Genomic DNA, 56,099 nt, shown 5'->3' with positions numbered 1-56,099 from the left:
GCGTCGGGGCGCAACAGGGTGGACAGGATCCTCACCAGGGTGGTCTTGCCCGCGCCGTTCGGGCCGAGCACCCCGTGCACCGTGCCGCGCGCAACCCGCAGGTCGAGCCCGTCCAGTGCGTGTTTCCCCTCTTTGCCGCCGTACGTCTTGCGTGCGCCTTCGACGGTGATCGCCGTGTCGGCCACAGGGACTCCCTCGCTAGTCAAACTTGACTACAAGCTCGAAAATAACCCCACCTCCTCTATTCGTCAAATTTGATTAGTGATCGTCCCCGGGATGCCGCTCCCCCGTCGCGTACGGGTTCTCCGCGTCCTCGGCCAGGACACCGACGAACGGGTCGCCCTCGTCGGCGAAGGTGTAGGCGCCGCCCTCGATGCGCTCGATGAGACCGCGGGTCCACTCGGCCTCGGAGTCGGCCGTGTGGACCCACATGTTCATGATCTCGCCGATGTGGCCCAGCTGTCCGGGCCCCTCCTCGGGGACGTAGTGCTCCAGGACGGAGGCCCGCCACTGCTCGATCCGCAGGGTGCGCTCCTTCAGCAGCGCGACCGCCTCCGCCCGCGGCAGGTCCACGACGAAGCCGACGGCGGCCGTCTTCACGTCCCCCCGCTGGTCGTACGTGACGAGCGCCTCGCGCAGCAGCCGGAAGTACTCCTCGGTGCCCTGCCCGGTGATCTCGTACTCCGTGCGCGGCGGGCCGCCGGCCGTGGACGGGGCGATCTCGTGCGCGTGCAGCAGTCCCTGCTTCGCCATCTGCTTCAGGGCGTGGTAGATCGAGCCGGGCTTGGCGTTGGACCACTCGTGCGCGCCCCAGTACTCCAGGTCGTTGCGCACCTGGTAGCCGTGGGCCCGCCCGTGCATACGGACCGCGCCGAGCACGAGGAGACGGATCGCTGACATGGGGCCAGCGTAGGACCAGGGAGGTCAGCCCCAGGAGCTGCCCTGCTCCTTCGCCACCAGCTCGAAGGCCGTGGCACCGTCCAGCGACTCACGGATGATGTCGGCGTGGCCGGCGTGCCGGGCCGTCTCGCGGATCAGGTGCAGGCAGAGCCAGCGCATGGAGACCCGGCCGTCCGGCGGGAACCAGGGCTGGGCCGGCAGCGCGAAGGTGTCGTCGAGGCTCGGCACCGAGCGGACGAAGTCCTCCGTCTCGGCGGCGACCTTCTCCCAGTACGCCAGCTGCGACGCGACGGTCTCGCCCTCGACCAGCCGGAAGCACTCGTGCCAGTTGCTCTGGTCCCGCTCGACGGCCGGTGGCTCGCCCTTGGCGAGGGAGACCCACATCTGCTCGACCTCGACGACGTGCTTGAGCAGTCCGGCGAGCGACAGCTCACTGGCGCTGGGACGGGAGCTCGCCTGTTCGTCGGTCAGCCCCAGCACCGCCCGCCGGATGCCGCCGCGCTGCTCCTCGATGAAGGAAAGCAGCGCTCCGCGCTCGTCGCCGTGTGCCTCCGCGGGAACGTGAGTGACCATGACCGCCGCCTTTCGTCGGACCGGGGGCCTCTTCCCCCTGACACCGACGAAGCTACGCACCCTTGCGGTCAGTTTCTGTCCGCAAGGACAGCCGCTCTTAGCGAGAGAGCCCTCCAGTCCGACAGCGGGCCGAGCACCAACCGCCCGGCCCGCCCGTCGTCTGGGATGCCGACGCCGTCCGCGACGACGTGCGCGAATACATCGTCGAGCACCTCCATGACGAGGCAGCGATGCTGGTCGTCGACGAGACCGGCGACGTGAAGAAGGGCGCCGACACGGTCGGGGTCCAGCACCAGCACCAGCACACCGGAACGGCCGGGCGGATCGAGAACTCCCGGGTCGCCGTCCACCTCGTCTACGCCGACGAGCGGGGACACGCGGCGGTGTACCGAGAGCTGTACATCCCGCGCTCCTGGAAGTGCCCATCCGGATTGCTGTCGGGCAGCCCGAAACCGCGCACGGCTCTGGAGGGACTGGGCATCAGAAGCCCCCTAGGTCCTCGCGGTGGCCTGTTCCGCTGGACGCGCCGGAGATAGCGCTGTGGATGACGCCGGATCAAGAAGGACTCCAGCTGATCCATCACAGCGACCGCGGCTCGCAGGCCGAGATCAGGCCGTACCGGCCGCAGTACTCGGAGCCGTCGGCGAGCATCGCCCCGTAGGGGCCGACGGGCGCCGCCCCCCACAGCGGGGCTCTGCCTGGACCCGGTGCGCGCTCTCGCGAACCATGCCCACGCTCGCGGCGATTGCTCGGCCGCCCGCGCACGCCAGCCTCACACCAGGCGAGATGCGCCTCGGCGATCGCCTCGGGCCGCTCGGCGAGCAGCCGCGTCGGCCACAGCTCGTCGCTCAGGTCGTGCCCGGCGGAATCCAACTGGTTGGACATGCCGCCGACGGCAGTCGAAGCGCGGGTGTGAGCGGCCCGCCATGTCCGGTATGTGGGAGGCCTGTGGTGACGGCGCCGTGTACGGCCCCGTGAGGTGACGAACGCGGCCGGCCACCCCGGGCCGGCCCCGCCGGTCCGTCCTCAGCAGGTCAAGCGGCGCTCGGCGCTCTCGTAGGTGGCGAGGTTGGAGTCGACGCCCACGACGGTCTTGTAGGTGTAGGTGCCGGAACCCGTGCACTTCCAATACGCGATCTTGGAGCCGCTCTCGAGCGGGGTCCAGTCCATCTCCTCCCAGCCGTACCAGCGGTGGCGCAGCAGGGATATCGTGGCGTCCCTGCACTTGCTGCTGGTCTTGCTGGCCGCGCCGATGATCTCACTGATGCCCTTGTAGGGGGCCGAGATCTTGTAGCAGCTCCGGTCCCAGTCCTCGGCGGAGGCCGGTGTGGCCGGCATCAGTAGCGTGGCCGCGCAGGCCAGAGCGACGGCGGCGCATGACTTTCCAGCGAACCCGAGAGTTCTCATGACAGAAGCTCCTGTCTGCGGGAATGTGGGGGGATACAGGATGAAAGAATCCTTTCATCGGGGCCAAGACGAGATCAAGTCGGCGCGGCCATGTCTGGCTTTCCGTCAAAGTCCTGTGTCACCCTGCCACTTGGCGTCGGACGGCACGGCACGGCGCGGCACTGTGCGGCGTTTCCGTGCTGCGTCGGGCGGGGCCGGGCCCGGGTCCTGGCTCGCGGCCGCGTTCTGCCTCGCCCGACCCGTCGACCTCCCCGGACCGCACCCTTACCACCCGCTGAACAGCCCCAACCGCCACACCGGTATCCAGGCCCTCGACTGCAACCCCGACGGCGGCGGCGCTCCTTGACAAGCCGTTCGGAGACGTCCTACGCGCACTCCTGCGGCGGGCGCGAACACCCGCCATGGGGGAGCTCACCTTCGGGACCGAGTTGGGCGCGGCTCTCGTCGCCTGGAGCGAGGCGGCTTCAAACCACTGACAAGGTCGGCCCTCATGGCCCGAACACCCTCAGAACGGGAAGCCGCTCCGGCCGTGCTGCACGGAGATCCACTTCAGCGTGGTGAAGGAGTCCAGCATCGTCTCGCCGTTGAGCCGGCCGAGGCCCGAGTGCTTCTCGCCGCCGAACGGGACGATCGGCTCGTCGTGGACGGTGCCGTCGTTCACGTGGAACATGCCCGTGTCGATCTGCTTGGCGAAGGCGACGCCCCGCTCGACGTCCCCGGTGTGCACGGCACCGCTCAGGCCGTAGGGGGTGTCGTTGACGAGGCGTACGGCCTCCTCCTCGCCGTCGAACGGGACGAGGAAGGCGATCGGGCCGAAGACCTCCTGCCTCAGCAGCGCCGAGTCGGCGGGCAGGCCGGTCAGGACGGACGGCTCGACGAGGTTGTCGGTCCGCCCGCCGCGCACCAGGGCCGTGGCGCCCTCGGCGAGGGCCTGCTCGACCACGCCCGCGACGGCGTCCGCCTGCGAGGAGTTGATGACCGGGCCGATGACGGTCTCCGGGTCGCGCGGGTCGCCCGCCTTGAGGGTCTTCACCTTGGCGACGAACTTCTCGGTGAACTCGTCGGCGACGGACCGGTCGACCAGGACGCGGTTGGCGGCCATGCAGACCTGCCCCTGATGGACGTACCGGCTGAAGACGGCCGCGTCGACCGCGTAGTCCACGTCGGCGTCGTCGAGTACCACCAGCGCGCTGTTTCCGCCCAGTTCGAGGACCGAGCGCTTGAACTGCCGCGCGCAGACGGTCGCCACGTGCCGGCCGACCTGGTCGGAGCCGGTGAAGGAGATGACCTTGGGGACCGGGTGCTCGATGAAGGCGTCACCGATCTCCGCGATGTCGGTGATGACGACGTTCAGCAGGCCGCCGGGCAGCCCCGCGTCCTCGAAGATCTTCGCGACCAGGGAGCCGCCGACGACCGGCGTGTTCTGGTGCGGCTTGAGCACCACGGCGTTGCCGAGCGCGAGCGCCGGAGCGACGGACTTGATCGAGAGCAGGAACGGGAAGTTGAAGGGGCTGATCACGCCCACGACACCGACGGGCACGCGGTAGACGCGGTTCTCCTTGCCGTCCACCGGCGAGGGGAGGATCCGGCCCTCGGGGCGCAGCGCCAGCTGGACCGCCTCGCGCAGGAACTCCTTGGCGAGGTGCAGTTCGAAGGCGGCCTTCAGACGCGTACCGCCGAGCTCGGCGATGATCGCCTCGGATATCTCGGCCTCGCGCTCCTCGATGAGCCGCAGGGCCTTCTCGAACACGGCACGGCGGGCGTAGGGGTTGGTCTCGGCCCACTGCTTCTGGGCACGGGCGGCCGCCCGGTACGCCTGGTCGACCTCGTCGACCGTGGCTATCGTGATCGACGCCAGTTTCTCGTCGTCGTACGGATTGAAGTCGATGATGTCCCAGGAACCGGTACCCGGGCGCCACTCACCGTCGATGTACTGCTGTGCAAGGTCGGTGAAGTAGGACGACGACATGTGTGACCCCTCGATCCCTGGCAGACCCTCGATCGCGCCTTCACGATCTGATCACACGTCATCGTACTGACGTTTCGCGAGAGTTGGAGGCTTCAGGAGAGCTGGAGGAGCCCCCGGAGAAGGTCCCGGCTCTCCGAAGGGCCCGGGCTGTCGCTCTGGAGCTCCTTGAGCGCCCTCTCGTACTGGGCGACGTCCTCGGGCTTGTCCAGGTACAGCGCGCTGGTGAGCTGCTCCAGGTAGACGACGTCCGAGAGGTCGGACTCCGGGAAGCTGAGGATCGTGAACGCGCCACTTTCGCCGGAGTGGCCGCCGAGGCTGAACGGCATGACCTGGAGCCGCACATTGGGCCGCTCGGAGATCTCGATGAGGTGCTGGAGCTGGCCGCGCATCACCTCGCGGTCGCCGTACGGGCGGCGCAGGGCGGCCTCGTCCAGGATGATGTGGAAGTCGGGCGCCCTCTCGTCGACGAGGTACTTCTGCCGCTCCAGGCGCAGCGCCACGCGCCGCTCGACATCGGCCTCGCTCGCGCCCTGCATGCCCCGCCGGACCACCGCGTGCGCGTACGCCTCGGTCTGGAGCAGGCCGTGCACGAACTGCACCTCGTACGCCCGGATCAGCGAGGCGGCGCCTTCCAGGCCGACGTAGGTGGGGAACCAGCTGGGCAGCACGTCCGAGTAACTGTGCCACCAGCCCGCCACGTTGGCTTCCTTCGCCAGGGACAGCAGGGAGGCGCGCTCCTGCTCGTCCGTGATGCCGTACAGGGTGAGCAGGTCCTCGACGTCTCTGGTCTTGAAGCTCACCCGGCCCAGCTCCATCCGGCTGATCTTCGACTCGGAGGCGCGGATCGAGTAGCCCGCCGCCTCGCGCGTGATGCCCCGAGCCTCACGCAGTCGCCTGAGTTGTGATCCGAGCAGCATGCGCCGCACCACCGATCCCGGCTCTCCCGCGCTCACGTTCGCCAGCCTCCCCAACGTCTTCAGGGGCCGAAGTCTGCCACTAAAACACTCCGAGCAGTACTCGTCCGGTTACGGAAACGGAATCGAGTCAGGGGACGCACGCGCGCGGATTCAAGAAAGAGGCAAGCGAACGGGCAGACAGGGCCGTGAAGATGACGGAAAAATTGACCAACAAGCGGTACGGGACGACTCATTCCGGTCACGTGCACGTGCATCTGCCCTTGCATCTGCTGTACGCATCCGAAACCATGGTCCCGCACCACCGCCGCATCGCACCGACCGCGAATTCCCGGGAGTGCCTCGCATGGGGACGAATGGATCGACCATGCTCGAGCCGTTAAGGCAGGGCCTTCCGCCGCTGGATCCCGCGGCCGTGTCCGACGCCGCCTCCTGTGCTCTGCCCGCCCGCTACGAAGCGGTGCGCGAAGCACGGCACTTCACTCGCAGAACCCTCGACCAGTGGGACATGGGCGACCGGTTCGACGACGTCTGCCTGGTGGTCTCGGAACTCGTCACCAACGCCCTGCGGCACGGCCTGCCGGCGAGCACCCGGTGCGCCACCGGCCAGGAGCCTCCCGTACGACTGCACCTGATGCGGTGGACCGAGCGGCTGGTGTGCGCGGTGCGCGATCCCAGTCACGACAGTCCCGTCGCCCGGGAGACCGACGACTTCTCGGCCGAGTCGGGCCGGGGGCTGTTCCTCGTCGACTCCTTCAGCGACAGCTGGGGCTGGCACCCGCTCGCGGGCGCGCTCAGCGGCAAGGTGGTCTGGGCGCTGTTCCGGCTGCCGCGGCCCGGTTCAGGGCCGCACGCGGAATGAGAAACCGCGGCGCTTCCGTGCGCCGCGGTTCTACGCGCGTCGCGGCGCGTTGAGTACCGTTTACCCCGTTTCGCGAAGGGATGCCGGGGGTCAGCCCCCCACCAGGTGGTCGAACTCGCCGTCCTTCACGCCCAGCAGCATGGCCTCGATCTCCGCACGGGTGTAGACCAGTGCGGGGCCGTCGGGGAAGCGCGAGTTGCGGACGGCCACGTCACCGCCCGGCAGCCGGGCGAACTCCACGCACGAGCCCTGCGAGTTGCTGTGCCGGCTCTTCTGCCAGGCCACACCACGCAGCCCGGCGGCCGCCATACCGTTGTACACGTCGTGGTCCACAGGTCGCTCCCCGGTGGTGCACTGGCTGGTGTGGCCATTGATGCAGTGGTCAACTGACCCGGATCATAGCTGTGTTCATGTGCAGATGCATGGGCAGATGCACGTGCACGCGGGGTGGTCCTCCGGTTACAGCTTTGACGACCGCTTTACCGAAAGCTCTTGCCTGTTTGACGGCCCTCCGCCGCCGCGCGTTCCCGGCTGCGTGCGCCGAAGTAGGCGGGTCCGGCGGAGGTGTCGTGGAGGCGGAGCATCCACTCGGCGGCGGGGACGGGCACCGAGGGGGTGGCGAGGCCGGAGAAGCAGGAGCTGGGGCGTGGGGTCCGGGGCCTCGGGCAGGACCGTCCGGCCTCCATACGGAAGACGGCCGCGGCATGCGGGGGCGGGGAGAAATGGGCCGTGCGGATGACCGAGTCGTCGTCCTCGGGGCCGGTGCCGGGGTCGGACCATCGCCGGACGGGCGGTCGGCCGCCCGGCCCGGACGGACCGCCCGGCGTGCGCCCCGTGCGGCCTCGCGACAGATGCATGAGGTTCCCCACCCGTCAAGCGTGGGGAACCTCACCCGGGCCGGATGCGCTCAGCGGCTGCGCAGCCGGGGAACGGCGCCTCAGCGACTGGCGTAGGGCAGCAGCGCCATCTCGCGCGCGTTCTTGATCGCCCGGGCCAGCTGCCGCTGCTGCTGGGCCGACACGCGGGTGACCCGGCGGCTGCGGATCTTGCCGCGGTCGGAGATGAACTTCCGCAGCAGGTCGGTGTCCTTGTAGTCGATGTAGGTGATGCCGGCCTGGTCCAGCGGGTTGGGGCGGTTCTTGACGGGCTTGCGGTCGATCTTGCGGGGCATCGGGTCAGACCTCCAGGAGGGTGTCGAAGGCGTGCGGCAGCCGCTGCCAGGCGTCGCGCCCGGCCGCGTACTCGGCGTCGGTCAGCAGGCAGGACTCCAGCAGCCGCTCCAGGCCGTCCCGGTCGAGGCCGGGCGAGGTGAAGACCAGGTGCTGGCCGCGGTCGCCGTGCTCGGGGTGCCAGTCCAGCGCGGCGGCGGCGCGACGCACCGGCGGGACCATCTCCCAGGCCGCGTCCGGCAGGGAGGCGAGCCACGGACCCGCGCTCTCCACGCACAGGGCCCCGCCCGCCGCGTCCCAGTGGAACAGCGTGTCGGGCTTGTCGGCGAGCCAGAACCGGCCCCGGCTGCGGGCTGCCGCGCAGGTCAGGTCCTCCAGGGCGGCGTAGAGCCGCTCCGGGTGGAAGGGGCGGCGCTGCTGCCAGACCAGGGTGGAGACGCCGTGCGCGTCGGCCTCGGCCGGAAGCAGGGCGCAGGCCGGGTGCTGGGCGGCCGCCGCCGACTCCACGTCGAAGCCGGCCAGGGCGGCCTCGGCCAGCGGCGGGAGCGGGCGCCGCCGCGGGGGCGGCACGGTCAGACCGTCGGCCGTGTCCCGCGCGAAGGCGCCGGGCGCGGGTGCGCCCGCCAGGTCACCGTGGCCGATCGGGACCTGGCGGGCCGTCGGGTGCAGTTGCGCGAGCAGCTCGCGGTCCTCGTCGTCGGCCTCGGGGGACTCGGCGATCGCGAGGACGGGGGCGTACTCCAGCTGGCGGGCGAAGGTGTCGGCGACCGTCCGCTGGTCGGTGGCGGCGGCGGCGAGACCGCCGTCGGCCAGGTCGTCGCCGTTGCCGAGGTACGGCAGGACCAGGGCCGGGTCGACGGCGGTGATCACGCCGGTGACGGTGAGCCCGCCGGCGGTGACGACCTCGGCCATGGCCTTGGGCTCGACGGAGTCCCACAGCTCGACGACGGCCAGGGGCGTCCGCCCGGCGTCCGCGAGCCGCTCCAGCTCGGGGACCAGGTCCTCCCGCAGGGCGCAGCAGGCACAGTCGTTGACGAGCGGCGCCTCCCCCGCGTCCAGGACGCCGGTGGCGTCCCGGACGGTCCGTACGACCGTGCCGGCCGCGGCCGTCGCCAGGTCGTGGTGGAGTGCGACGCTGCCGGGCACGTCGGCGAGCAGCCGGGCCACGGCCGCCTTGCGGGCGTCGGCGTGCAGCCCGCCGACGATCACGACGGAGAGCCCAGGAGGGGCAGCCACGGGGTCAGCCCTTCTTTCCGTACCGGCGCTCGAAGCGCTCGACGCGTCCCGCGGTGTCCAGGACGCGGGCGGTGCCGGTGTAGAAGGGGTGGCTGACGTCGGAGATCTCGACGTCCACGACCGGGTAGGTGTTGCCGTCCTCCCACTCGATCGTCTTCTCGCTCGTCATGGTCGAGCGGGTGAGGAAGGCGTAGTTCGCGGCACGGTCGCGGAAGACGACGGGACCGTAGTCCGGGTGGATTCCCTCGCGCATGGTCAGCGCTCCTCTCGGAAGTCGACGTGGCGGCCGACGACCGGATCGAACTTGCGCAGGGTCAGTCGGTCCGGGTCGTTGCGACGGTTCTTGCGGGTCACGTAGGTGTAGCCGGTCCCGGCCGTGGACCGGAGTTTGATGACCGGCCGGAGTTCATTGCGTGCCATGCCGCTATGCTACTGAAAATGAATTCCATTTACATCACCTGAGCCAGAGAGGTACATCACCACCATGTCCGCGCACTGCATGCTGACCGGCACCCAGCCCGGCTTCGGCAACCGCATCTCGCACTCCCACCGGCGCACGTCCCGCCGGTTCGACCCCAACATCCAGTCCAAGCGCTACTGGCTGCCGAGCGAGGCCCGGTACGTACGCCTGCGGCTGAGCGCCAGGGCGATCAAGACCGTCGACACGATCGGGGTCGAGGCGGCCGTCGCCCGGATCCGCGCCCGGGGAGTGAGGGTCTGATGGCGAAGAAGAGCAAGATCGCGAAGAACGACAAGAGGCAGGAGATCGTCGCGCGGTACGCCGCCCGGCGGGCCGAACTGAAGGAGATCATCCGGCGGCCGTCCTCCACGGACGCCGAACGGCTCGCCGCGCAGGCGGAACTGCGCAGGCAGCCGCGCGACGCCAGCGCCACGCGGGTGCGCAACCGGGACTCGGTGGACGGCCGGCCGCGCGGCTACTTCCGGGCGTTCGGGCTGTCCCGGGTGAGTCTGCGGGGCCAGGCGCACGCGGGGTATCTGCCGGGGGTGCGCAAGTCGTCCTGGTAAGAGGCCGTCCCGGAGGCCCTTGACGAGCCCTGGTAGCTTGCTGCGGTCGTTCCGGCCACGGGGCCGGCCGGTTCGCCCGGACCGGCCGGCCGACCGGCTACAGCTTGGGAGCTTGCAGTGACTTCGGTGATCTTCTCGCGCCGCACCGGCGCCGTACGCGTCGCGGCGGCCGCCGCGGGGCTGGCCGGCGCGCTCGCGCTGACCGCGTGCAGCAGCGACAGCGGCTCCGGGGACGACTCGGCGTCCAGCCCGTCCCCGTCGGCCTCGGCGCCCGCCGCCACGGGCCAGGACTCCGGCTCCGGCTCCGGCGGGTCGGCCGGCGGCGCGCTGGCGGGCAGCTGGCTCGCCACGACCGACGGCAAGGCCGTGGCGCTGGTGATCACCGGGAAGCAGGCCGCGCTCTTCGCCACCGGCGGCAGCGTGTGCACCGGCACCGCGGGCGAGGAGTCGGGGATGCGGATGATCCGCCTGAAGTGCACGGACGGCTCCAAGGACCGGGCGACCGGCATGGTCGACTCCGTGAACGGGAGCCGCCTGAAGGTCACCTGGGAGGGCGGCCTCGGCGCCGAGACGTACCAGAAGGCGGAGGGCGGGAAGCTGCCGACCGGGCTGCCGACGGGGGGCCTCGGGTAGCGCGGGGGTCCGGCAAGGGGCTTTCCGGGCGGGGTTTTCGGGAGGGCGCCCCGGCCGGCGGCCTGCCCGGGTGCGTGACGGTCCCCGCGTCCGAGATGATCCCTGCGTCGGAACCGCTCATCGCCATCACGCACCAGAGGACCTCATGCGCACCTTTCCTCCCCTCGCCCTGGCCGCCGCCCTCGCCGCGACGGTCCTGCTGACCGCCTGCGACGACGGCAAGACCGGTGGCGACGACGTCAAGAACGCGGACGGGCCGGGCGGTTCGGCCTGTGCGATCGGGCACATGGGCGTGGAGGTCGGGGCCGGTGCGGCCCCGGCGGCCGGGGACACCGGCACTGTCACCGTCACCCTCACCAACCAGGGCGGCGCGTGCACCCTGAAGGGCTTCCCCGCCGTCGACCTCGTGGCGGAGGACGGCACGACGTCCGTGTCCCCGGAGCAGACCGGGAAGGCCCAGCCGCTCACCCTCGGGAAGGGCGGCACCACGTCCTTCACGATCACCTACGTCCGGGGCGAGGCCGGCTCCCCGAAGAGCCTTCAGGTGCGGAAGGCGTCCTTCACCCTGCCCGGCGCCACCGCGTCCGCACGCGACCTGACCTGGTCCTACGGCGAGGTCGCCCGGAAGGACGGGAGCGGCGCGGCGGAGGCCTCGGTGAGCGGTTTCGAGTCCTCGGGCGACTGACGGCAGGTCAGCGCAACGGCGGCCGGTGCTCGACCTGGGCCCGGTCCGCCGCCTGTGCGCCCTCCGTCCAGCCCGCCGCGTCGCGGACGCCGCGCAGGCGGGTCGTGGTCGTCTCCGGGAACATCCGGTCCAGCCGGCCGGTGACCGCGACGTCGCGGGAGGCGAGGACCGGGAGCAGATCCTCCGTCACCTGGGTCTCGGCGGCGGCCGACAGGCGGGTGCCGATGCGGTGGGCGTAGGCCGCGAGGAAGGCCTGCCGGAACGCCTTGGTGCGCTTGCGGCCACCCGCCCGCTGGACGGCCTCCGCCTTCGTCATCGCGGTCGTGGCCTGTACGAGGAGTGAGGTGTAGAGGAGTTCGACCGCTTCCAGGTCCGTTTCGAAGCCGACGACGGTGGAGAAACCGAGGGGCTCGTTCCACACCGCCCGGCAGTGGTTGGCGGCGGCGACGGCGTCCAGCAGCACCGCCTTGGCCTGCTCGTGCGGCGGTTCGACACCGATCCGGCAGGCCCCGGGTGTCTCGGGCGAGGGTGCCCGGGCCGCGAGCAGCGCCTCGTCGACGCTGTGGCGGGCCATCAGCTCCTGCGCCTTCGCGCTGAGCGCCTCCGCCTCCTCAGGGAACCCGGTGGCCTCCGCCTTGGCGAGCAGGGCGCGGATCCGGCCCAGCATCCGGGACTCGGTCCTCGGCTCCCCGGGCGACTCGTCGAGGGACTCGAGCGCGGGCAGGCGCAGCAGCAGGCGGTACAGCTCCAGCACGGCGGTGGCGTACGAGAAGCGGTCGGTGCGGGGCGGGGCGTCGTCGGGGAGCTCCGCGAGCTGCGCGCTCCAGCGTCGCCCGCGCGGACGGTCGTGCGGCGCCTGCGCGCGGATCAGTGCCGCCACCAGCCGTACGTGTACGTCGTCCAGTTCGCGCCGGACGGTCCGCACGACGTCGGCCGGCTGCCAGCCGCGCCGCCAGGCCGCCGCCACGAACTCCGTGCCGCGCCGGGCGAGTTCGTCGTCCGCCGCCGGGTCGGACGCGAGCAGCGACGCGCCGGTGTCGAGGGCCGTCTCGCCGGTGTCGTACAGGGCGGCCTCGAACGCGCGGTCGACGGTGGTGGGCGTACTCACGGGGCCGATGGTGCCACGCCGGCACGGATGACCCGGCATGCGCGACCTCGGACGTCTCACTCCCCGGAATTGGGTCGTCCGCGCGCGGCAGGGCTTCGAGCATGGGGCGCATGGTGGACATGTCTCTCTACGCTGCGTTCCTCGTCGCCGCCTTCGCGCTCTGCATCACCCCCGGCCCGGACATGATGTTCATCGTGGCGATGGGCGGACGGGGCGGCCCCACCGCCGGGGTGATGGCGGCGTTCGGGGTGGCGTGCGCGATGCTCGTGCACGCGGTCGCGGCGGCGCTCGGCCTGTCGGCCCTGTTCACGGCGCTGCCGACGCTGTACCACGTGCTGCGCTGGGCGGGCGCGGCCTATCTGCTCTACCTGGCGGTGAAGGCGTTCCGCGACCGTTCGGTGCCGGGCGAGGAGGGGACCGGCGCCGTGGGTCCGGGGATGCGGCGGGCGTTCTGGCAGGGCGCGATCACCAACCTGCTCAACCCCAAGGTGATCCTCTTCAACGTGGCGTTCCTGCCGCAGTTCGTGGACCCGTCGCTGGGCCACGTCCAGGGCCAGTTGCTGCTGCTCGGCGTCACGCTCGTGGTGATGGGCTTCCTGTGGGACGGCAGCGTCGGCCTGCTCGCGGGGCGGCTGGCGTCTCTCCTCAGGCGCAGTGCGCGGGTGAACCGTTGGCTGAACATCGTCTCCGGGACGGTGTTCACGGGGCTGGCGGTGCGGCTGGTGGCGACCTCTCCGAAGTAGAGGGTGGTGTCAACTCGCGGTTGACACCTCTCGGGGTGCAACCTACGGTTGACACCATGACGACGAACCCCAACATCACGTCATCCGTGCGCCTCGACGACCTCATCGCGGCGATCAAGAAGGTTCACCAGGAACCCCTCGAACAGCTCCAGGACGCGGTGCTCGCCGCCGACCACCTCGGCGAGGTGGCCGACCACCTGATCGGCCACTTCGTGGACCAGGCCCGGCGTTCGGGCGCCTCCTGGACGGACATCGGCAAGAGCATGGGGGTCACCCGGCAGGCCGCGCAGAAGCGGTTCGTGCCGAAGGAGTCGGCCGACCTCGACCCGAGCCAGGGCTTCAACCGCTACACGCCCCGCGCCCGCAACACGGTGATGGCAGCGCACAACGCCGCCAAGTCCGCGCGCAACGCCGAGGGGACGCCCGAGCATCTCGTCCTCGGTCTGCTGGCCGAGCCCGACGGTCTCGCCGCGAAGGCCCTCGTCGAACAGGGCGTCTCCCTCGACACGGTCCGCGCGGCGGCGACCGCCGCACTGCCGCCCGCCGTCGAGGAGGCCCCGGAGCTCGTGCCGTACGGCCAGGCCGCCAAGAAGGTCCTGGAACTCACCTTCCGCGAGGCCCTGCGCCTCGGCCACAACTACATCGGCACCGAGCACATCCTGCTCGCCCTGCTGGAGCACGAGAACGGCGAGGGCGTCCTCAGTGGCCTCGGCATCGGCAAGGAGCGGACCGAGCGGTACGTGGCCGAGGCGCTGGAGAAGATCACGCAGGCGCAGAAGGAGGTGCTGGACGAATCCTGACAGCAGCCTGTGCAACGGGGACGCGTCGGCGGACTCCCCTGTCGCACGAGCCCGCGCAGCAGGGACGCGTTGTCAGACCCCCCTGTCACACTCACAGCATGGCCGACCGGTGGGCGCTCGCTCCGGCCGAGGACGGTGGCGTGGACGTCGCCCCCCTCGGCCCGGACGGGCTGCCCGCCGGGCCGGTGCGGCGGGAGGCGGATCCCGCCGAGGCCGTGCGGAGCCGTCCCGGCGTCACGCGGTGGGTGTGGCGGTCCACCGCCGAGGTCTACCCGCGTCTGCTCGCCACGGGGGTGCGAGTCGAGCGGTGCTACGACATCGAGGCCGCCGAGACGCTCCTCCTCGGCCACGAGGGGCGGTACGGGGAACCACGCTCGGCCGCGGCCGCCCTGGCCCGGCTGCGCGGCGGCCCCGTACCGCCCGATCCGCCGCAGCGTTCCGCCGAACCCGGCTCCCAGTCCTCCCTGTTCGAACCGCAGGGCGTCCGCCTCCCGCTGCCCGACCTCCTCGCCGTCTACGGCGAGCAGCAGCGGCGGCACGAGCGGGCCGAGCACCCCGATCGCATGCGGCTGCTGACGGCCGCCGAGTCCGCGGGCATGCTGGTGGCCGCCGAGATGAACCGCGCCGGGCTGCCCTGGAGCGCCGACGTGCACCGCGCGGTGCTGCACGACCTGCTGGGCGAGCGGTACGCGGGCGGCGGCGAACCGCGCCGCCTGGCCGAGCTGGCGGACGAGGTGTCCGCCGCGTTCGGCAGACGGGTCCGCCCCGACCTGCCCGCCGACGTGGTCAAGGCCTTCGCCCAGGCCGGCATCAAGGTCGCCTCGACCCGCCGCTGGGAGATCGAGTCCGTCGACCACCCGGCCGTGAAGCCCCTGATCGAGTACAAGAAGCTGTACCGCATCTGGGTCGCCCACGGTTGGTCCTGGCTCCAGGACTGGGTGCGCGACGGGCGCTTCCGGCCCGAGTTCCTCGCGGGCGGGACGGTCACCGGGCGCTGGGTGACCAACGGCGGGGGCGGGCTCCAGATCCCCAAGGTGATCCGGCGGGCCGTGGTCGCCGACCCCGGCTGGCGGCTCGTCGTCGCCGACGCCGACCAGATGGAGCCGCGCGTCCTCGCCGCGATCTCCCGCGACCCCGGCCTGATGGAGGTGGCCGGCCGGGAGAGCGACCTGTACCAGTCCGTCTCCGACCGCGCCTTCTCCGGCGACCGCGCCCAGGCCAAACTCGCCGTGCTCGGCGCCGTCTACGGCCAGACCTCCGGCGACGGCCTGAAGAACCTCGCCGCGCTCAGACGCCGCTTCCCCCGGGCCGTGGCGTACGTCGACGAGGCGGCCCGGGCCGGCGAGGAGGGCCGGCTCGTGCGGACCTGGCTCGGCCGGACCTGCCCGCCGGCGGCCCGGGGGACGGACGACGCGACGGAGGAGGCCGGCATCCCCGCCACCGACGAGGAGCAGCCCGACAGCGGACAGTGGGTGCCCGGGTACGCCTCCACCAACGCCCGCGCCCGTGGCCGCTTCGCCCGTAACTTCGTCGTCCAGGGCAGTGCCGCCGACTGGGCCCTGCTGCTGCTCGCCGCGCTGCGCAGATCCTGCGCGGACCTGGCGGCCGAGCTGGTCTTCTTCCAGCACGACGAGGTGATCGTGCACTGCCCCGAGGAGGAGACGGAGGCGGTCGTCGCGGCGATCCGGGAGGCGGCGGCCCTGGCCGGACGGCTGACCTTCGGGGAGACGCCGGTGCGGTTCCCGTTCACGACGGCGGTGGTGGAGTGTTATGCGGACGCCAAGTAGCCGGTGTCACGGTCAGCCGGTGGGGGCGAGCAGCTCGCGGAGTTCGGTGACCACCGCGTGCGCGTCGGTCCCCTCCAGTGCCGCGAGAGCCGAGCGCCACTCCTCGCGTGCCGCTCCGGCATGCCCGCGTTCCCGCAGCAGCAGCCCCTGCTGGTGGCGGGCGAGACCGCCGGTGTAGCGGTCGGCGCGGGCGTCGGCCCGGTCCAGCAGCTCGGCGCACTCCCGGGCGGCCCGCCCGGTGCGGCCCAGCAGCCGCAGCGCGCGGACCAGGCCGAGCCGGGTCTGGGACTCGCCGTGCCAGTCGCCGTGACCGCCCAGGATGCGCAGGCTCTCCTCGAAGTGCGGGAGGGCGGCGGCCGGTTCGCCGAGCCGCAGATGGGCGTACCCGATGTTGCAGTGCGCGGAGTGCCGCACGATCACGGCGCCGATCCCGTCCCCGATGGCGAGCGAACGCCGGTGCTGCTCGATGGCGGCCCGCGGGTCGGTGTGCTCGTAGAGATTGCCCAGGTGGCTGTGGGTCACGGCCTCGCCGTAGGGGTCGTTCAGCTGCCGTGCGTACTCCAGGCTCCGGGTCAGCGCCTCGCTCGCCTCGGCGGGCCGGCCGAGCCCGTCGAGCAGCAGGCCGCGGTTGTTGAGGCAGCGGCGGATCCAGGACGGTTCGTCGAGCCGTCGCCAGATGGCCAGCGCGCGGTCGTTGAGGTCGAGGGCCTCGCCCTGGCGGCCGGTCAGGAAGTGCAGCCCGGCGAGGTCGACCAGCGCGTACGCCTGAGCTGCCTCGTCCCCGAGCCGCCGCGCCACGCCGAGGCCGGCCCGGCCGAGCACCTCCATCTCGGCGACGCGTCCCCTGCGGTGCGCGTACGGGAGGATTAGCCGCACGAGGGTGGAGACGAGGCCCGCGCGCCGCCGGCACGGGTCGTCCGCGTACCGCTCGACCAGCGTGACGACGTTCGCCAGCTCCCCGTCGCCCCAGGCGAAGGCCTCCTCGGGGCCGCCGAAGGGGGCGACGGTGTCGACGTGCGCCGCATGCCCGGGTGGCTGGGCCGCGGTGGGGCGACGACGGTCGTCCTGGTCGGGGCCGGGCTCGACGATCGCGACGAGCACCCGCTCGGCTACGGCGGCGTACCAGCGGAGGGCGGTTTCGGAGGCGCGGGTGGTCTCGGTGTCGGTGGGGGTCGCGTTCCGTACGCCGCCGTTGTTCGCGTTCCGTACGCTCCCCCCTGCACGGGCGGTGCCGGAGCCGCCGATGCCCTCCACGCCCCGCTCCCCCACCAGCTCACGGGCGAAGTCGCGCACGAGGTCGTGTGGTGCGTAGCGGCCGTATGCCGGCTCCTGGAGCAGGGCCACGTCGACGAGACGGTCCAGGGCGGCCTCGGTGCGGCGTTCACCCGTGCCCGTGAGGCGGGCGAGCAGGGGTGCGCCGTACGTGGGCAGATCGAGCGCGCCGATACGGCGGAGAGTGAGGGCCGCGTCCCGGTCGGCCTCGCGCTCGGAGCCGGCGAGCGCGTCGTGCGCGACGGCCAGGGAGCGGCGCACGCTCAGGTCGTCGTACTCAAGGTGCTGTAACCGCCCTTCCGTACCGGCCAGTTGCCCGGCGAGGACCTCCGGCGTGAGGGCCTGCCGGGCGGCGAGCCGCGCGGCGACGACGCGCAGGGCCAGGGGCAGGCGGCCGGTGAGCTCGACGAGGCGGCGGGCGGCGTCCGAACCGTCCAGTCCGGCACGGCCCGAGGCCGCGACCAGAAGCGCCGCGCTCTCCTCGTCCGACAGCGGGCCGAGCGGAAAGCGGGCGACGCCGTCGAGGGCGGTGAGCGGCGAACGGCTGGTGACGATCACCGCGCACCCGGCACCTCCCGGCAGCAGCGGCCGTACCTGCGCGGCGCTCGCGGCATCGTCCAGCACCAGGAGCGTGCGGGTCGGCGCGAGCAGCGAGCGCAGCAGAGCGGATGCCGCGTCGGGGCGTTCGGGGATACGGCAGGGCTCGGCCCCGAGGTCACGCAGCAGGGTGGTGAGCGCCTGACCAGGCGTGAGAGGGGTCATGCCCGGGGTCGCACCCTGCAGGTCGAGGTAGAGCTGCCCATCGGGGAAACGTTCCGCCAACTCGTGCGCGACGTGCAGCGCGAGTGCGCTCTTGCCGACGCCGGGCATGCCGCTGATGACGGCGGCGGCGGGGACGGCGGGAGCGGCTGGGGCGGTCGGGCCGGTCGGGGGTGGTGCTCCCGGTGTCGTGAGGGCGCGGCGCAGGGAGGCGCGTACGGCGGCACGCCCCGTGAAATGCGCCGGCGGCGCGGGAAGTTGAGCAGGCGGCGGTTGAGCGGACGAGGGCGACGCGGCGACGGAAGGCGTAGCGGCGTCCACGGAAGGAGCGGCAGACGAGGCAGAAGACGCAGGAGAGGTAGGAGGGGTAGGAGGGGCGCTCCCCTCACCGAAGCCGTCTCCCGAACCACCGCTCCCCACGGCTCCCCGCAACACCTCCACATGCGCCTCCCGCACTCCCGGCCCCGGCTCGACGCCGAGCTGGTCGACCAGCCGGGTGCGCAGATCCCGGTGGACGGCCAGGGCCTCGGCCCGGCGGCCGGTCCGGTGCAGGGCGAGCATGAGCTGGCGGTGGTACACCTCCCGCAGCGGATACTCGGCGGTCAACGCCGCCAGCTCCGGCACGAGCCCGTCGAGACGCGGGCCGCCCAGCGCCAACTCGGCGTCGTATCGCCACTCCAGAAGCAGCAGCCGCGCCTCGCGCAACCGCCGTGCGAAGGCGTACCCGCCCACCTCGGACGGCAGCCCGGCGAGCGGTGCGCCCCGCCACAGTGCGAGCGCGGCGGTGCACTCACGCACGACGCGCTCCCAGTCCTGCCCGGCGTGCGCGGCCCGCGCCGCGGCGACATGGGTCTCGAACACATGGACGTCCAGCTCACCCTCGTCGACCCGCAGCACATACCCGGACGGCACGGTCCGCAGCCGCTCGGGATCGTCGAGCAACCGCCGCAACCGCGCTACGTGGTTGTGCAGCGAGGCCTGGGCGGAAACGGGCGGCGCCCCGCCCCACAGCGCGTCCTTGAGCGACTCGACGGAGACGACCCGCCCGGCGTCGAGCAGCAACGCGGCCAGCAGCACACGGGACTTGGGGCCGGCGACATCCCGGGCCTCGCTCCGGCCGCGCCCGCTGACGTCGTAGTACAGCACCGGTGGCCCGAGCAGCCCGAACCTCAGCCCGCACCACTCATCGGAACCGTGCTCGCTGCCCGAACAGGCAGATGCCCCCATCGCGCCCCTGTCTCCCCGCGCCACCGCCTTGCCCTTGACGAGATTCCACCCTTGACGGGTTTCCGCCCCCGGTGCAGCGGTTTTCCGCCAGCTTCGTCCTCACGTTCTCCGCCGGAACGGCCCGCGCAGGCCGTCGTCCGTCATGGTTCGGCGACTTCACGCCAATCGGCAGACGACGCAACGGAGAACCGTTGGCCACATGTTAGCGATCCGTTGGCAAACCCTGATGTGATCACTACGTCGGATCTGGCCCGGCGGCGCGCGCGTCTGGACGCGCAACTCGGGGGAGTGTCGCCGCCGCGGCCGGGTCCGGGTCCCGGTCGGCGGAGGTGAACGGCCGGGGCCCCACCCATCTTCCGGCGCTGGTGGAGTCCTCGGCGTCAGATGACCGGCGGCCGCCCCAGCCGCGTGAGCCGCCACACCGTCCGCCAGCGCATGGGCCGCCGCTCACCCGCCGACTCCCGTACGCCTTCCACGAACCCGCCGAACCATGCCCGCAGCCCCGCACCCGAACGGTTCCGTACGAGGGTGAGCAGCACCCAGACGCCCAAGTGGACGGGGACGAGCGCGAACGGCAGCCGGCGGCGGGCCAGCCAGACCCGGTTGCGGGCGTTGACGCGGAAGTAGATGGCGTGCCGGGCGGGCGAGGTCTTCGGGTGCTGGAGCAGCAGTTCGGGCGCGTACAGGATGCGCCAGCCCGCATCGGCCGCACGCCAGGCCAGGTCGGTCTCCTCGTGCGCGAAGAAGAACTCGGCGGGCCAGTCGCCGACTTCGTCGAGCATGGCCATCCGCAGCGCGTGTCCGCCGCCGAGGAACCCGGTGACGTACCCGCCCCGCATGGGGTCCGCGTTGCCGATCCGGGGCACGTGCCGCTGCTGCGTCTCGCCCAGCTCGTCGGCGATACGGAAACCGACGATGCCGAGCCGTTCGTCGGCGGCGTACAACTCCCGCACGCGGCGCAGCACATCGGCGTCGACGAGCAGCCCGTCGTCGTCCAGATCCACGACGACGTCGATGTCGCCGAACTCCCGCAGCCGCGCGAGGGCCGCGTTCCGCCCGCCGGGGCAGCCGAGGTTCTCGTCGAGCTCGATCGGGGTGACCTCGCCGGGCAGCGACAACCGCCGGGCGAACTCGGGCAGCGGGCAGCCGTTGCCGACGATCACGATCCGCTCGGGCGGCACGTCCTGCTTGGCCACGGACCGCAGCAGCGCGTCGACCTCCTCGGGCCGATTGCCCATCGTCACCACGGCGACGGCGATCCTGGGCGCCCCCATGTCCTCACCTCGTCCCGGTCGGCAACTGGCGGGTTGCCGGGCGATGCTAGCCGTTCACGGTAAAGACCCTTTAAGTACGCCTGCCGGACGGCGATGCGCCTACGCCGTTCGGCGGAGGCCGCACCCGACCCGATCGGGCACAGGATGTCGGGTGCGGCAGGGTGCGCGCTGCCTAGCGTGGTGATCACCGAAGAGGAAGGAACCGGGCGTGCTGGACCGGCTCAACCAGGCGATGGAGCACATCGAACGCCACCTCGACGGGTCTGTGGACGGCGCCGAACTGGCGCGGATCGCGACCACGTCGGAGTACCACCTGCGTCGGATGTTCTCCGCGCTGGCAGGCATGCCCCTGTCGGAGTACATCCGCCGCCGGCGGCTGACGATCGCGGGCGCGGAGGTGCTCGCGGGCGGCGAGACGCTGCTGGAGATCGCGGTGCGCTACGGCTACGGCTCGGGCGAGGCGTTCGCACGGGCGTTCCGCGCGATGCACGGCGTGGGCCCGGGCGAGGCCCGGCGCACCGGCGCCGCGCTCGTCTCCCAGCCCCGGCTGACCTTCCGCCTCACCATCGAAGGGAGCAGCAGCATGCACTACCGAGTCGTGGACCGCCCGGCCTTCACCGTCGCCGGCTTCAAGACCCGGGTGCCGCTCGTGCACTCGGGCCCGAACCAGGCGATCATCGACTTCGTCCGGGGGCTCGACAAGCAGGCCCGGGAGCAGCTCGGAAAGCTCTCCGACCAGGAGCCGCGCGGCATCGTCGCGGTCTGCGACGACCTGGACCCGAGCCGCGCCGAGGGCACCGAGCTCGACTACTACCAGGCGGTGATCAGCACGGCGCCGGCCCCGGCCGACGCCCCCGCGGGCATCACCACCCTGCCCGTCCAGGCCGGCACGTGGGCGGTCTTCACCACCTCCGGCCCGGCACCGCGGGCCATCCAGGAACTGTGGCGGGACGTGTTCACCGAGTGGTTCCCGTCCAACCCGTACCGCAGCCGCCCCGGCCCCGAGATCCTGCGGACCGACCTCTCCTCGGAGGGGACGAGGGCGGACGCCGAGCTGTGGCTGCCGGTGGAACGGGAGTCCACCCGCTGAGCACCGAGAACCCCGGGTCGGAGTCGATCCGGCCCGGGGTTCCGGTGATCACCTGGTGAGCCCCTCACGGCAGTCCGCGGCGGCTACCGCGGCGCGACCGCCTCCGCGGTGTCCTTCCGGCGGGACCGTTCCCGGACCAACGAGATCACGATCACCACCGCTGCGACGAGCACCGAGAGCAGCACCTGGCTGCGGCCGCCGCCCTCCTTCTCGTCGGTGAGCATGTAGAGGAGCACGAACGCGATCATCGCGATCGTCGCCCACGTCAGATAGGGGAACAACCACATCCGCACGATGAGCTTCTCCGGGTTCTCGCGCAGGATGATCCCCCGCATCCGCAGCTGCGAGAAGCAGATGACCAGCCACACGAAGAGCGCGACGGCGCCCGAGGAGTTCAGCAGGAACTGGAAGACCGTGTCGGGCCACAGGTAGTTGAAGGCGACCGCCACGAAGCCGAAGACGACGGAGGCCAGGATCGCGGCCTGCGGGACACCCCGGGTGTTCGTCCGTACGAAGGACCGCGGGGCGTCGCCGCGCTGCCCGAGGGAGAAGGCCATCCGGGAGGCGGTGTACAGGCCGGAGTTGAGACAGGACAGCACGAGGTCAGCACGATGAAGTTCATGATCTCGCCGGCGTGCGGGATGCCGATCGAGTCGAGGGCCGCGACGTACGAGCCCTTCTTCACGATCGCGGGGTCGTTCCACGGCAGCAGGGCGACCACGACGAGGATCGAGCCGACGTAGAAGACGCCGACCCGCCAGATCACGCTCCTGGTGGCCTTGGCCACCGCCCGCTGCGCGTCCGAGGACTCACCGGCGGCGAGGGTGACGATCTCGCTGCCCATGAAGGAGAAGACGACCAGCAGGATGCCGGTGAGGATCGCGCCCGGCCCGTTCGGCAGGAAGCCGCCGTGCCCGGTGAGGTTCCCGAACCCTGTCGCGGCGTGGTCGGAGCCGGGCAGCACACCGAAGATCGCCAGCCCGCCGAGAACGATGAAACCCGTGATGGCGACGACCTTGATGCCGGCGAACCAGAACTCGAACTCGCCGAAGGAGCCGACCGAGGCCAGGTTCGTGGCGGTGAGGACCGTCATCACGATCAGGGCCCAGGCCCACTGCGGTACCGCCGGCACCCACCCTTCCAGGATCACCGCACCCGCGGTCGCCTCCACGGCGAGCACGACGACCCAGAAGAACCAGTACAGCCAGCCGATCGAGAACCCGGCCCAGCGGCCGAGCGCCCGGTCCGCGTAGGCCGAGAAGGACCCGGAGGTCGGGTTGGCCGCGGCCATCTCGCCGAGCATCCGCATCACGAAGACGACCAGGGCGCCGACCAGTGCGTAGGACACCAGGATGCCGGGCCCGGCGGCGGCGATACCGGAGGCGGAGCCCACGAAGAGACCGGCACCGATCACCCCGCCGATGGCGATCATGGACAGATGGCGGTTCTTGAGACCGGCCTGCAGACCTGCCTGCTGCTCCGGAGGCCGGCCACTGGTGGGGGGAGCGGTGCCAGAGGTTAGTGAGTCAGGGGGACGTGTAGTCATGTCGACATCCATGGGGTCGTTGGGAGTGCCGTGCCGTGCCGTGTCGTGCTGTGCTGTGCTGTCCTGTGCTGTGGCGTCAGGAGGGACGGTCGGGGCACTGACGATTCCCGGAAGCGTTCACGGTGCGGTTCGCGGAATCCGGATGCCGTGCTGGTGATGTGGTCGTCACCGCACGTCCGCGTTTCGCTCCGTCTCCTCGTGGGAGGTGGGCCGCATCACTTGCGGAAATGGATTTGCGCAAGCGTATGGGGGGCCATGGGGCCAAGTGTTTGTGAAGGCTGAACAAACTCGCCCTCGATGGCTGTACGACCGGCCAATGCGGAACCGGTTCAGCCGCTGGGCGGGAGCCGCAGCTGGAGCATGGCCAGCAGACGCTGGTCGGGACGGCTGAGGTCGAGGCCGGTCAGCTCCTCGGTCCGGCGAAGGCGGTACCGCAGCGTGTTGGGGTGCACATGGAGCTGTGCGGCCGCCGCCCGAATGTCACCGAAGGAGTTCAGGTACGTCAGGAGGGTCTCGGCGAGCCTGCCCTGGTGCCGGCTGTCGTGCGAGACCAGGGCGGTCAGTCGGGGATCCCGTATCTCGGGGCGGGCGGAGAGCAACCTCAGTATCTCGCTGACCAGCACCTCCGCCTGGATGTCCGGCAGCGCGGCGACCGCGACGGTCACTCCGGCACTCGCCATGGCGTCGAGTATGCGGTCGGCCTCCCGGCGGGACTCGGGGACGTCCCCCAGCGTCGGCACCAGGCAACCGACCGAGCCGCTCAGCGGCAGGCCCAGGTGGCGGAGTGCGGCGTCGGTGATCTCCTGGGTCCAGCCGCGCAGCGTGTCCGTGTCGATGCCGCGGGGCAACTGGGGCAGAAGCACATAGACACGGCTGTCGACCTGGGTGACCAGGGCACTGCGGTGCCGGGCCGCGATGTGCACGGAGACCAGGTTGGTGACCTCGGAGTGGGTCAGCTCCGGTACGGCGACGCCCTCGGCGGTCTCGCCCGCCTCTGAAGTCCCGTAAGCCTCTGCGGTCCCGTACGAGAACCCCAGCACGGCGGCCGGGCGGGTGGCGTCGAACCCCAGGTGAGTGGCCAACGGCTGGGGTCCGGTGCTCCCGTCCAGGAGTCCGGCCAGCAGGGTCCGGGTGAGCGTCACCTCGTCCGAGAGCTCCCGGCGACGGCGTACGAGATGGAGCGCTGCGACCCGGGCGGCACCCAGCAGTGCCTGGCGTGAGCGTTCGGACAGCGGAATCGAGCCCTCCTGCACCCAGATGGTGCCCAGCTGCCGGTCCCCGGACCGGATGGCGACCGCGAGCCGACGGCGGATGCCCAGCTCGGGGTGGCTGTCGATACCGATCACCTCGTCGCTGGAGTGCAGATGCTGGAACACACCCCACTCGCGCAGCTTCGCCAGATACCCCTCCGGTCCCTGCCAGCCGAGGATGGAGCGCCGACGCAGGTCGTCCGCCTCGTCGGAGTCGGTGGTGCGGGAGTAGGCGAGCACCCGGTTCGCGGCGTCCTCGATGCTGACGATGCCGCTGGTGAGGATGGCAGTGGTCTGGGCGAGCGAGAACAGGTCGCCCTCCTCGGCCCCCATGCCGGTCTCCCCCGGCGGTGCGTCGTCCAGGGCGGCCCGGGCCAGCGCGTGCACTTGCTCCCAGCGTGCTTCACTGCGCAGCGAGAGCAGGGCGACCCCGGCCTCGGCGGCGGTCTCGCTCAGCGCCGCGGCCTGACCGGGCCCGTCCAGCTTGACCACGACGGCGGCGGCTCCGTCCCGCGCGGCGGCCCGCAGCGCGGGAAGAGCGGCCCGGCCACGGGCCCCGATCACGAGAACCAGCTCGCCCGGCTGTGCGGTCGGCGGGTCCTCGGGATCGAGCAGCGAAACCTCACGGATCTCGACATCCAGCCCGGCGGGAGCAGCCTGCACCTCCACCAGCGAGTCACCCAGCGCCATCAGCAACTGACGCAGACGGATACGCGCTGCGAGGGGAGCCACTGCGGCCGGATCCATGATCGTCGCCTCTGCTGGGAGCCATGGCGGAGCTCCGATGCTATCCGCACGGGCGACGGGGGCAGTTGCACCGTCCACAGGCGTACGCGCTCCCCTCGCGCTCCCCGCACGAGGTCGCACATACGAGAAGGCCGTCATCTGCTCGCAGGCTCCTCGCCCACGCCGGACACGCGATGTGGAGCAGCTTGAGTACATGACCCCAATAACAAAAGTTTTGTTAATCTGGCTCCATGGCCACCACTCCCGAACCCGCTCCCGGCGAAGGCCCTGTCCGCCCGGTCTCCGTCTCCCTCCACGAAGGCACCATCGCCGCCCTCAAGGCACGCACCGGTAAGCGCGGCATGTCCGCCTACGTCGAAGCCCTCATCCAGCGCCAGCTGGAGCGCGACCGCCTGCGCGAACTCATCGAAGACGCAGAAGCCCAACACGGCCCCGTCGACCAGGCAGCGGTCGAGGCCAAGCGAGCCGTCCTGCGTGGTGACACCACGGGCTCGGCGGACGCCGCGTGAGCGGCACCCTCGTCCTGGACTGCGAGGGCCTGTCCAAACTCGTACGCCGCTCACCCGAGCTCACCGAGTGGCTGGCTGCGGCCGAGGCAGAGGACGTCCGCGTCATCACCAGCTCCGTCACCCTCGTCGAAGCCCGCGACCCCAAGATCAACCAGGCCCGCTTCGACTACGCCGTCTCACGCGTCAACATCGTCCCGCCCACCGAAGCCATCGCCCGCCACGCGAGCAAGCTGCTCACGGCAGCCGGCCTACACGGCCACCAATACGCTCTCGACGCGCTCGTGGCCGCCACCGCACTGGCCTCCCCCTCCCCCGTGACCGTCCTGACATCGGATCCCGAGGACCTCCACATGCTGTGCGGTCCCGCCGTCCACATCATCAAGATCTGACGCAGTGCGATGCCGGGTCGTCAAAGGCCTCCGACTCGCTGCCGCTCAGCCCGCGTGCTTCCACGACGAGTGCCCTCTGTCGGCCTACGCGATGTGGTCCTCCTCCAGTTCCGCGGTGAAGCGGTGGGAGAAGCGGTTGACCATGCGCATCGCCTCCAGGTCGGGCAGGGAGATGCCGTACATGGCCTCCACGCTGTCGCCGAACTCTCGGGGGGTCGGGTAGCTGCCGTTGATCGACTGCCTGAAGGCCCGGTAGTAGTCCTCCTCGCGCAGCCGGAGCTCCTCCGCGGACGCCCGGACGGTGATCCTCTCGATCTCGGTGTCCATGTCCTCGGTGCGCCGGACGAGGGCCCCCAGCTCACGCCTGAGCACCTCGACCGCGCGCTTGGCCTCGCGGATCGCCTCCGCTTTGCGCTCCTCGGCCTCCGCGACGATCATCTCGGCCTCCTCCCGGAGCTCCCAGGCCCGTTTCAGGATCAGCCCTGACACGGAGTGACTGTGTCCCAGTTGCGTGAACTCCAGGATGCTGCCGCCGGGCTCGGTGACGGCATGGTCGACGAGGAGTGTGCTCAGCGTTTCGTAAACGGTGGACGCGTCCGCCGGGCGGTTCTCCGGGCGCTTGGCGAGGAGGCTCAGGATGAGGTCGTTGAGCGGGACGGGAAGGCCTTCGACGTGGTCGGCCGGTGGTTCCGGGACGGCCTCCATCTGCTTGCGGAGCACGGCCAACGGATTGGTGCCGGTGAACGGCGGCCGGCCGGTCACCGCGTGGTAGAGGAGACAGCCCAGTGAGTACAGGTCGCTGCGGTGGTCGATCGCCCGGTCGCCCTCGGCCTGTTCCGGAGACATGTACGACGGTGAGCCGAGTGGGGCGCCCGTGACGGTGAGTTCGCGGGCACCGAGGGTGTCACCCATGAACTTCGCGACCCCGAAGTCGACAACCTTCACCGTCCCGTCCGGCATCAGCAACGCGTTGGCGGGCTTGATGTCCCGATGGAGGATGCTCTGGGAGTGCGCGGCGTGCAGTGCCTCCGCGATCTGCGCGGCCCATCCGGCGGCGAACGGCCATGATGGTGTGGACTCCTTGAGCCGCCGGTGGAGGGGCACTCCGTGCACGAGCTCCATGACGAGGAAGAGAGTGGGACGCCCGTCGACCGACACCTCACCCCAGTCGTGCACAGTGACGATGTTCCGGTGGGAGAGCCGTCCCGCCAGTTGCACCTCGCGCTGGAAACGGGCCTGCGTCTCTGCCTCATCCATGCCGTACTGCGGATGGACGACCTTCACGGCGACCTCCCGCCTCATCCGCTCGTCCTGAGCCGCCCAGACCTGCCCCATGCCACCAGCGCCCAGCCGGTCACCGATCCGAAACCGCTCGGCGAGCAGTACGCCCTGCACCGGTCTCCTCCCCCGTCGGCGGATGGCCACCGCCGCATGACGGTCGGCTCAGAACTCCCTTACGAGTATGACGCTTTCACGCGCCCGTCGAGCCCTTGAACTCTCGTGCGATCCACCCGCTTCCGCTCAGGTGGGGCTCATGGGGGCTTTCCGTCGACAGGTGTTCCGCCGGCTCGGATTGCTCGCTGTGCCGCTGCCTGCTGAAGCGGGGGACGCGTGGGAGGAACACAGGTTGGTCTTCACCAGCTGGAGGCGTTCAAGGAGCTGCTGACGGAAGCCGGGCTCGACGACCGGCGCCTGTACGACGGCAGCCGACACACCGCCGGCACGATCCTGAACGGAAACTGAGACCGTGGACCGGCACGCAGCCCGAGCTCGCCGCCGTCGCCGCTTCCGCTGAACGAAAAAGCCCAGCTCAGACACTGTCTGAGCTGGGCTTCCGGTGGAGCCGCCTTCGGGATTCGAACCCGAGACCTACGCATTACGAGTGCGTTGCTCTGGCCATCTGAGCTAAGGCGGCGCGCTGTCCGCACTATGGTGCGATCAGCAACGACGGTAAGTCTACACAGTTTCCGAGGGTGCTCCGTACCAGCCCCGGAGGCAGGGCTCCGGGGCCGGACGCAGGGGTCACGAGCAGCGCTTGCCGTCCGCGGGAGGGGTGCCGCGGAGCAGGTACGCGTTGATCGTCCGGTCGATGCAGGAGCTGCCGCGGCCGTACGCCGTGTGGCCGTCGCCGTCGTAGGTGAGGAGGCGGGCCGAGGAGAGCTGGCCGGCCAGGGCCTGCGCCCAGCGGTACGGGGTCGCGGGGTCACGCGTGGTCCCGACCACGACGATGGGGGCGGCACCCTTCGCCTCGATGCGCTGCGGCTCGCCCGTGGCGTGCACGGGCCAGTAGGCGCAGTTCAGGGAGGCCCACGCCAGGCCCTCGCCGAAGACCGGGGACGCCTTCTCGAACGTGGGCAGCGCCCTGCGCACCTCGTCGGGGGTGTCGAAGGCGGGCGGCAGGTCGAGGCAGTTCACGGCCGCGTTGGCGAACATCAGGTTGCTGTAGCCGCCGTCGGCGTCCCGCTCGTAGTAGCCGTCGGAGAGGACGAGGAGCCCGGAGCCGTCGTTCTTCTTCATCGCGGACGTCAGCGCCTCGCGCAGCTGCTGCCAGGCGCCCTCGTCGTACATGGCCGCGATCACGCCCGTCGTGGCGAGCGACTCGGTGAGGCGGCGGCCGTCGGGGGCGCCGGTGGCGGCCGGCCGCGCGTCCAGCTTCTCGAAGAACGCCTTGAGGTTCTCGCCGACCCGCTCGGGCGAGGTGCCCGCGCCGCCCAGCGGGCAGTTCGCGTGCCGTACGCAGTCCCGCGCGAACGACCGGAACGCCGTCTCGAAGCCCGCCGTCTGTTCGAGGTTCAGCCGCCGCGCGGGCAGCGACGGGTCCATCGCGCCGTCCAGCACCAGCCGCCCCGCCCGGTCCGGGAAGAGCCCGGCGTACGTGGCCCCGAGGAAGGTCCCGTAGGAGGCGCCGACGTAGTTCAGCTTCTCGTCGCCGAGCACCGCCCGCACGATGTCCATGTCCCGGGCCGCCTCCACGGTGGACACATGGCGCAGCAGCCGGGGCGAGTCCGCGCCGCAGCCCTCGGCGAACGTCCGGTACGCCTTGACCAGTCCGTCGGTCTCGTCGGCGTCGTCGGGCGTGGTGTCGGTCTGCGTGTACGTGTCCATCCCCGGCCCGTCCAGACACTTGATGGGCTCGCTGCGGGCCACGCCGCGCGGGTCGACCGCCACCATGTCGTAGCGGGCACGGACCTCGGCCGGGTAGCCGATGCCGGCGTACGCCTGGACGTAGCGGATCGCCGAGCCGCCCGGACCGCCGGGGTTCACCAGCAGCGAGCCCAGCCGCTCGCCCGGGCCCGTGGCCTTCTTGCGGGCGACGGCGAGCCGGATGTCCCCGGCTGCGGGCTTGGCGTAGTCGAGCGGCGCCATGATGGTGGCGCACTCGAAGCCGGAGACGCCGCAGCCGCGCCAGGTCGGCTTCTGGGCGTAGTACGGAGTGAGCGCCGCGGGGGTGGCCCGTGGCAGCGCGACCAGTGCCGCCGCCTGCGCCGCAGCCGTGGCGGACGTCGTCGAGCTCCCGGAGGAGCACGCGGAGACGAGCAGCGCGGCGGTGGCGAGGAGGCCGGCCGCGGTCCTGGCTCCGCTACGGGCCCTGCGGTGGAGGCCGCCGGATCGGTGAGTGCGCCTTGTGTGCATCCAGCGAGCGTAACTCTGGGCGACGGGATGGATGCCCTGCGTGCGTGTCGCGCCTCGTACGAGTTACGGCGTCAACCGCGCTTCCCCTCGTGTGAGGCCGCTCGCCTGTCGTCCCGGTCGGCTCTCCTCAGCCCGCTCTGAGTGCCATCGTCATGGCCTCCACCGCGAGCAGCGGGGCCACGTTGCGGTCGAGGGCGTCGCGGCAGGCGGCGATCGCCTCGATGCGGCGGAGCGTGGACTCCGGGGAGCTGCCGCGGGCGAGACGCTCCAGGGCGTCCTCGGCGTCGGCGTTGGCGATGGCCACGCGGGAGCCGAGCTGGAGGGCGAGGACGTCGCGGTAGAAGGCCGTGAGGTCGGTCAGCGCGAGGTCGAGGCTGTCGCGCTGCGTGCGCGTTCTGCGGCGCTTCTGCTTGTCCTCCAGGTCCTTGATCACGCCCGCCGTGCCGCGCGGCATCCGGCCGCCCTGGGCCGCGCCGAGGGCGGCCCTCAGCTCCTCGGTCTCCTTGGCGTCCGTCTCCTCGGCGAGCTGTTTGGCGTCCTCGGCGGCCGCGTCGACGAGCTCCTGCGCGGCCTTGAGCGCGCCGCCGATGTCCTCGACCCGCAGCGGCAGTCTCAGCACGGCGGCACGGCGCTCACGCGCGGCCGGGTCGGTGGCCAGGCGGCGGGCCCGGTCGACATGGCCCTGGGTCGCGCGGGCCGCCGCGGCGGCGACGCCGGGCTCGATGCCCTCGCGGCGTACGAGCATGTCGGCGACGGCGTCCACCGACGGCGTGCTCAGGTTCAGGTGGCGGCAGCGGGAGCGGATGGTCGGCAGGACGTCCTCGATGGAGGGGGCGCACAGCAGCCAGACCGTGCGCGGGGCGGGCTCCTCCACGGCCTTGAGGACGGCGTTGGCCGACTTCTCGTTCAGCCGCTCGGCGTCCTCGACGAGGATGACCTGCCAGCGGCCGTTGGCCGGCGACGTGAACGACTTGCGGACGGTGTCGCGCATGTCGTCGGCCAGGATCTGGGTGCCGACCGCGGCGACGGTGGTGACGTCTGCGTGCGTGCCGATCAGGCCCGTGTGACATCCGTCGCAGAAGCCACAGCCCGGGGAGCCGCCGAGGGCCCGGTCCGGGCTGACGCACTGCAGGGCCGCCGCGAACGCCCGCGCCGCCTGGTTCCGCCCGGCCCCGGGCGGGCCCGTGAACAGCCACGCGTGCGTCATCTTCGAGGTCTCGGGCGGCGGAGCGTCGGCCGCGGCCGCGGTGACCAGGGCGTCGGCGTCCCGGGCGGCGGCGTCCAGCTGCTCGCTCACCCTCTCCTGCCCGACGAGGTCGTCCCACACGGTCATGGGTCACGCCGCCCTTTCGTCACGTTCCACGCTGCGAGATCCATTGTGGGGGCGACCACTGACAACGCCTGCCGCCGCCTGATCCCGCGGGCCCGGCCGAAGCCCCCCGGGTCCGTCTCCCTGCTTCGGCCCGGGCTCCCCTGGGGGACCACCGGAGTCCTCAGCGGCCCCGGCCGCCCTTCCCCCGGCGCCCCCGCCCCTCGTCCGGCTCGTCCTCGTGCGGTCCGAGCAGCTCGTCGGCCAGCGAGGGGAGATCGTCCAGCGGCGTCTCCTCGGCCCAGTCGGACCGCGGGCGGCGGGGCCGGCCCTCGGCGTCGAGCTGGGGCATCTCCCGCGTACGGTCCTCGGTCCCGTCGGGCCGGACGGCCGGAGCGTCCTCCCGGAAGTACCCGGGCGGAACCCGGTCCGCGGGTTCGTCCCCGCGTACGGGCGGCAGCACGGCCGTCTCCTCGGCGTCCCCCGGCCGGACGGGCGGCAGCACGGCCGTCTCGTCCGCGTCCGCCGGCCGGACCGGAGGCAGCACGGCCGTCTCGTCGGCCGCCCCGGAGGGCACCGGGGGCAGCACCTCGGTCTCATCGCCGGATCCGGACCCGGAGCTCGAGCCGGAGCTGGGGCGAACCGGCGGCAGTACCTCCGTCTCCTCCCCCGCCCCCGGCGGAACCGGCGGCTTGGGCAGCTCGGCCGTCACCTCCGCGTCGGACGCCTCGGAGGTCCGGCCCCGGCCCTGCTCCTCGTCCCGCACCGGGCGCAGCACGGTCGTGTCGTCCGCGGAGCGGCCCGGTGTCACCACGGGCGTCGGCACCGTCGCCGCGTCCTGAGCGGCCGTCGACCCGGAGGCCCCCCGCGGGGCAGAGCTCTTCGGCCCGGCCTCCGCGGCGGCGGCCGCCGCTTCCGCCAGGCGCCGCGCCTCCTCGGCCCGCAGCAGGGCCTCCTCGGCCTTGCGCTGCTTCTCCAGGCGGAGCGCCTCGGCCTCGGCACGCAGCCGGGCCTCTTCCTCGGCCTGCTTGCGGCGGCGCTCCTCCTCGGCCTTGCGGCGGGCCTCCTCCTCGGCGCGGGCCTTCTCCTCCGCGAGGAGCCGTGCCCGCTCCTCCTCGGCCTTCTTCCGGGCTTCCTCGGCCCGCCGCCGGGCCTCCTCCGCCTGCCGTTCGGCCTCGCGCCGCTGCGCCTCTTCCAGCTCGCGCCGCTTGCGCTCCTCCTCCTCGGCACGCAGGCGGGCGAGCTGCTCCTGCCGCTCACGCTCCAGGCGCTCCTCCTCCGCCTTGCGGGCGGCCTCTTCCTCGGCCTTCCGGCGGGCCTCCTCCTCGGCCTTCTTCCGCGCCTCCTCCCGGGCCTTGATCTCGGCCTCGGACAGCGGCAGCACCTGGTCGAGCCGGTGCCGGATGACGGTCGTGACGGCCTCGGGCTCCTGGCCGGCGTCCACCACCAGGTACCGCCCGGCGTCGGCCGCGGCCAGGGTCAGGAAACCGGCCCGCACGCGCGCGTGGAACTCGGCCGGCTCCGACTCCAGCCGGTCCGGCGCCTCGGTGAACCGCTCGCGCGCGGTCTCCGGCGCGACGTCCAGCAGGACGGTCAGATGCGGCACCAGTCCGTTCGTCGCCCAGCGGTTGATCCGGGCGATCTCGGTCGGCGACAGGTCACGGCCCGCCCCCTGGTAGGCCACGGACGAGTCGATGTACCGGTCGGAGATGACGACAGCGCCGCGCTCCAGGGCGGGCCGTACGACGGTGTCGATGTGCTCGGCCCGGTCGGCCGCGTACAACAGCGCCTCCGCACGGTGCGACAGCCCCTCGCTCGACACGTCCAGCAGGATCGACCGCAGCCGCTTGCCCACCGGCGTCGCTCCCGGCTCGCGGGTCAGCACGACCTCGTGGCCCTTGCCGCGGATCCACTCGGCGAGCGCCTCGGCCTGCGTGGACTTCCCGGCCCCGTCGCCGCCCTCCAGGGCGATGAAGAAACCGGAGGCCGCGGGCGCCTGCTCGGGGTCGTCGCCGCGGAGCAGCGCGTCGCGCAGGTCCTGCCGCAGCGGCACTCCGGAACGGTCGTCGACCTTGGCCAGCACCAGCGCGGCCACCGGCAGCAGCAGGGCGCCGGCCAGCATCAGCGTGAAGGCCGCGCCGCCGTGCGCGAAGACGAACTTGCCGCTCTCCAGCCGGTGCGGCCCGATCCCCGCCGCCACCACCGGGGCGATCACCGCGCCGAGGGCGACGCAGACCCGGACGACAGCGTGCAGGTGCTCCGTCGTACGGGACCGCCTGTACTCCTCGGTCTCCTGGTCGAGCAGCGTGTGCCCGGTGTTGGCGGCCATGCCCGCGCCGACGCCGGCCAGAGCGAGGATCAGCAGCACGCTGGTGACGTCCGGGACCAGCCCGGCGGCCAGCAGCGCGACACCCGTGAAGGCGATGGCCAGCGCGAGCAGCCGGCGGCGCGACAGGGCGGGCAGCAGCGAGGGCGCCGTACGGATGCCGACGACGACACCGCCGGTCAGCGCGCCCACGAACAGCCCGTACAGCACCGGGCCGCCGCCCAGGTCCTTGGCGTGCAGCACGGCCACGGCGACCGCGGCGGACACCGCGGCGGCGACGGCCGCGCAGGCCAGCACCAGCAGCGGCATCACGCCGGTGCGTCCCTTGTCGGCGCCGGTGCCGGTCTTCGGGCGGCGCAGCCCCTCGAGCGGCGACCGCGCGCGCGGGGTGCGCGTGGCGGGCAGCTCCAGGAAGGTCAGCACGGACAGGGACGCGGCGAACAGCCCTGCCGCCACGTAGGAGGCGAGGGCCGCCTGGTGCTGGCCGAACCAGTCGATGCCGGCGCCCAGCAGGTTGTTGAACAGGGACGCGACGACGAGCGCGACGGCCGCGAGCGGGATCGCGACGAAGCCGGTGCGCAGCGACAGGCGGCGCAGGGCGTCCATGTGGTCCGGCAGCGGCCGGACCGTCGCGCCTTCCGGCGGCGGGGGCGGCAGCAGCGCGGGGGCCGCGCTCTCGCGGCACACCGTCCAGAACCGCTCGGCGACTCCGGTCACGAATGCCGTGACGAGGAGGACGGCCAGCGCGTCGTCGGGCGTCCAGTCGATCCACAGCGGCGCGACGATGAGCAGCGCCGCGCGCAGCCCGTCCGCGCCCACCATGGTCCAGCGGCGGTCCAGCGGGCCGTCCTGGGAGGTGAGCGCCGTGAGCGGGCCGAGCAGCACGGCGCCGAACAGGAGCGTCGCCAGGATGCGCACCCCGAAAACGGTCGCCACTGCGAACGCCACGCCGCGGTAGCCGCCCCCGAACGAACCTTCGGCGACGGCCGCTTGGAGGGCGAGGACGACCAGCACGAGAAGGGCGAGGGTGTCGCCCACGCCGCCCACGAGCTGCGCGCTCCACAACCGCTTCAACTGCGGACGGCGCAGCAGGGCGCGGACGGCACGCTCGCGGGAGTCCGCGACGAGGGCGTCGTCAGGGGCCGGCTGAGAGGCCGTTGGATGCTCGGCTCGCGTCATGCGTTCAGCCTATCGGGAGCCACCGACACCCTGGGATGCCCGGCCTGGCATGCGCACGCCCCGACACCGAAGTGTTGCCGGGGCGTTCGCTTTCCGAACCCTGGGCGAAGATCCGGACCTTGAAGGTCCGGACTCCGAACAGGCTTCGAACGGGCCTCAGTCCTCAGCAGGCTCCGACGCGGTCGCCGTCTTGGCGGCCGTCTTCTTCGCGGTGGTGGTCTTCTTGGCCGTCGTCTTCTTCGCGGTCGTGGTCTTCTTCGCCGCTGTCTTCTTGGCCGCCGTCGTCTTCTTCGCCGGAGCCTTCTTGGCCGCCTTCTTCGCGGTCTTCTTCGCCGGCCCCTTCGCACGCTTCTCGGCGAGCAGCTCGAAACCGCGCTCCGGGGTGATCGTCTCGACGCTGTCGCCGGAGCGCAGGGTCGCGTTGGTCTCGCCGTCGGTGACGTACGGCCCGAAGCGGCCGTCCTTGACGACGACCGGCTTCTCGCTGACCGGGTCGGTGCCCAGCTCCTTCAGCGGCGGCTTGGCGGCCGCCCGGCCACGCTGCTTCGGCTGGGCGTAGATCGCCAGCGCCTCCTCCAGCGTGATCGTGAAGAGCTGCTCCTCGGACTGCAGCGAGCGCGAGTCCGTGCCCTTCTTCAGGTACGGGCCGTAGCGGCCGTTCTGCGCGGTGATCTCCTGGCCCTCGGCGTCGGTGCCGACGACACGCGGCAGCGACATCAGCCTCAGGGCGTCGTCGAGGGTCACCGTGTCCAGGGACATCGTCTTGAACAGGGACGCCGTACGCGGCTTGACCGCGTTCTTGCCCGTCTTCGGGGTGCCCTCGGGGAGGATCTCCGTCACGTACGGGCCGTAGCGGCCGTCCTTGGCGACGATCGTGTGGCCGGTGGCCGGGTCCGTGCCCAGCTCGTAGTCACCGCTCGGCTTGGCGAGCAGCTCCTCCGCGAGGTCGACGGTCAGCTCGTCCGGCGCCAGGTCGTCCGGGATGTCGGCGCGCTGGTGCTGCTCGGTGTCCTTCTCGCCGCGCTCGATGTACGGCCCGTAGCGGCCGACCCGCAGCACGATGTCGTTGCCCACGGGGAACGACGACACCTCGCGGGCGTCGATCGCGCCCAGGTCGGTCACCAGCTCCTTGAGGCCCCCGAGGTGGTCACCGTCGCCGTTGCCGGCCTCGGCCGCGCCGCCGTTGTGCGTGCCCTCGCCGAAGTAGAACCGCTTCAGCCACGGCACGGCCTGCGCCTCGCCGCGGGCGATGCGGTCGAGGTCGTCCTCCATCTTGGCGGTGAAGTCGTAGTCGACGAGCCGCCCGAAGTGCTTCTCCAGGAGGTTGACCACGGCGAAGGACAGGAAGGACGGGACGAGCGCCGTGCCCTTCTTGAACACGTAGCCGCGGTCCAGGATCGTGCCGATGATCGACGCGTACGTCGAAGGGCGGCCGATCTCGCGCTCTTCCAGCTCCTTGACCAGGGAGGCCTCGGTATAGCGGGCCGGAGGCTTGGTGGCGTGCCCGTCGACCGTGATCTCCTCGGCGCTCAGGGCGTCGCCCTCGGAGACCTGGGGGAGCCGGCGCTCGCGGTCGTCCAGCTCGGCGTTCGGGTCGTCGGCACCCTCGACGTAGGCCTTCAGGAAGCCGTGGAAGGTGATCGTCTTGCCGGACGCGCTGAACTCGACGTCCCGGCCGTCGGCCGCCGTGCCACCGATCTTCACCGTGACGCTGTTGCCGGTCGCGTCCTTCATCTGGGAGGCGACGGTCCGCTTCCAGATCAGCTCGTACAGCTTGAACTGGTCACCGGTCAGTCCGGTCTCGGCGGGAGTGCGGAAACGATCACCCGAGGGGCGGATCGCCTCGTGGGCCTCCTGCGCGTTCTTGACCTTCCCGGCGTACGTCCTCGGCTGCGGCGGCAGGTAGTCGGCGCCGTACAGCTGCGTGACCTGGGCGCGGGCGGCGGAGACCGCCGTGTCGCTCAGCGTCGTGGAGTCCGTACGCATATAGGTGATGTAGCCGTTCTCGTACAGCTTCTGCGCGATCTGCATCGTGGCCTTCGCGCCGAAGCCGAGCTTGCGGCTGGCTTCCTGCTGCAGCGTCGTCGTACGGAACGGGGCGTACGGCGAGCGGCGGTAGGGCTTGGACTCGACGGAGCGGACGGCGAACCGCGTCTGCTCCAGGGCGGCGGCCAGGGCGCGGGCGTTCGCCTCGTCGAGGTGGAGGGTGTTCGCGCTCTTCAGTTGTCCCAGGGAGTCGAAGTCACGGCCCTGCGCGACCCGCCTGCCGTCGACGGACTGGAGGCGCGCGACCAGCGACGACGGGTCCGACGAGTCTCCCGCGCGGCCGGTCGCGAAGGTACCCGTCAGGTCCCAGTACTCAGCCGAACGAAAGGCGATGCGCTCGCGTTCCCGCTCCACGACGAGTCGTGTGGCGACCGACTGGACACGGCCCGCGGACAGCCGCGGCATGACCTTCTTCCACAGGACCGGCGAGACCTCGTAGCCGTAGAGACGGTCGAGGATGCGGCGGGTCTCCTGGGCGTCGACGAGCTTCTGGTTGAGCTGGCGCGGGTTGGCCACGGCGGCCTGGATCGCGGCCTTGGTGATCTCGTGGAAGACCATCCGCTTGACCGGGACCTTGGGCTTGAGCACCTCCTGGAGGTGCCAGGCGATGGCCTCGCCCTCGCGGTCCTCATCGGTGGCGAGGAAGAGCTCGTCGGAGTCCTTGAGCAGGTCCTTGAGCTTCTTGACCTGCGCCTTCTTATCGGCGTTGACCACATAGATCGGCTGGAAGTCGTGTTCGACGTCCACACCGAGGCGGCGGACCTCGCCGGTGTACTTCTCGGGCACCTCGGCAGCGCCGTTGGGAAGGTCGCGGATGTGCCCGACGCTCGCCTCGACTACGTAGCCGGGGCCCAGGTAGCCCTTGATCGTCTTCGCCTTGGCAGGCGACTCGACGATGACGAGTCGGCGGCCGCCCTGTGCGGTCTCGCTGGTCGGGGACAACTTCGCTCTTCTCTCCGGTCGACGCTGGGGCCTCCCCAGGGTTCGTCTCCCGGGGTCGGGTCGTGGTGACGCTGCGGAGTGTGACGGTACATCCCGCCCCCGTGTCAAACGGGAAAAGCCCGCAACGGCCACTCGAACGGTAACCCGACTACCACCATTCCTGCCGCCCGGAGTGCCCGGACCCGGCCCGGCCCCATGCGGAGTGCAACCTCACGGTCACCCACAGGCGCGTTGCCGACACGGAATTCAGAGGCGGCCGAAGCACCAGATTCCGGCCGCCAGAGCGAGCACGGCGGCGACGCTCGCGAGGGTCGCCGACGCGACGGGGCTCACGCCCTGGGCGACCGGCCGGTGCTGACGGACGCGTGTCACGGTCCACACCAGCAGTCCGCCTCCGAACAGGGAGAACACCGCTCCCGCGAAGATCGCCGGTTCGCTCTCCATGGCTCGCCGTGCCCCTTTTCTCCGGTCCGCGTCTCCCCAGCCCCGGGAGGCTGACACGCGTGGGCGGCGGACAGGCGAACCGGAGGTGAACGCCGGGGCGACACGGCCGCGGATCGGGGACGTCCGGCCCCTCACGGACCGTTTCGGGCGAGGTGTTCAAATCGACTCGAATTTGTTGGCGAGTCTCCTCGACGAGCGCCCCCTTGGGTGTGTGCGTGGTGTGGGACGTGCGCACCGGGGGAGGTGAGGTGGGAAGCGCAGGGTGTGCGCCATGGGGCTCGGGTGGTCCTTGGGGCAGGCACCCCGGCCGAGGGACCGCGGCATGAGTGCCTGCCGCACCCCTCAGCCGACCGGCTCCAGGAACCCCTGCTCCACGAGCAGCCGGATCTGCGCCGGAGTACGGTCGCGCAGCAGCACCGGGTCCTCGCCGATCAGCTGGGCGATGGCGTCGAGGATGCGACCGGCGCTCATCGTGCCGTCGCACACACCCGCGAAGCCCGCGCCGACCGTGTCCACCCGGGTCGCCCTCCGCATGCCGCGGTTCTGGCGCAGTACGACATGCTCGGGGTCCTCCGCACCGGGCAGCCCGACCTGTTCCTGCACGACCTCCGCGCCGAGCCGGAAGTGCCCTTCGAGCAGGGCGGCGTCGTCGTGGTCGCGCAGGTAGTCGAGCCGGTCGAAGTGGGCCCGGATGGTGTCCCCGAGCGGCTGCTCGACCGGATGCGGCCACTCCTCCACCGTGACGGAGGGCACGGCGGCGCCCGTCCTGCGCAGGGTGATCCAGCCGAAGCCGACGGCCTTCACCTTGCGGGCCTCGAACTCGTCGAGCCATGCGTCGTACCGCGCCTGGTACTCCGCCGCGTCCTCGCGGTGGTCGCCCGCGTCCCGCAGCCACAGCTCGGCGTACTGATTGACGTCCTGCACCTCGCGCTGCACGATCCACGCGTCGCAGCCCCGAGGCACCCATGACCTGAGCCGGTCCTGCCAGTCCTCCCCTTCCACGTGCTGCCAGTTGGCGAGGAACTGCGCGAACCCGCCCTCGTTCAGCCGCTCCCCTGCCTCCTGAACGAGCGTGCGGCACAGATCGTCCCCGCCCATCCCGCCGTCGCGGTAGGTGAGCCGGGCGCCGGGAGAGATCACGAACGGCGGGTTCGAGACGATCAGGTCGTACTTCTCGTCGTCCCGCACCGGCTCGAAGAGCGAGCCCTCGCGCAGATCGGCGGCCGGGGTGCCGGACAGCGCCAGCGTGAGGGCGGTGATGTGCAGCGCCCGCGGGTTGAGGTCGGTGGCCGTCACGCGTGTGGCGTGGTGGGCGGCGTGCAGCGCCTGGATGCCGGAGCCGGTGCCGAGGTCGAGCGCGGCGGCGACGGGCGTACGGACGGTGATGCCGGCGAGTGTCGTGGAGGCGCCGCCGACGCCCAGGACGACTCCCTCGTCACGCCTGCCGATCCCGCCGGCGCCACCGACCGCGCAGCCCAGGTCCGACACGATGAACCAGTCCTCGCCGCCGGGCCCGCCGTACGGCCGTACGTCCACGGTGGCGGCGAGCTCGTCGCCACCGACGCGCGTCAGCCAGCCGCTCTCCAGGCAGGCGTCGACGGGCAGGACGTCCGCCAGGCGCGCGTGCGGCACGGGCTGCTGAAGGAGGAACAGCCGGACGAGCAACTCCAGCGGGGTGTCCCCGCGGGTCGCCCGGAGCGCGGGCACGGTCTCGCTCCGGGCCAGGGCGGCGTACGCGGGGGCGCCGAGCAGTTCGAGCAGCCCGTCGGCGGTGAAGGAGGCTCCGAGCAGGGCGTCCCGGAGCCGGGCGGCGACATCGGGACGGTCGGAGGAGGGCAGCGGGGACAGGGGTGACTGGCTGGCGTTACTCACGCCCCCATTGTGGCCGCCGGCACCCGTATCGCACGTGCCCGTGCGGAGTATCGCGCGTGGCTCCCCGGACCGGCTCGGCATCGCGCGCGGCCCCGCTGACCGGCTCGGGCACCACGCGGCTCCGCTACCCGGCACGGGCATCACACACGGCTCCGCCCACCGGCTCGGGCACCACGCGGCTGCGCGCCCCGGCTCGACAGTCACTTATGCCTCGGCGGTCCCACCCGCCCCGGAATCGCTCCTTGGTCAGCTCTGGGTCGCCGGTGCCGTGGCCGCCTTGCAGCTGGACTGCCGTGCCATCGCCTGGCCGACCTCGCCCTCCTCCAGGGTCCGGAGCGCGTCGTTCCCGCTCTTGCCCAGCTTGTCGAGCTCCGTGGCGATGTCCTTGAGGCCGTCCGCGAACTTGCCCTGGTCCTTGGTGTCGAGCGCGTCGACCTGCTTCTTCAGGGAGGCGTACGAGGAGGAGATCGTGTTGAGCTCCTTGACGGCGTCCTGCTGCTTCTTCTCGCCGTTCTCGACGTCCGGCGCCCCGGCCTTGGTCACCGCGGCCCCGATGGCCTTGTAGGCGTCGGACATGTCCTGGAAGGCCTGCGCGTCGGTCTTCTGGACGTCCTCCGGCTTGCTGTTGTCCGAGGTTTCCTTCTGGATCGAGGCATTGGCCGACTCGATCTTCTTGGCCTGCGGCTGCACGGCGTCGCAGACCTCCTTGGCCCAGGAGTTCAGCTTCTCGTTGTCGTCGCCGCCGCACCCCGACAGCGCCAGTACCAGTACCGCACCGCCGGACAGTGCGGCCGCGAGCTTCTTGTTCACCGGTTTGGTCCCTTCCATGGCTCTCGGCCCCGGAACATACACGCCAGATGCACGGCAACCGCACGCCGAGCGTCCATTAAGACCCTTTTGTAACCTTTTGCACCAAGCGAGAGAAGCCTCACGGCGTGGTGGTGTGCACACGCAGAGCGGGCGGGCGACGCGTCAACGCGCGCCGCCCGCCCGCACCTTGAGCTGGGGCTTGGACGACCTCCCTACGAAACCACCGCCGGATCCGCCGACTTGGGCGTCGAATCGGCGTTGCCTTCGTCACCCATGGCGATCCCGCGCCGCTTTGACACGTACACCGCGCCGACGATCACCAGGAACGCGACGGCCGCGACCAGGATCCGCACCCCGATGCTCTTGTCGGCACCGTAGGAGAACTTGATCACCGCGGGCGCGATGAGCAGCGACACCAGGTTCATGACCTTCAGCAGCGGGTTGATCGCGGGACCGGCGGTGTCCTTGAAGGGGTCGCCGACGGTGTCGCCGATCACGGTCGCCGCGTGGGCCTCACTGCCCTTGCCCCCGTGGTGGCCGTCCTCGACGAGCTTCTTGGCGTTGTCCCAGGCGCCACCGGAGTTGGCCAGGAACACCGCCATCAGCGTGCCCGCGCCGATCGCGCCCGCCAGGAACGCGCCGAGCGGGCCGACACCGAGCGTGAACCCGATGAAGATGGGCGCCATCACGGCGAGCAGCCCGGGCGTGGCCAGCTCGCGCAACGCGTCCTTGGTGCAGATGTCGACGACCTTGCCGTACTCCGGTGTCTCGCTGTAGTCCATGATCCCGGGCTTCTCACGGAACTGCCGCCGCACCTCGAAGACCACGGAACCCGCCGACCGCGACACGGCGTTGATCGCCAGCCCCGAGAAGAGGAAGACGACCGCCGCGCCCGCGACGAGCCCCACGAGGTTGTTGGGCTGCGAGATGTCCATCATCAGGCTCATCGGGGCCCCTTCCCCGCTGAGCTTCTCGCCCACGTCCCGCGCGCCGGTGAAGATCGCGTCGCGGTACGACCCGAACAGCGCCGCCGCCGCGAGCACGGCCGTGGCGATCGCGATGCCCTTGGTGATCGCCTTGGTGGTGTTGCCGACCGCGTCCAGGTTCGTGAGCACCTGCGCGCCCGCGCCCTCGACGTCGCCGGACATCTCCGCGATGCCCTGCGCGTTGTCGGAGACCGGCCCGAAGGTGTCCATCGCGACGATCACGCCGACCGTGGTGAGCAGGCCGGTGCCCGCCAGCGCCACCGCGAACAGCGCCAGCATGATCGACGTGCCGCCGAGCAGGAACGCCCCGTACACGCCGAGACCTATCAACAGGGCGGTGTACACGGCCGATTCGAGACCCACGGAGATACCGGCGAGGACGACGGTGGCCGGGCCGGTGAGCGAGGTCTTGCCGATGTCCCGGACGGGTCGCCGGGTGGTCTCGGTGAAGTAGCCGGTCAGTTGCTGGATCAGCGCGGCGAGCACGATGCCGATGGCCACCGCGACGAGCGCGAGGACCCGCGGGTCGCCGTCCTTGCCCGTGATCGCGGCGTCCGTCACGCCGTCGAGGTCCGAGTACTTCCCGGGCAGGTAGACGAAGACGGCCACGGCGACCAGCACGAGCGAGATCACCGCGGAGATGAAGAACCCGCGGTTGATGGCGCTCATGCCGCTGCGGTCGGCCCGCCTGGGCGCCACCGCGAAGATGCCGATCATCGCGGTGATCACACCGATCGCCGGCACGAGCAGCGGGAATCCGAGCCCGGCGTCGCCGAAGGCCGCCGAGCCCAGGATCAGCGCGGCGACGAGGGTGACGGCGTACGACTCGAAGAGGTCGGCCGCCATGCCCGCGCAGTCGCCGACGTTGTCGCCCACGTTGTCGGCGATGGTCGCGGCATTGCGCGGATCGTCCTCCGGAATGCCCTGCTCGACCTTGCCGACCAGGTCGGCGCCGACGTCGGCGGCCTTGGTGAAGATGCCGCCGCCGACACGCATGAACATCGCGATCAGCGCGGCCCCGAGGCCGAAGCCCTCGAGCACCTTCGGCGCGTCGGCCGCGTACACCAGCACCACGCAGGAGGCGCCCAGCAGGCCGAGGCCCACGGTGAACATGCCGACGACGCCGCCCGTGCGAAATGCGATCTTCATCGCTTTGTGCGAGACGGTGGTGAGATCTTTTTCCGGCTCGCCTGCCGCCGGAGTTGCTTCACGCGCCGCCGCGGCGACACGCACATTGCTGCGCACGGCGAGCCACATGCCGATATAGCCGGTGGCTGCCGAGAACGCCGCTCCGATCAGGAAGAACACCGACCGTCCGGCACGCTGATTCCAGTCGTCCGCGGGCAGCAGCATGAGCAGGAAGAACACGACCACTGCGAATACGGCGAGCGTGCGCAGCTGACGTGCCAGATAGGCGTTCGCGCCTTCCTGGACCGCAGCCGCGATCTTCTTCATGCTGTCGGTGCCCTCGCCGGCCGCGAGTACCTGGCGCACCAGGACGCCCGCGACCACGAGTGCCGCCAGCGCGACGACTGCGATGACCACGACGAGAACGCGGTTGTCATCGGTCAGTACGGCGGCTGCGAGGTCTGTGGGATGGCCCGACTGTGGTGAGATGGAAAGCCCCGCCATTCGTCCTCCTTGACGCTTGGGCTGAGCTCAAGATGTGGACGGGATTGTAGGTACCGGAACCTGATCAAAACAGAGCGCGATAACCGGAATTGGCCTTCTGAGGTAATGCCCTGAAAGCATTCTCGGACTGCCGGGGAGCATGCGAATGATCGTGAACGAATTCACGCGATGAACGGCACAGGAACTACTGTAAAGGCGGTCACTGACAACCGCACATGACGAAGGGCCCCACGGGTGGGGCCCTTCGGAAGAACGGTGTGCGCGGTGGCTTGTCAGGCCAGGATGGTCGGCGGCGGGGTGGTCGGCCACGTCATCTTGATCGACCCACCGTGCTCCCCCGCGCTGACCTCGACATCGTCGACGAGTCCGCTGATGACCGCGAGGCCCATCTCGTCCTCGTCGGCCTCACCGTCGGGGTCGCCGGGTCCGGCGCCGGGTCCGCGCTCGCCGGGGACCGCGTGCGGGGCCTCGTCGCCGACCTCGATGGAGAACTGTTTCTCCTCCTCGATCAGCAGCACCTTCACCGGTGCCGAGATCCCGCCGGTCTGATGCAGCCCGACGGCCCGCGTGCAGGCCTCGCCGACGGCGAGCCTGACCTCGTCGAGGACGGCCTCGTCCACTCCGGCCCTGCGCGCCACCGCGGCCGCCACCAGCCGGGCGGTCCTGACGTGCTCGGGCAGCGCGCTGAAGCGGAGCTCAACGGTGGCCATGCATCCCCCTCGCAACTACGGGCGTGCTGTCGAGAGGCTCCGGGCCGCCGAAAGCCCGGGCCCCCTCGGTCTTCACTTCTGCCGAACTCTTGCCGCGACGTCGGCCGGCCCGGGCGCGAGGCCCGGGCCCGGCGGTCAGTCGGTCGCCGCCACCGCTTCCTCGACCGAGGTGTGAATCGGGAACACCTTGGTGAGGCCGGTAATGCGGAAGATCTTCAGAATGCGCTCCTGGTTGCAGACCAGGCGCAGGGAGCCCTCATGGGCCCGCACGCGCTTCAGGCCGCCGACCAGCACGCCGAGCCCGGTGGAGTCGAGGAAGTCCACGCCCTCCATGTCGACGACAAGGTGGAAACTGCCGTCGTTCACCAGCTCGACCAACTGCTCGCGCAGCTTGGGCGCGGTATATACGTCGATTTCGCCACCGACCCTGACGATCGTGCGATCGCCCATGGTCTCGGTCGACAGGGACAGGTCCACGGATCCTCCAGCACCTTGCTATCGAGCGGTCGCCCTTGGGGCACCTCGGCTTCGTCCCCTGGACGGTTCGCCAGCCGCGATGGCATTCAATCACTTACGGGCAGGCGTGCACGACGCCTTGGCTCCATTGTCCGTCACGCCAGTGACACACTCGGTGCCGATGGCCAAGAATCACCGATCCGATGGACCCCCGACGGACCCCGCCTCCCGACCCGCGCCGGGCGCGGTCCTGGACCGGCTCGCGTCCGGTCCGAGCAGGGCTTCGCGCATTACTCATACGGAGCACTTGCCCCCGCGCGCGGGTCGGCATGCCGTCTGGCCGGACCGGATCCGCGCGGAGGTCGTGGCGGCCGTGCAGGCCGCGGGCATCGAGCATCCCTGGGCCCATCAGGCGCGCGCGGCGGAGCACGCGCTGGACGGCGAATCGGTCGTCGTCGCCACCGGCACGGCCTCCGGCAAGTCCCTGGCCTACCTCGTGCCGGTGCTGTCCACCCTCCTGGACGGCGCCGAGGCCCCGAACGGCCGCGGCGCGACCGCCCTCTACCTGGCCCCCACCAAGGCCCTTGCGGCGGATCAGTGCCGCTCCGTGAAGGAACTTTCACATCCATTGGGCCATTCGGTACGCACAGCCGTGTACGACGGCGACACTCCGTTCGAGGAGCGCGAGTGGATCCGTCAGTACGCCAACTACGTCCTGACCAACCCGGACATGCTGCACCGCGGCATCCTGCCGTCCCACCCCCGCTGGTCCTCCTTCCTGAAGTCGCTGAAGTACGTCGTCGTCGACGAGTGCCACACCTACCGCGGCGTCTTCGGCTCCCACGTCGCCCAGGTGCTGCGCCGGCTGCGCCGCCTGTGCGCCCGCTACGGCGCCTCACCCGTGTTCCTGCTGGCCTCCGCGACCGCCGCCGAGCCCGCGGTGGCCGCCGGCCGCCTCACCGGTCTGCCGGTACTGGAGGTCGCCGACGACGCCTCACCACGCGGTGAACTGGTGTTCGCCCTCTGGGAGCCGCCGCTGACCGAGCTGCACGGCGAGAAGGGCGCCCCCGTCCGCCGCACGGCCACCGCCGAGGCCGCCGACCTGCTCACCGACCTCACCGTGCAGGGCGTGCGCTCGGTCGCCTTCGTACGGTCCCGGCGCGGCGCCGAGCTGATCTCCGTCATCTCCCAGGAGCGACTGGCCGAGGTCGACCGGTCGCTGGCCCGGCGTGTCGCGGCGTACCGGGGCGGCTATCTCCCGGAGGAGCGCCGTGCACTCGAGCGCGCCCTCCATTCGGGTGAACTGCTGGGCCTCGCCGCGACGAACGCCCTCGAACTCGGCATCGACATCTCCGGCCTGGACGCGGTCGTCATCGCCGGCTACCCGGGCACACGCGCCTCCCTGTGGCAGCAGGCGGGCCGGGCCGGACGGTCCGGGCAAGGGGCACTGGCCGTCCTGGTCGCGCGTGACGACCCGCTGGACACCTTCCTCGTCCACCACCCGGAGGCCCTGTTCGACCAGCCCGTCGAGTCGACGGTCCTCGACCCGGACAACCCGTACGTGCTGGCCCCGCACCTGTGTGCGGCCGCCGAGGAACTGCCCCTGACGGACGAGGACCTCGATCTGTTCGGCCCGGCCTGCGAGGACCTCCTCCCCCAGCTCGAAGCCGCCAAGCTGCTGCGCCGCCGCACCAGGGCCTGGCACTGGACCCGCCGCGAACGGGCCGCCGACCTCACCGACATCCGCGGCGAGGGCGGGCGCCCGGTCCAGGTCGTCGAGGACGGCACGGGCCGGCTGCTCGGCACGGTCGACGCGGGCGCCGCGCACTCGACCGTCCACGAGGGGGCGGTCCACCTCCACCAGGGCCGTACGTACCTGGTGCGGTCTCTGGACCTGGAGGACTCCGTCGCCCTCGTCGAGGAGGCCGCCCCGCCGTACTCCACGGTCGCCCGCGACACGACGTCGATCTCCGTCCTGGAGACGGACGTGGAGGTCCCCTGGGGCGACGGCCGCCTGTGCTACGGCTCCGTCGAGGTCACCAACCAGGTCGTCTCCTTCCTCCGCAGACGGCTCATCACCGGTGAGGTACTGGGCGAGACGAAACTCGACCTCCCTCCTCGTACGCTGCGCACCCGGGCCGTGTGGTGGACCGTCACCGAGGACCAGCTCGACCGCGCCCGGATCAATCCGGAGATCCTCGGCGGCTCCCTGCACGCCGCCGAGCACGCGTCGATCGGCCTGCTGCCCCTCTTCGCCACCTGCGACCGCTGGGACATCGGCGGCGTGTCGATCCCGCTCCATCCCGACACACTCCTGCCCACGGTCTTCGTCTACGACGGCCACCCCGGCGGCGCGGGCTTCGCGGAGCGCGCCTTCCACACCGCCCGCACCTGGCTGACCGCCACCCGCCAGGCCATCGCCTCCTGCGAGTGCGACGCCGGCTGCCCGTCCTGCATCCAGTCCCCCAAGTGCGGCAACGGCAACGACCCGCTGCACAAGAGGGGCGCGGTGCGGCTGCTCACGGTGCTGCTGGAGGGTGCTCCTGATGAGAAGGAGGCGGAGGTGCAGCGGACGGAAGGTCAGGGAGGGGCGCCCGAGGACCCGCCCGGGCCCTGACGGCCCTCGCCGCCGGGAGTATCGGAAGAGGCAACACCCACCCCCGCCGGGGGAAGACCCGAGGGGGCCGTCGGAGGACCCGCCCGCGCCCTGACCTCCGCCGTGAACGGCCCCCGGCCCGACGCCGCCGTCACGTCCGAGATCTCCCCGGCGACCTCACACCGCACGAGCCGGACACCCTGCGCCCGGGCCACCCGGCCGGCCCGGGCGCAGGCCGCCGTACCGCCCTCGGCCCAGTGGTCCGCCGCCGCGAGCGCCGCGAGATCCGCACCGCCCGCCGCACGGTGCCGGATCACGACGGCCTGCCCCAGCGCGAGGACCACGCCGAACACCACGCACAGGACAGCGATCGCCCCGACACTCCAGACGGTGGCGGACCCCCGGTCCGAGGCGGCACCTCGCATCCGCCGGCTCCCCCTGTCCCAGCGCCCCGGGCCCCGGCACCGCAGCCTCGGCACCCGTCTCACGTACCCACCCCCACCGTCTCCTCCACCGACGCCACGGCCTCCTCCCGCACAGCGAAGGACAGGCCACGCAGCACCGGGGGCTCGGCCACGACGACCACTCGGACGTGTTCCGCGCCCCGGTCGACGGTCACCTTCGCGCCGGGCGGTGCCGCCTCGCGGGTCAGTCGCACGACCGTGGCGGGAGGGTCCTGGCGGGCCGCCGCGCGGGCGCCCGTCCGCGCCGCGTCCACGCACTGGATCTGCGCGGCCACGACCAGCAGCCCCCACACCAGCGCCATCGCGAACATCACCAGCACGGGCAGCACCACGGCCGACTCCGCCGTGACGAACCCCCGGTCCGCGCCCCGCTCACATCCGCGCATTGAGGGCGTCCTTCACGATGTTCTGGAGCTCCGCGCTGACCGCGCCGCTCGTGATGACCTTGTAGAGCACCACCGCGAAGGCCACCGCCGCGACGATTCCCATCGCGTACTCGGAAGTGACCATTCCCGCGTCCCTCCCGTCGCTCCGCGCCGCACGCGCCCTGTGCACCAGGGCACCCAGCCGTGCCCGTACCGCCTGATACATCTCAACCCCCGTGGGAAAGTCCGAACTTCTCTTGATTCCGCTGACTTCTCGCGCCGCCGCTCCAGGTCTCCGCCGCCTCACGCACCACCCCCTTCGAGCACACCGCCCCCTGCGAGCACCCCGCCCGCGAGCCCGATCACCACGGGCAGCACCCCGATCGCGATGAACGCGGGCAGGAAGCACAGCCCGACCGGCGCACTGACCATGACGCCCGCCCGGCGTGCCCTGGCCGTCGCGGCGCGTCCCCAGTCGGCACGGGCCTCGGCGGCGAGTCGTGCGACCGGCGTGGCGGCGGGCAGTCCGGACACGTCGGCTCGTTCGAGCAGCCGGGCCAGGCCTCCGGCGCCCGGGACGGCGGCCAACCTCCGCCAGGCAGTGCCCGGTTCGCCGCCCAGCCGTACCTCCGCCGCGCCATGGGCGAGGGCCTCGCCCACCGGGCCGCCCAGGGCCTCGCCCACCGCCTGCGCGGCGATCACCGGGCCGGCTCCTGCCGCGATGCAGGCCGCCAGCAGGTCGGCGGCCAGGGGCAGTTGCCGCGCCGCCTCGGCGAGGTCGGGTGCCCGCGTGTCCGTACCGGCCGCCTCCTGCCGCAGCCGCCAACGCCAGATCCCCACCGCGCCGGCCAGTCCGACGGCGACACCGACCAGGTCGCCGATCAGCGCCCACCCGGCGAACGCCACGCCGACGGGGGCCAGCCATCTCCGCGCGGCCCGACTCCAGGCAAGGCGCGGGGCCGGAGAGAGACCGGTCGCTTCGCGAGGCGACAGCTCGGCCAGCCGGCGCCGCATCCTCCGGCGGCGCCCCGCCTCCTTCAGCCGGCGCACCGACCACGAGAGAGCCAGCAGAATCCCCACCGTCACCCCCAGCCTGTGGACAACTTCCCCGCTCATGACGCCTCCTCCGCTCCCCGCACGATGCGCTGCACCCACCACAGCCCCAGTCCCTCCAGCACACCGCCGGCCACCAGACAGCCCAGGCCCGGCGCGGTGTGCAGCAGGACATGGAGGGGGTCCGCGCCGAGAGCGGTGCCGATGAGGAGCCCCAGGGCCGGCAGCCCGGCGAGCAGCACCGCCGTGGCCCGGGCACCGGCCAACTGGGCGCGCAGGTCCGAGCGTTGGTCCCGTTCGGCGCGCAGGGCGGCGGCGAGCCGGTCCAGTCCCGCCGCGAGCCCCGCGCCCTGGTCCACGGCGACCCGCCAGCACGCGGCGAGTCCCCGCAGCCCCTCGGCACCCGGCTGCCTGGCGGCGGTCGCGAGCGCGTCCGGCACGTCGCCGCCGAACCGTGCCGCCGCCAGTACCGTCCCGTGCGCGTCCGCGAGTCCGCCGCAGTCCCGCGCGGCCCGCAGCAGCGCCTCGCCCGGCTGACGCCCGGCCCGCACCTCCCCGGCGAGCGCCCCGCACAGCGCGATCACCGCGTCGGCCCGGCGCTCCCGGTCCCGCCGCACCCGGCCGGCCAGCCGGACCCGCCGCAGCAGCGGCACGCCGGCCGCTCCCAGGACGACCGGCAGCACCGACGCCCCGAGCACCGCCAGCACCAGCCCGGCCGCCGGCGCCCACCACTCGGCCCGCAGCCGCCCGCCGACCCGCCGCACCTCACCGGCCATCCGCCGCCACCCGGGCGGCCCGCTCCCGACGGTCCCGCCGCCCGCGAGCAGCAACCGCGCCCGCCGTGCCGCCGAGTGACGCTCACCCAGCAGCCAGACCGCCGCCCCCATGCACGCCACGGCCGCACCCATGGGCATCTCAGCCGCTCCCGTCATCCCTCGCCCCCTTCATCGCGGCCTCACCCGGCCCGCCCTCACTTCCCCCGCTCCGCAGCAGCCCCCGCAGCCGCTCCCACCCGAGCTCCCGCACGAAGGCCGCCGCTCCCCACCGCAGCGCCGGCACCGTCCGCACCAGCCCCGACGGGTCCCGCTCCAGCACGTGCACCTCGGCGATCCGCCGCCGCCCGGCCCGGTCACGCACGAGGTGCAGCACCACGGAGAGGGCGGCCGCCACCTGGCTGTGCAGCGCGGCCCGGTCGAGCCCGGCGGCCGTACCGAGCGCCTCCAGCCGGGCCGGTACGTCGGCGGCGGCATTGGCGTGCACGGTTCCTTCTCTGAACTAGAGCCAACTGGCACATATGCTCGGTGTCGGTCATCTGCATCTCTGCGAATCCATTTCCGAGACGCTGGGCCAAGTGCGGACGCATAATGCGGTCATGACACCTGGGCAGCGCACTGCGGCATGGTCATGCGCCATTCTGTTCGGCTTGACGCTCCTCGGCCTCGGCGCCTACTTCCTGATCGTCGGCCTAGACGAGGCAGACAAAACGGCAAGCGTCGTGGGATCGTTGACGGGGCTGGCGGGTCTGGGAGTCTCGATCGTGAGCCTCATCCAGGCTCGAGGTAGCAGCGCGAGCCGCAACGCCCCTAGCGTCCGCCAGAGCCAACAAAGCGGCACGAGGTCAACGAACATCCAATCGGCCGGGGACCTGACCATCGGCGACATGAACCGCCTGGGTGGAGAGAAGTGACGCTGTGGCAGAGGCAGAAGTCCGGCGATAGTTCGCAAAACATACAGGCGCAAGTGGCCAATTTCGGCGTCAGCTACTCCGACGCCCGAGATATTGCCATGGATGTATTCAGGCAGAATTTCTTGCAGCTCTCCCAAGAGGCCATGCAGGTGGCTCACGAGCGCGTCGAGAGGTTCACCGTAAATTACCTGCAAGAGCTGCACGGTAGGGACAGCAAGGCCATTGCATACTTCCAGGATCCAGGCGTGCAGTATTCACTGCTAGAAGGCCAGTCCTGTTATGCACGGTCAGGCGATGACCACTTGGGTCAGCTTCTGGTTGACCTCCTCGTCGAGCGAACCCTGAGGCCGCAGAGAAGCACTGAGCAGCTTGCTCTTGATGAGGCAATAGCAACCTCCGGACGACTTTCGCGTGACCATTTCAGGATGCTCAGCCTCCTCACGATCCGCGACGTCGTTCCACTTCCGTCGAAAGTCACACATTTCAAGCAACTCATTCTGCACTACATAAGCCACGCTGGGCCTTTCCTGGACGGGCTGCACTTCTCCCGGACTGATGCGAGATATCTGGCCGCAACCGGATGCGTTAGCCTTGGTCAATTCGAGGAGTCCATGGTCGACTCCTGGAGACGCGCCTATCCATACTTGCTTTTCAAGGGTGGCCCTAGTTTCTCTCAACCTCCCAGTGACGAATATCGAAAACTCGAAAAATACTTCATGTCGCGTTGGGTTCAGGAGTGTTTGAAGAACCCCGATGGAGGCCCAGCGAGTGACGAATTTTTTGACAACGACGAGTTCGATCGACACCTAGATGAGCTTGGCAGTGAAAAAGAGTTCAGAGACCTTTACCATGAGCTCGCAATGACCGCCAAGGAGATCTATCAAGTGTCGCTTGAGATCGATCCGCGCTTGGCGCAGATGACATCCCTCATCAATGAATCATTCCCGCATGGAGTAGGGCTCACCACGGTCGGAAGCGTCATCGGGAACGCCTATATGCGAATACCTCCCGGTGAAACTGAGGAACGAGGCAACTCACTGGGCTAGCGAACCGAAGGCTGTAGGCGGCACCGCGCCCGAGCTTCGTGGCCCAGGGCGCGGTGGTGCAGCCGTCAGGTGGCGTTGGTAGCGGAGCTGGTGCGAACGGCGATCTGGCTGAAACTGGGGACGCCCAAGAAGATCGGAGAGTCCTTCTTTTTCTGTCGTGCATCCAGCTGCGCGATTTTCTCTTCCGCGGCGTCGCGGCTCACCGAGAGACCTTCAACTTCGCCGAGCCAGCCCTCCCTTTCGGCTTCCGCGATCCGGTCGTTCAGGTTGTCGCGGATCTCGACCAGTCGCCCTCTCTCGTAGGGGTCCACGATCAGGACCGGGCAGCGGACACAGGCGTGTTCATGAACGCAGTCGGTCCCGTAGGCTCGCCCGCATGATCCGAGTGCCAGCTTGCGGCGCTCGAACTGGGTAAGGAACTCCTGCCATTCTTCAGAGGTGACCGCGCGGTATTCTTCGCGGGGGCGAAGACTGCGCCGGCGGGCGATGAAGGCTCGGTGAGCTTCGATGGCTTTCGCCGGGTAGACAGCGTTGTAGCCCATAGTCGTGTTGATGTTGCTGTGACCTGCAATGACCTGGGCGATGTGTGGAGGCAGCCCGTTCAAGATCGCGTCCGTGATGAAGATCCGTCGAAAGTCGTGAGGTTGGAACTTCAATGGATTTCCGGTGGCGTCGGTCAGGCCGGTCGCTAGAAGTACGTCGTTGAGGGCGTCACGGACCGTGTTGTGCGAGATGGGCCGCCTTTCTCCTGAGATGCTCCACTGGTAGAGAAGCGGCATGGGATCGTTCCAGACCTTCTCGTGAAGGTCGTAGCTGGGAACCGAAGGGATAGCTCCGTTTTTGCCGCGTACTCGCGTGACAACGGCGCTGAGGACATCTGCCAGTTCGGGAGTGACCAGCAGCAGACGCTCTTGATCGGTTTTCGACGGTGCGATCTGCAGGAGTGGGACGAACTCGCCGGTGCTGGGGAGCTTGTAGCGGATGATGCTGTGGTGGCCGAGTTCGAGCAGCTCTTCGATGCGGATGCCTGTGTGGCGGAGGATTTCGATAGTGGCCCAGCCCCAGAAGGCCCGCTTTTCCTCGGCCTCAAGGTCCCGGCGACGCCCCGAGGTGTCGTAGGCCTGTCCGGTAAGACCGGCCCGGGAAGTGCTCTTTGGCGCTGTGTAGGTTTCCCCCAACACGGTGAACCGGCTTCCGAGAGGGGCGGTATGCAGCGCGTCCAGGCGGGCCCGGGCCTCCTTGAGCCGGCGGTCGGCGACTCGGATGAGCGCGGGCAGGACAGGGAGTCTTTCCCGAGTCCGCTGGTCTGAAGTGGTCTTCTGCCGCTGCTTGGTCTTCTTGTCGGAGCAGTCGGCCTCGGTGATAGGACAGGGCGCTGCCCATGGCCCCCAGCGGGCGGGTTCGTCCAGCGCCCACTGAGCGATGTCCAGGTAGAAGGCGCGGACGAGGGTCTTGACCGCTGGAGCGCTGGAACGCGGGGTAGTGGTCTCGACGACCTGGCCGTCCGGCATCCGCCGACGGCGGGTAACCACGTTGACGCGGGCTTTCCAGGCTGCCGCGACCTCCGCGGGCAGGTGGAGTGAGCTGATGCCTTCGTTGTGGCGTTCGAGGTCGGCCCAGAAGTTGTTGGCCAGGGCTGACGACAGGGTGATCAAGGAGTTGTGGTCGAGCGAGGGCTGGCGTTCAGTGAGGTAGTCGACGAGGAGATCACGAACCGGGCGGCAGCGCAGTTCGTAGCGGTCGACAAGAGCTGCGGGCGTCACCTGGCCGGCGCGGGTCTGCAGCCGGAGGAGGGTTGCCGGGGCGTCCGGCGGGAACTGGCCGAGATCGCGCAGTGCGGTGTAAGCGATGCGAACGCCTCGGGCAGCGTCGTAGTCGGTCGCCTGCAACAGAGCGAGGAGGTCACCGACGACGATGTCCTTGACGAGGCCGCCGAAGGCAGCGATCAGGCGTGAGACGCCCTGGAGGCCTGCGGAGGCATGGCGGGTGGACCGGATGTCCTCAGGGAACTGGGCTTCCAGGCGGGCGAACCCGTCTGGGTCGCGGGTCGCTGCAATGGCCGGCCGTAGGGCGCCCGAGGTGCTGGCCGCCAGCCAGGCCAGGGTGGGACGGATTGCGTCCACGCAGATCAAGGCCAGTGTCCCGGAGGCGAGGCACGCCGTTGTCGGCTTTCGGCCGACGTTGGCGGCCCAGTCAATGACGTCCCTGTGCCAGCCACTTGGAGAGTGTGCCGCCGGACTGGCGTCCCAACATGCCTGCCAGGTAGATCCGGGGAACGTCTGAAGCCAGGACAGGATGATCCTGGCGCCGACCATGCGGGTGACCTGGGCATTCCTCTTCACTCGGAATGGCGGCTGCTGGAGCGTGTCAAGGATGTACTCGCTGTCGGCCTCGGTCATGGGCCAGGACGCGGCTCTCTCGCGCGGAGGGAACTTCTCCAAGAGGGCGGCCGCCTCGGCGCCGGCGAGCTTGCGAGGAGCCTTAGCCGGAGCCGTGAGCACGGTCGTGGTCATGGGAGCAGGCCTCCGAAGAGGGTGTTGAGCGAGTCCTCGTTGTAGGCGGGGGCCGGCGGTGCCGGAGGCGGGGCGGCCTTCTTCGCCTCCTGGCGGGCGTGGTGGGCCAGACCTGCGGAGATGACCTCGTCGCGGCTCGGGCGGAGGTACTTCTGCAGCGTGCTTTGGTCCTTGTGGCCGAGGATGTGCTGGACGTAGACCAGCGACATCGAGGGATCTTCCGTCATGCGATAGGTGGCGGTGTGTCGCAGGTCGTGGAGCGTCCAGTTGGCGCCGAGAAGCTCAACGGCCCGCGTGAACATGGCGCGTGCCGCGTGGTACTTCAGTGGCCGCCATGGGAGGCGCAGGGTCCACCACAGAGGCTGGTTGCGGCCCCGCGGGACGCCCTTGCGCCAGGCTTCCTCCTGGTAGAGCCGGAGCCAGACGAACGCGTCCGGAGATGCGGGTAGTTGCTGGTAGTCCTGGGTTCCCTTGCGGATCACGCCGATCACCTGCTGGCCGGGCAGGGCGTCACGTTGGGTCGAGGTCAGCAGTTCGCTGGCGCGGGCGCCGGTGGAGACCCAGAAGGCCAGCAGAGCACGGTCTCGGTGGGAGCGGAGGCCGGCGAAGACCTCGGTGTACTTGTCGTCCGGGATGCGTCGGGGGATCCGCTCAGGGACCTTCGGGCGATAGCGCCCGGTCCGCTCATGCCTGAACTCGTCCGCCGGGTTGTGGTGAGCGTTCGGACGCCCGTTGCGGCGCCTGCGGTCCAGGGGAAACGGGTTCACCAGCAACTGGCCGCTGCCGCGGTCGAGATGGAAGTCATAGAACGTCCGCAGGACGCTCTCGAAGTGAGCCCGGGTGGAGGGCGCGTACTTCTTCCCAATCGTCGGCTTCCCGGTCACAGGGTTCGGTGACCCGGGCGCAAGTCGGCCAACTCGAGGCTTGGGCGTAGGTATCTCCGAAGGGTCCTTGCCACGGTGCCTCCAGTGCACGCGAACCGGCTTGTCCGCCAACTGCATCCACAGCGTGAAGTCCCGCGCGTCCTCCCGTAATGCGCGGTCCCACTCAAGACCCTGTGCCCACAAGAACCGCCACCACCGCAACAGGTCGTTGCCGTACGAGTACAACGTGGTGGCAGGGCTGGCAGCAGCGAGGAGGTCCTTGAAGTAGATCGCGACCGGCTCAACACACTGCCCTACAGGGTCGACCAGCCGGTACGGCTCCCACACGTCCCCCGTCGCCTCCAGGCGTCCGATCTCGGGCAGCACAAAGTTCTTCAGATCCCGTTCACGGGTCCTTGCTCCACTCACCGCCGGAACGTAACAGAAAGCCCTCTGACCTGCGAAAACGTGAGACTTAGTTCAGTCAATACACCGCAGCCGCCCTCGTGGCCGGTGTTCAACGCGGCCAGCAGATGCACCACTTCTGGTCCGCGGACCTCGCCCACGACCAGCCGGTCTGGCCGCATCCGCAGCGCCTGGCGCACCAGGTCCTCGAGCGTGACGAGGCGCGAATTAGGAACAGTTCACCTGTCTCACTTGTGGATCTGTCTCATCGGCACCGTTCAACACCTGAGCGGATGACGCTCGGGACAGCTCACTGAGGTGTCTCACAAGCTTTACCGTTTCTTGATCAGAGCTTCCAGCATCGCAGGCGGCCAGGTGCAGGCCGATCGTGACCTTCAAGTCGACGCTCTCCCCCCAAAGCCCCGCCGTTCGCAGAGCCGCAGCTGTCCCTGCCGCCGCTGGCGTACAACTGCCGCGATACGGGACAGCCGGGGCGGTCGCGAGAGCGGCCGCATGGACGGGCACGACGCTGCTTCGTGCGCTGCAGGTCACGAGAAGCGAGGGACCCGGCTCGAGTATTCGCTGTGGACGGTGGATGCATACCCCGCGGCCGACTGAGCTGCCCGGGCATACAGTCCGGATCCGATCGGTGCCCATTATTCACTCAGTACATAATGCTCGCCATGAGCACCCGCCACGTCCTGCTGGGCCTGCTGGCCGACGGGCCGAGCCATGGCTACAACCTCAAGCGACGCCACGACGAACGGTTCCCCCAGGCCCGCTCGCTGGCGTACGGGCAGGTCTACACGACCCTCCAGCGCCTCGTCCGGGACGGCCTCGCCGAGATCGAGGGGACCGACTCGGACGGCGGCCCGGAGCGGACGAAG

At 70.9% G+C, this 56,099-nt stretch carries 50 protein-coding genes, 1 tRNA gene and 5 pseudogenes (1 of these 56 running past the window's edge); 17 read left to right on the top strand and 39 right to left on the bottom strand.

Annotated features, from left to right (window positions below):
• The 3 genes from GTY47_RS30350 to GTY47_RS30340 form a co-directional block, all read right to left on the bottom strand.
• Window positions 1-185, bottom strand: the 5' portion of a protein-coding gene (locus tag GTY47_RS30350; protein WP_010044281.1) for a daunorubicin resistance protein DrrA family ABC transporter ATP-binding protein. 775 nt of this gene lie to the left of the window's left edge; 185 of the gene's 960 nt are visible here — the first part of the coding sequence; the start codon lies at window positions 183-185; its stop codon lies off the left edge, out of view.
• 73 nt (window positions 186-258) lie between these two features.
• Window positions 259-900: a PadR family transcriptional regulator gene (locus GTY47_RS30345; protein ID WP_010044280.1), complete on the bottom strand. Its 642-nt coding sequence runs from the start codon at window positions 898-900 to the stop codon at window positions 259-261.
• A 24-nt stretch (window positions 901-924) separates the two neighbouring features.
• On the bottom strand, window positions 925-1,473 hold the full coding sequence (locus tag GTY47_RS30340) for a DinB family protein (RefSeq protein WP_010044277.1): 549 nt from the start codon (window positions 1,471-1,473) through the stop codon (window positions 925-927).
• A gap of 161 nt (window positions 1,474-1,634) precedes the next feature.
• Between GTY47_RS30340 and GTY47_RS30335 the strand changes: the two are divergent.
• A pseudogene (locus GTY47_RS30335) lies at window positions 1,635-1,895 on the top strand (transposase); the annotation flags it as partial.
• A 187-nt stretch (window positions 1,896-2,082) separates the two neighbouring features.
• Here GTY47_RS30335 and GTY47_RS30330 read toward each other — a convergent pair.
• From GTY47_RS30330 to GTY47_RS30315, 4 genes and pseudogenes are all read right to left on the bottom strand, one after another.
• Window positions 2,083-2,364 (bottom strand): annotated as a pseudogene (locus tag GTY47_RS30330) (homocysteine S-methyltransferase family protein); the annotation flags it as partial.
• A gap of 135 nt (window positions 2,365-2,499) precedes the next feature.
• Window positions 2,500-2,880 carry a hypothetical protein gene (locus GTY47_RS30325; protein WP_037668137.1) on the bottom strand — a complete coding sequence of 127 codons (381 nt, stop codon included), beginning with the start codon at window positions 2,878-2,880 and terminating at the stop codon, window positions 2,500-2,502.
• Window positions 2,881-3,385: 505 nt separating this feature from the next.
• On the bottom strand, window positions 3,386-4,849 hold the full coding sequence (locus GTY47_RS30320) for an aldehyde dehydrogenase family protein (protein ID WP_010044265.1): 1,464 nt from the start codon (window positions 4,847-4,849) through the stop codon (window positions 3,386-3,388).
• 92 nt (window positions 4,850-4,941) lie between these two features.
• Entirely contained in the window at window positions 4,942-5,766 is an 825-nt protein-coding gene (locus GTY47_RS30315; protein WP_010044264.1) for a helix-turn-helix transcriptional regulator, read from the bottom strand.
• A 343-nt stretch (window positions 5,767-6,109) separates the two neighbouring features.
• Between GTY47_RS30315 and GTY47_RS30310 the strand changes: the two genes are divergently transcribed.
• Window positions 6,110-6,625, top strand: a complete 516-nt coding sequence (locus GTY47_RS30310; RefSeq protein ID WP_078602919.1) for an ATP-binding protein — start codon at window positions 6,110-6,112, stop codon at window positions 6,623-6,625.
• Window positions 6,626-6,715: 90 nt separating this feature from the next.
• Here the strand turns inward: GTY47_RS30310 and GTY47_RS30305 are convergent, their stop codons facing one another.
• From GTY47_RS30305 to rpmG, 6 genes are all read right to left on the bottom strand, one after another.
• Window positions 6,716-6,934 carry a DUF397 domain-containing protein gene (locus GTY47_RS30305; RefSeq protein WP_050810297.1) on the bottom strand — a complete coding sequence of 73 codons (219 nt, stop codon included), beginning with the start codon at window positions 6,932-6,934 and terminating at the stop codon, window positions 6,716-6,718.
• 170 nt (window positions 6,935-7,104) lie between these two features.
• Window positions 7,105-7,482 carry a hypothetical protein gene (locus tag GTY47_RS30300; protein WP_029181478.1) on the bottom strand — a complete coding sequence of 126 codons (378 nt, stop codon included), beginning with the start codon at window positions 7,480-7,482 and terminating at the stop codon, window positions 7,105-7,107.
• Between the two features lie 80 nt (window positions 7,483-7,562).
• Entirely contained in the window at window positions 7,563-7,796 is a 234-nt protein-coding gene (rpsR, locus tag GTY47_RS30295; protein WP_010044256.1) for a 30S ribosomal protein S18, read from the bottom strand.
• 4 nt (window positions 7,797-7,800) lie between these two features.
• Window positions 7,801-9,030 (bottom strand): GTP-binding protein, encoded by a 1,230-nt coding sequence (locus GTY47_RS30290; RefSeq protein WP_010044254.1) that lies wholly within the window; start codon window positions 9,028-9,030, stop codon window positions 7,801-7,803.
• A gap of 4 nt (window positions 9,031-9,034) precedes the next feature.
• Window positions 9,035-9,283 (bottom strand): type B 50S ribosomal protein L31, encoded by a 249-nt coding sequence (locus GTY47_RS30285; protein WP_010044251.1) that lies wholly within the window; start codon window positions 9,281-9,283, stop codon window positions 9,035-9,037.
• Window positions 9,284-9,285: 2 nt separating this feature from the next.
• Window positions 9,286-9,450, bottom strand: coding sequence for a 50S ribosomal protein L33 (rpmG, locus tag GTY47_RS30280; RefSeq protein WP_010044249.1), 165 nt, complete (start codon window positions 9,448-9,450; stop codon window positions 9,286-9,288).
• A 64-nt stretch (window positions 9,451-9,514) separates the two neighbouring features.
• Here rpmG and rpmB point away from each other — a divergent pair, with 64 nt between their 5' ends.
• The 4 genes from rpmB (at window position 9,515) to GTY47_RS30260 (ending at window position 11,374) form a co-directional block, all read left to right on the top strand.
• Entirely contained in the window at window positions 9,515-9,751 is a 237-nt protein-coding gene (gene rpmB, locus GTY47_RS30275; protein ID WP_010044248.1) for a 50S ribosomal protein L28, read from the top strand.
• Complete coding sequence (gene rpsN, locus GTY47_RS30270; protein WP_010044247.1) at window positions 9,751-10,056, top strand: 30S ribosomal protein S14; 306 nt, start codon at window positions 9,751-9,753, stop codon at window positions 10,054-10,056. Before rpmB ends, rpsN begins: the two co-directional genes overlap by 1 nt.
• Window positions 10,057-10,173: 117 nt before the next feature.
• Window positions 10,174-10,689 carry a hypothetical protein gene (locus GTY47_RS30265; RefSeq protein ID WP_102514823.1) on the top strand — a complete coding sequence of 172 codons (516 nt, stop codon included), beginning with the start codon at window positions 10,174-10,176 and terminating at the stop codon, window positions 10,687-10,689.
• A gap of 145 nt (window positions 10,690-10,834) precedes the next feature.
• Window positions 10,835-11,374: a DUF4232 domain-containing protein gene (locus tag GTY47_RS30260; RefSeq protein ID WP_010044245.1), complete on the top strand. Its 540-nt coding sequence runs from the start codon at window positions 10,835-10,837 to the stop codon at window positions 11,372-11,374.
• Between the two features lie 7 nt (window positions 11,375-11,381).
• Here GTY47_RS30260 and GTY47_RS30255 read toward each other — a convergent pair whose 3' ends face one another.
• Window positions 11,382-12,482, bottom strand: coding sequence for a DUF2786 domain-containing protein (locus GTY47_RS30255; RefSeq protein WP_029181477.1), 1,101 nt, complete (start codon window positions 12,480-12,482; stop codon window positions 11,382-11,384).
• 110 nt (window positions 12,483-12,592) lie between these two features.
• On the opposite strand from GTY47_RS30255, the gene GTY47_RS30250 reads away from it, so the two are divergent.
• The 3 genes from GTY47_RS30250 (at window position 12,593) to GTY47_RS30240 (ending at window position 15,812) form a co-directional block, all read left to right on the top strand.
• Complete coding sequence (locus GTY47_RS30250; protein WP_029181476.1) at window positions 12,593-13,225, top strand: LysE family translocator; 633 nt, start codon at window positions 12,593-12,595, stop codon at window positions 13,223-13,225.
• Between the two features lie 56 nt (window positions 13,226-13,281).
• Window positions 13,282-14,025, top strand: a complete 744-nt coding sequence (locus GTY47_RS30245) for a Clp protease N-terminal domain-containing protein (protein WP_010044239.1) — start codon at window positions 13,282-13,284, stop codon at window positions 14,023-14,025.
• A 98-nt stretch (window positions 14,026-14,123) separates the two neighbouring features.
• Window positions 14,124-15,812: a bifunctional 3'-5' exonuclease/DNA polymerase gene (locus GTY47_RS30240; protein WP_010044236.1), complete on the top strand. Its 1,689-nt coding sequence runs from the start codon at window positions 14,124-14,126 to the stop codon at window positions 15,810-15,812.
• Window positions 15,813-15,824: 12 nt separating this feature from the next.
• Here GTY47_RS30240 and GTY47_RS30235 read toward each other — a convergent pair whose 3' ends face one another.
• Window positions 15,825-19,070: a BTAD domain-containing putative transcriptional regulator gene (locus tag GTY47_RS30235; protein ID WP_050810295.1), complete on the bottom strand. Its 3,246-nt coding sequence runs from the start codon at window positions 19,068-19,070 to the stop codon at window positions 15,825-15,827.
• Between the two features lie 380 nt (window positions 19,071-19,450).
• Window positions 19,451-20,344 carry a glycosyltransferase gene (locus GTY47_RS30230; protein ID WP_010044232.1) on the bottom strand — a complete coding sequence of 298 codons (894 nt, stop codon included), beginning with the start codon at window positions 20,342-20,344 and terminating at the stop codon, window positions 19,451-19,453.
• Between the two features lie 208 nt (window positions 20,345-20,552).
• On the opposite strand from GTY47_RS30230, the gene GTY47_RS30225 reads away from it, so the two are divergent.
• A complete protein-coding gene (locus GTY47_RS30225) occupies window positions 20,553-21,434 on the top strand; it encodes an AraC family transcriptional regulator (RefSeq protein ID WP_010044230.1) in 882 nt (293 codons plus the stop codon).
• 83 nt (window positions 21,435-21,517) lie between these two features.
• Here GTY47_RS30225 and GTY47_RS30220 read toward each other — a convergent pair.
• Both GTY47_RS30220 and GTY47_RS30215 read right to left on the bottom strand, forming a co-directional pair.
• Window positions 21,518-22,980 (bottom strand): annotated as a pseudogene (locus GTY47_RS30220) (amino acid permease).
• A 329-nt stretch (window positions 22,981-23,309) separates the two neighbouring features.
• On the bottom strand, window positions 23,310-24,977 hold the full coding sequence (locus tag GTY47_RS30215; RefSeq protein ID WP_040903719.1) for a helix-turn-helix domain-containing protein: 1,668 nt from the start codon (window positions 24,975-24,977) through the stop codon (window positions 23,310-23,312).
• Window positions 24,978-25,207: 230 nt separating this feature from the next.
• Here GTY47_RS30215 and GTY47_RS30210 point away from each other — a divergent pair, with 230 nt between their 5' ends.
• Together GTY47_RS30210 and GTY47_RS30205 are read left to right on the top strand one after the other, a co-directional pair.
• Entirely contained in the window at window positions 25,208-25,486 is a 279-nt protein-coding gene (locus tag GTY47_RS30210; protein WP_010044226.1) for a hypothetical protein, read from the top strand.
• Complete coding sequence (locus GTY47_RS30205; protein ID WP_010044224.1) at window positions 25,483-25,875, top strand: PIN domain-containing protein; 393 nt, start codon at window positions 25,483-25,485, stop codon at window positions 25,873-25,875. The genes GTY47_RS30210 and GTY47_RS30205 overlap by 4 nt, the downstream gene beginning before the upstream one ends.
• Before the next feature lie 84 nt (window positions 25,876-25,959).
• On the opposite strand, the gene GTY47_RS30200 is transcribed toward GTY47_RS30205, so the two are convergent.
• Window positions 25,960-27,270, bottom strand: coding sequence for a serine/threonine-protein kinase (locus tag GTY47_RS30200; protein WP_010044222.1), 1,311 nt, complete (start codon window positions 27,268-27,270; stop codon window positions 25,960-25,962).
• A gap of 216 nt (window positions 27,271-27,486) precedes the next feature.
• Here GTY47_RS30200 and GTY47_RS41715 point away from each other — a divergent pair, with 216 nt between their 5' ends.
• Window positions 27,487-27,618, top strand: a complete 132-nt coding sequence (locus GTY47_RS41715; RefSeq protein WP_010044219.1) for a hypothetical protein — start codon at window positions 27,487-27,489, stop codon at window positions 27,616-27,618.
• A 95-nt stretch (window positions 27,619-27,713) separates the two neighbouring features.
• Here the strand turns inward: GTY47_RS41715 and GTY47_RS30195 are convergent.
• The 11 genes from GTY47_RS30195 to bldG form a co-directional block, all read right to left on the bottom strand.
• Window positions 27,714-27,790: transfer RNA gene (locus GTY47_RS30195), tRNA-Thr, on the bottom strand.
• Window positions 27,791-27,897: 107 nt separating this feature from the next.
• A complete protein-coding gene (locus tag GTY47_RS30190; protein WP_010044217.1) occupies window positions 27,898-29,508 on the bottom strand; it encodes an alpha/beta hydrolase in 1,611 nt (536 codons plus the stop codon).
• Window positions 29,509-29,635: 127 nt separating this feature from the next.
• Window positions 29,636-30,841: a DNA polymerase III subunit delta' gene (locus GTY47_RS30185; protein WP_010044215.1), complete on the bottom strand. Its 1,206-nt coding sequence runs from the start codon at window positions 30,839-30,841 to the stop codon at window positions 29,636-29,638.
• Between the two features lie 160 nt (window positions 30,842-31,001).
• The gene (gene tmk, locus GTY47_RS30180) at window positions 31,002-34,322 is read right to left on the bottom strand and encodes a dTMP kinase (protein ID WP_010044213.1); all 3,321 of its coding nucleotides are present in this window, start codon (window positions 34,320-34,322) and stop codon (window positions 31,002-31,004) included.
• A gap of 156 nt (window positions 34,323-34,478) precedes the next feature.
• Window positions 34,479-37,310, bottom strand: a complete 2,832-nt coding sequence (gene topA / locus GTY47_RS30175) for a type I DNA topoisomerase (protein ID WP_010044211.1) — start codon at window positions 37,308-37,310, stop codon at window positions 34,479-34,481.
• A gap of 246 nt (window positions 37,311-37,556) precedes the next feature.
• Entirely contained in the window at window positions 37,557-37,754 is a 198-nt protein-coding gene (locus GTY47_RS30170; protein WP_010044208.1) for a hypothetical protein, read from the bottom strand.
• A 342-nt stretch (window positions 37,755-38,096) separates the two neighbouring features.
• On the bottom strand, window positions 38,097-39,626 hold the full coding sequence (locus GTY47_RS30165; RefSeq protein ID WP_010044206.1) for a class I SAM-dependent methyltransferase: 1,530 nt from the start codon (window positions 39,624-39,626) through the stop codon (window positions 38,097-38,099).
• 246 nt (window positions 39,627-39,872) lie between these two features.
• Complete coding sequence (locus GTY47_RS30160; protein ID WP_078602918.1) at window positions 39,873-40,454, bottom strand: small secreted protein; 582 nt, start codon at window positions 40,452-40,454, stop codon at window positions 39,873-39,875.
• 194 nt (window positions 40,455-40,648) lie between these two features.
• Complete coding sequence (locus GTY47_RS30155) at window positions 40,649-43,054, bottom strand: sodium-translocating pyrophosphatase (protein ID WP_010044202.1); 2,406 nt, start codon at window positions 43,052-43,054, stop codon at window positions 40,649-40,651.
• A 272-nt stretch (window positions 43,055-43,326) separates the two neighbouring features.
• Complete coding sequence (locus tag GTY47_RS30150) at window positions 43,327-43,764, bottom strand: ATP-binding protein (RefSeq protein WP_010044201.1); 438 nt, start codon at window positions 43,762-43,764, stop codon at window positions 43,327-43,329.
• A gap of 135 nt (window positions 43,765-43,899) precedes the next feature.
• The gene (bldG, locus tag GTY47_RS30145; protein ID WP_003991900.1) at window positions 43,900-44,241 is read right to left on the bottom strand and encodes an anti-sigma factor antagonist BldG; all 342 of its coding nucleotides are present in this window, start codon (window positions 44,239-44,241) and stop codon (window positions 43,900-43,902) included.
• Window positions 44,242-44,320: 79 nt separating this feature from the next.
• On the opposite strand from bldG, the gene GTY47_RS30140 reads away from it, so the two are divergent.
• Entirely contained in the window at window positions 44,321-46,837 is a 2,517-nt protein-coding gene (locus tag GTY47_RS30140) for a DEAD/DEAH box helicase (RefSeq protein ID WP_078602917.1), read from the top strand.
• Here the strand turns inward: GTY47_RS30140 and GTY47_RS30135 are convergent.
• The 6 genes and pseudogenes from GTY47_RS30135 to GTY47_RS30110 form a co-directional block, all read right to left on the bottom strand.
• On the bottom strand, window positions 46,801-47,241 hold the full coding sequence (locus GTY47_RS30135) for an Rv3654c family TadE-like protein (RefSeq protein ID WP_010044199.1): 441 nt from the start codon (window positions 47,239-47,241) through the stop codon (window positions 46,801-46,803). The two genes, GTY47_RS30140 and GTY47_RS30135, sit on opposite strands and share 37 nt — an antisense overlap.
• Before the next feature lie 59 nt (window positions 47,242-47,300).
• The gene (locus tag GTY47_RS30130) at window positions 47,301-47,666 is read right to left on the bottom strand and encodes a TadE family type IV pilus minor pilin (RefSeq protein WP_010044198.1); all 366 of its coding nucleotides are present in this window, start codon (window positions 47,664-47,666) and stop codon (window positions 47,301-47,303) included.
• Window positions 47,653-47,871: a DUF4244 domain-containing protein gene (locus tag GTY47_RS30125; protein WP_029181472.1), complete on the bottom strand. Its 219-nt coding sequence runs from the start codon at window positions 47,869-47,871 to the stop codon at window positions 47,653-47,655. The genes GTY47_RS30130 and GTY47_RS30125 overlap by 14 nt, the downstream gene beginning before the upstream one ends.
• 77 nt (window positions 47,872-47,948) lie before the next feature.
• The gene (locus GTY47_RS30120; RefSeq protein WP_029181471.1) at window positions 47,949-48,761 is read right to left on the bottom strand and encodes a type II secretion system F family protein; all 813 of its coding nucleotides are present in this window, start codon (window positions 48,759-48,761) and stop codon (window positions 47,949-47,951) included.
• A complete protein-coding gene (locus tag GTY47_RS30115) occupies window positions 48,758-49,630 on the bottom strand; it encodes a type II secretion system F family protein (protein ID WP_010044193.1) in 873 nt (290 codons plus the stop codon). Before GTY47_RS30115 ends, GTY47_RS30120 begins: the two co-directional genes overlap by 4 nt.
• Window positions 49,614-49,964 (bottom strand): annotated as a pseudogene (locus GTY47_RS30110) (secretion protein); the annotation flags it as partial. The gene GTY47_RS30115 and the pseudogene GTY47_RS30110, both read right to left, overlap by 17 nt.
• A gap of 28 nt (window positions 49,965-49,992) precedes the next feature.
• Between GTY47_RS30110 and GTY47_RS30105 the strand changes: the two are divergent.
• Both GTY47_RS30105 and GTY47_RS30100 read left to right on the top strand, forming a co-directional pair.
• Complete coding sequence (locus GTY47_RS30105; protein ID WP_050810294.1) at window positions 49,993-50,385, top strand: hypothetical protein; 393 nt, start codon at window positions 49,993-49,995, stop codon at window positions 50,383-50,385.
• Window positions 50,382-51,431 carry an LPO_1073/Vpar_1526 family protein gene (locus tag GTY47_RS30100; RefSeq protein WP_010044189.1) on the top strand — a complete coding sequence of 350 codons (1,050 nt, stop codon included), beginning with the start codon at window positions 50,382-50,384 and terminating at the stop codon, window positions 51,429-51,431. Before GTY47_RS30105 ends, GTY47_RS30100 begins: the two co-directional genes overlap by 4 nt.
• Before the next feature lie 65 nt (window positions 51,432-51,496).
• Here the strand turns inward: GTY47_RS30100 and GTY47_RS30095 are convergent, their stop codons facing one another.
• The 3 genes and pseudogenes from GTY47_RS30095 to GTY47_RS30085 all read right to left on the bottom strand — a co-directional run.
• Window positions 51,497-53,944, bottom strand: a complete 2,448-nt coding sequence (locus GTY47_RS30095) for a site-specific integrase (RefSeq protein ID WP_010044187.1) — start codon at window positions 53,942-53,944, stop codon at window positions 51,497-51,499.
• A complete protein-coding gene (locus tag GTY47_RS30090) occupies window positions 53,941-55,236 on the bottom strand; it encodes a site-specific integrase (protein WP_040903716.1) in 1,296 nt (431 codons plus the stop codon). Before GTY47_RS30090 ends, GTY47_RS30095 begins: the two co-directional genes overlap by 4 nt.
• 56 nt (window positions 55,237-55,292) lie before the next feature.
• A pseudogene (locus GTY47_RS30085) lies at window positions 55,293-55,439 on the bottom strand (ATPase, T2SS/T4P/T4SS family); the annotation flags it as partial.
• Between the two features lie 456 nt (window positions 55,440-55,895).
• On the opposite strand from GTY47_RS30085, the gene GTY47_RS41340 reads away from it, so the two are divergent.
• Window positions 55,896-56,099, top strand: a 204-nt coding sequence (locus GTY47_RS41340; protein ID WP_040903748.1) for a PadR family transcriptional regulator, incomplete at its 3' end; no start/stop codon positions are given.

The organism is Streptomyces sp. SID5464 (genome assembly GCF_009862985.1).
Taxonomy (GTDB): domain Bacteria; phylum Actinomycetota; class Actinomycetes; order Streptomycetales; family Streptomycetaceae; genus Streptomyces; species Streptomyces chartreusis_D.
Note: the sequence above shows the minus strand (reverse complement) of the source record. Positions and strands in the feature narration are given on the sequence as shown.

Coding starts and splice junctions, on each gene's coding strand:
- GTY47_RS30345 (WP_010044280.1), bottom strand. CDS start 900: ATGTCAGCGATCCGTCTCCTCGTGCTCGGCGCGGTCCGTATGCACGGG.
- GTY47_RS30340 (WP_010044277.1), bottom strand. CDS start 1,473: ATGGTCACTCACGTTCCCGCGGAGGCACACGGCGACGAGCGCGGAGCG.
- GTY47_RS30325 (WP_037668137.1), bottom strand. CDS start 2,880: ATGAGAACTCTCGGGTTCGCTGGAAAGTCATGCGCCGCCGTCGCTCTG.
- GTY47_RS30320 (WP_010044265.1), bottom strand. CDS start 4,849: ATGTCGTCGTCCTACTTCACCGACCTTGCACAGCAGTACATCGACGGT.
- GTY47_RS30315 (WP_010044264.1), bottom strand. CDS start 5,766: ATGCTGCTCGGATCACAACTCAGGCGACTGCGTGAGGCTCGGGGCATC.
- GTY47_RS30310 (WP_078602919.1), top strand. CDS start 6,110: ATGGGGACGAATGGATCGACCATGCTCGAGCCGTTAAGGCAGGGCCTT.
- GTY47_RS30305 (WP_050810297.1), bottom strand. CDS start 6,934: ATGGCGGCCGCCGGGCTGCGTGGTGTGGCCTGGCAGAAGAGCCGGCAC.
- GTY47_RS30300 (WP_029181478.1), bottom strand. CDS start 7,482: ATGCATCTGTCGCGAGGCCGCACGGGGCGCACGCCGGGCGGTCCGTCC.
- rpsR (WP_010044256.1), bottom strand. CDS start 7,796: ATGCCCCGCAAGATCGACCGCAAGCCCGTCAAGAACCGCCCCAACCCG.
- GTY47_RS30285 (WP_010044251.1), bottom strand. CDS start 9,283: ATGCGCGAGGGAATCCACCCGGACTACGGTCCCGTCGTCTTCCGCGAC.
- rpmG (WP_010044249.1), bottom strand. CDS start 9,450: ATGGCACGCAATGAACTCCGGCCGGTCATCAAACTCCGGTCCACGGCC.
- rpmB (WP_010044248.1), top strand. CDS start 9,515: ATGTCCGCGCACTGCATGCTGACCGGCACCCAGCCCGGCTTCGGCAAC.
- rpsN (WP_010044247.1), top strand. CDS start 9,751: ATGGCGAAGAAGAGCAAGATCGCGAAGAACGACAAGAGGCAGGAGATC.
- GTY47_RS30260 (WP_010044245.1), top strand. CDS start 10,835: ATGCGCACCTTTCCTCCCCTCGCCCTGGCCGCCGCCCTCGCCGCGACG.
- GTY47_RS30250 (WP_029181476.1), top strand. CDS start 12,593: ATGGTGGACATGTCTCTCTACGCTGCGTTCCTCGTCGCCGCCTTCGCG.
- GTY47_RS30245 (WP_010044239.1), top strand. CDS start 13,282: ATGACGACGAACCCCAACATCACGTCATCCGTGCGCCTCGACGACCTC.
- GTY47_RS30240 (WP_010044236.1), top strand. CDS start 14,124: ATGGCCGACCGGTGGGCGCTCGCTCCGGCCGAGGACGGTGGCGTGGAC.
- GTY47_RS30235 (WP_050810295.1), bottom strand. CDS start 19,070: ATGGGGGCATCTGCCTGTTCGGGCAGCGAGCACGGTTCCGATGAGTGG.
- GTY47_RS30230 (WP_010044232.1), bottom strand. CDS start 20,344: ATGGGGGCGCCCAGGATCGCCGTCGCCGTGGTGACGATGGGCAATCGG.
- GTY47_RS30215 (WP_040903719.1), bottom strand. CDS start 24,977: ATGGATCCGGCCGCAGTGGCTCCCCTCGCAGCGCGTATCCGTCTGCGT.
- GTY47_RS30210 (WP_010044226.1), top strand. CDS start 25,208: ATGGCCACCACTCCCGAACCCGCTCCCGGCGAAGGCCCTGTCCGCCCG.
- GTY47_RS30190 (WP_010044217.1), bottom strand. CDS start 29,508: ATGCACACAAGGCGCACTCACCGATCCGGCGGCCTCCACCGCAGGGCC.
- GTY47_RS30185 (WP_010044215.1), bottom strand. CDS start 30,841: ATGACCGTGTGGGACGACCTCGTCGGGCAGGAGAGGGTGAGCGAGCAG.
- tmk (WP_010044213.1), bottom strand. CDS start 34,322: ATGACGCGAGCCGAGCATCCAACGGCCTCTCAGCCGGCCCCTGACGAC.
- GTY47_RS30170 (WP_010044208.1), bottom strand. CDS start 37,754: ATGGAGAGCGAACCGGCGATCTTCGCGGGAGCGGTGTTCTCCCTGTTC.
- GTY47_RS30160 (WP_078602918.1), bottom strand. CDS start 40,454: ATGGAAGGGACCAAACCGGTGAACAAGAAGCTCGCGGCCGCACTGTCC.
- GTY47_RS30155 (WP_010044202.1), bottom strand. CDS start 43,054: ATGGCGGGGCTTTCCATCTCACCACAGTCGGGCCATCCCACAGACCTC.
- GTY47_RS30150 (WP_010044201.1), bottom strand. CDS start 43,764: ATGGCCACCGTTGAGCTCCGCTTCAGCGCGCTGCCCGAGCACGTCAGG.
- GTY47_RS30140 (WP_078602917.1), top strand. CDS start 44,321: ATGGCATTCAATCACTTACGGGCAGGCGTGCACGACGCCTTGGCTCCA.
- GTY47_RS30135 (WP_010044199.1), bottom strand. CDS start 47,241: ATGCGAGGTGCCGCCTCGGACCGGGGGTCCGCCACCGTCTGGAGTGTC.
- GTY47_RS30130 (WP_010044198.1), bottom strand. CDS start 47,666: ATGCGCGGATGTGAGCGGGGCGCGGACCGGGGGTTCGTCACGGCGGAG.
- GTY47_RS30125 (WP_029181472.1), bottom strand. CDS start 47,871: ATGTATCAGGCGGTACGGGCACGGCTGGGTGCCCTGGTGCACAGGGCG.
- GTY47_RS30120 (WP_029181471.1), bottom strand. CDS start 48,761: ATGAGCGGGGAAGTTGTCCACAGGCTGGGGGTGACGGTGGGGATTCTG.
- GTY47_RS30115 (WP_010044193.1), bottom strand. CDS start 49,630: ATGACGGGAGCGGCTGAGATGCCCATGGGTGCGGCCGTGGCGTGCATG.
- GTY47_RS30105 (WP_050810294.1), top strand. CDS start 49,993: ATGCTCGGTGTCGGTCATCTGCATCTCTGCGAATCCATTTCCGAGACG.
- GTY47_RS30095 (WP_010044187.1), bottom strand. CDS start 53,944: ATGACCACGACCGTGCTCACGGCTCCGGCTAAGGCTCCTCGCAAGCTC.